A 55987-nucleotide genomic window follows, 5' to 3' on the forward strand; every position below is an offset into this window, starting at 1 on the left:
TGTGCGCTTGGCCGGCATCGATGAGCGCGAGCGCTTGAGCAATCGGGACATCTTCGGGCGAGCGTGCTTTTTCGGCAGCTCGCTGCAGGTGGAAAAGGTCGGCAGCGTTTACCAGGTCAAACCGGGGACTGCTTACATCGACGGGATCCGCCTGGAGCGCACGGCCGCTCTGCCGATCGTGCCGCCGGCATTCCCCACCACGGTCTGGCTCGACGTTGCGCTTCAGCGCGAAATGAGCGATGTCGTTGCCAGCTGGCAGGTGGTGTTCGGCGCTGATAAGCCCGACTTCACCGACAGCGCCGGCGTGCGTCATTACTGCGTGGCGATCGCGGACCTGACCAACGCCAATACCCTGATCGATCGCCGCTCCGTCGAGGCGATCAGCGGGCCGTTGGTGACTCATTTCGCGGCGCGAATCGGTGACTACGAGCAACTGCGTGCGCGAGCAACGACCAAGGATGACGTCGACCTGGGCAACTTGCCCAACGCCAAGAGCGACAGTCTGGAGTTGGATGATTCCGAAAGCCTGGCAACGTCCAAGGCGGTGGGCAAAGTGTGGAAATCGATCTGTGTGCAGACGTCCAATTTTGCCGTCAACAAAGTGCTGACAGCGGCTGAACGCGGTTTAGTCCTGGTCGATGCCAGCGCGGCGGGTCGCACCATCACACTGCCGGCTTCGAACGCCGCGTTAGGGGTGATTGACTTCATCGTTCGCCGCACCGACAACACCGGCAATCGTCTGGTGGTGCAAGCGTCCGGAACAGACAAGATCAAGTTTCACACGCACCTCAAAGCGAGTGGCTACCCGTTTTTTATCCTGATGGGCGCGGGCGACTACTGGCACGTCCGCAGCGACGGTGCTGGTAACTGGTGGCCGATTGGCCGTTTCGACAGTACGCCACTGGGTCGGCCGGTTTTCGAAACCACCACGTTGTTCAGCCCGGGTGGTTATGGCGCCTTTAATGGCTCGGAACTCATTCGTTCGGAATGGCCGTGGACATGGGACCACGCGCAGCAATCCGAAATGCTGACCACCGAAGCGGCTCGCGTCGGCATGGAGGGTGGCTGGACTTCCGGCGATGGCGTGTCGACATTTCGGGGTCCAGAAGGCCGGGCCGAGTTTCTTCGAATCCTGGACGACACCCGGGGCATCGATGTAGGACGCAAGGCGGGCAGTCGTCAGAAGGCGACCGGCATCCAAGGGTTTGTCGGTGGCGATGGCTCCGCATTATTCGTTGGGTTGAGCGATATGGATGCGACAGCGGACGGCGGTGTACAGCCCTGGAACTACTACCAGCAGACAGGATCGGGCGGCGTTATCAATTCTGCACCGAACCGCGTGCATCCCCGAAACATTGCCTATCCAGGCCGAATCAAACTGATCTGAGGCATCCATGTTTATCTATCTGACTGACAACACCGGCGTTCTGAACGGCCCTGTAGAGCTGCCGGTGATCCCGGGCATTGGCACGCAAATGCCGGCGAACGCCGTAGAACTTGAGGTTGAATTGGCCGCGCCGGAGGATGGGCACGTGTGGGTGCTCGGCGATGCCCAACCCGAGCAGATCGCCGATCACCGTGGCACGGTGTATCGAACGGATAACGGCGCCGCCCTGCAGTATTTTGAGTTGGGTGACCTGCCGGAAGGGCTCACCGCGAAGCCCAAGCCATCAGCCGCTTATCAGTGGTGGCAAGGGGAATGGGTTCAAGATTTAACCTCGCTGCATGCCTTGCAAGCGGCCAAAGTGAACGCCGGCTGCGTGGCCACGATCACCGGTGGTTTTTGGTCCTCGGCGTTGGGCAGTCCGCATCAGTACAGCAGTGAGATGGACGATCAACTGAACCTGACCGGCGCGGTGCTACGTGGCCTGGAAATGCTCTATGCCTGTCGCGATCAGCAGGGAGTAAAGGCGTTTCGTTCACATACCGTTGCGCAACTGCGCCAGGTCAGCGATGACTTTACCGATTACAAATTGCTGATGTTGCTGGAGGCCAATCGCCTGAAACAGCTGCTCGATCAGGCGCTTTTGGCTGGTGATCCGGCCGCCATCGAAGTGGTTATCTGGAAGGAGCCTCAGCCGTGAATTGGGCGCCAGTGAACATGCGTTGGCCTGAGCAGTCGACGGCGTGGATGGATCAGATGAACGATGCCAAGGAGATGGCTGGGGCAAACCTGCTCAGCACTGCCCAACGGTTGAGCAGTCTTGACGGCCTGGCCACCACCGATCCGAGCGCGATCGGCGGGATCGTCAAGGACGTCGTTGCGAACGGACGCGCCGCCCTCGATGCGCAGTTCAGCGAATCTCCGAAATGCCTCGTCGTCACGCCGTTTCAAAGTGGCGTCGGCCAGGGCACTGGCTACCAGCGTTTTCTGTCGGCTCCCGGCGTGCTGCAGCGCCTGGCCGAAAAGCTCGACGACGGTACCGACGCTGCTCGACCGGATGGCGAGCAATACGCCCTGGTGCTGCTGTTCCTGGGCACCAATTTCGGTCTGTTGGCCAGTGTGTTGTCGAAGTTCAACGCCTTGCTGCCGATCGCGGATCTGCAGCGCGCCGAACGCCGAGCGCGCAACCTGGTGCAGCTTGAGGCGGAAAAGTGGCAGATCCCAATCAGCGGCATGCAGCCGGCGTGGTCCGAACTGCCGCTGCAGAGCTGCACCGTCGTCAAGACGGCCACTCAATCGTTCAACGGCCAGTTGGCCATGATGGAAAGCTACGCGGCGGACAGTTCGCCGCTGAGCGACTTGGCCGAACTTGCCCAGCGTAAAGCGCAGCAGTCGGTCGACCAGGATGAAAAACTGTCGGCGCTCAAGGAACTGCTTTCGGGCGGCACCGACGAGCCGACCATGCAGGCCCGCTTAATTGGCCCAGGCGATACCAGTGAGCTTCGCAAGCAACTGCTCGAGGGCGACAACGCACCGGGGCATGAGTGGGTGCAGTCGGCTGGTGTGATCCTGGTCGGCTCGCTCCAGGGGCTGAGTTTCGTCCGCGAACTGGTGGGTCTATGACGCTGTTGCTCGATGGTGAACAGATCATTGGACACCGTCTGAAGGTCACCGCGAACCTGAAGATCGACAGTGACGACATGTCGGGACAGACCAGCAGCACCGACAAATCGCACAAGGGCTTCAAGCCGAAGACGCTGACGGTGGCGATGATGATTCGCTACAAGGACAGCGCCCACCTGCGCACGCTAATGCGACTGGCCGAGGGCACCGCCGGCGGTGGCCAGCTGCGCACCTACCGAATCGTCAACGACACTGCCGAGGCCTTCGGCATTCGCCAAGTACAGTTTTCCGACGGCGTCAGCGCCCGGGAAGACGACACCCTGTCGCAATGGATCATCCAGTTCACCTTGTCCGAGAAACTGTCGAACCCTGAGAAAGTCGAGAGCCGCCGCGCCGCCAGCGGCGTCAATACGCAGTCCGCCCCGGGTGATGGTGTAGCTGGTGCCGGCGCGGGCGAGTCTGGAAACGGTCCGGAACTGACCGGCTTCGAAGCTGTACTGAAGAAGGTCGACAATTACCTGGGCGGTGCCTCATGAGTCTGAAACTGCACAAGGTGTTGACGATCAGCGGTGTGGTGCACCCGCTGGTGAAGGACGAAGTTCGCCTGGACGTGAAAAGCCCAGGGCGAGCGATGTTCACGATTCAGTCCAGCACGCCCGTCAAAGGGCTGGTGACACTCGACATCGGGTACAACGAAAGCGCCCTGCAGCGCCATTTCATCGGGTTCGTGGAGCGCAGCACCGTGGCCAACAGCGTGCAACAGGTCGTGCTCTGCCGCGAGCTGGCCGCTGTGCTGGCCAACCCACTGCCGTTGAACCTGCGCCATGTGGACCTGCGCGCTGTCCTGGGTGAGATCAGCGACAGGACCGGCCTGCGCTTTCGTGTTCCGGATCAGGCCTACACCAAGGTCAAGGCGCCGTTTTTCTACAGCCTGGCCGCTGGTTACCAGGCCATGGACAGTATGGCGCGAGTGTTCGGCGTTCCGGACTTCATCTGGCAGCAGCAGGGTGACGGCGAGGTGTTCGTGGGCAGTTGGGCCGACAGCTTCTTTGGTGCCCGTGCGCCGCTGCAGCTGCCAGTCGAGCTGTTCGACGGTTACCAGGGCAACCAGAGCGCGACGATTTCCGCGCTGCCCGGGCTGCGACCAGGTGCAACTATCAATCAAGGCGAGCGAATCACCAGCGTGACGCTTTCCGGCACTCAGATGGGGATCAAATGGACGACGCAATAAAGCGCAGTGTCGAGCGGCAGTTTCCAGAATTGACCGGTGGCTATCACTTGCCACGGTTTGCGCGCGTGGTCGGGATCGCCGATGCGCCCGCCGGCGCCGGGATCTGTGACGACTTCCGCCCGCGTTACGCGGTCGACATTGAAGTGCTATTGCCCAGCGGCGAGGCGGATCCCGACATGCCGGTGCTGTCCGGCGTTCCGCTTCCGGTCCCAACGGGCGGCGAAGAGATGGGCGTCTATGGATTCCCCGAGGAGGGCACCCGCGTGGTCGTGTGCTTCGCCTATGGCCTACCGAGCAGTCCGTATATCCAGACGATCCTGCCGCACGGGCTGAGCCTGCCGAAGGTGCCCAAGGGTGACCAGGTGTGGCAGCACAGTGATGCCGTGCAGCAGCGCGTTGACGCGGATGGCAACTGGACCCGGCAGACTGACGGGAAGATTCGGGATCAGGCGATCGAGCGCGAGGTTGAGGCGAACGACAACCAGGAGCGATACCAGAGCCACGTCCACCAGGTTGAGCACCATTCGACGGAAACGGTCGGCGGCGTCAAGAAGATCGAGGCACTGGGCGCGCTCAAGCTCAATTCCGCCGGCACTGCGACAATCGCGGCCCTTGATGATTTGCACCAAGCCACCGGGCGGGACTTCAATTTGGTCGTGGGTCAGAAGCACAACGCCGCTGTGGGTGGAGACATGCAGGAGAAGATCCAGGGCCTGCGCGAGAGCATGGCCGGAATCAGCCAGCGGATGCAGGCGCCGAGATCATGGGTGGGATCTGAAAGTCTGAACGTGCTACGAGTCCTCTGTGAGTTACTGGACTTAACTGCGCAAATGAATTTACAGATCGCTGCGCACGTCCATGGAACCGGACCAATCCCCTCTACAGCAGCAATATTTACGAGTAATGCCGCTCTCTCTGCTGAACTTTCGAGTGCGATGAAACTGATAACAATGTGATCGTAAAGCTGAATTTAAATTAAGAATTTCTGAAGTGGTTCTGAATTAATCAAGAGGCTGTTTAAAGAAGGGGGCACTATGGTGCCGTTGGAGTGCAGTGTATATTGGAAGCGATACTCCTTTTCTGATTTAAACGGTATTGGCGGCTTTGTGAATGCGATGTCCTTCATTCTGGATTTTAGCTCGTCAGGCAACAGGTGGGTTGTGTTGTTTATGTGTATTTCGCGTAGGTCGTAAGTTACTTCGTCGCATCGAAAATTTATTCTGAGATCTCTATTGCAAAATTCTTCAGGGATGATGAAATTTCCTACTCTGGATTCTGTGTCAATGGTAGATAGTAGTGTTGTCCCTATGGCAATGCCGAATTTATGGGCATCTTTATAATTTATGAACCACTGGTCGTCGTAGTCTGGAAAAAGCTCCATGCAGTCACGCTGTTCTTTTACATGAGACATGCAAAAAATGAAGCTGTTGTGGTCTTCCCTTGTGATTGTCGCCGAAGAGTCCTGAAGTGTTACGTTTTCCCCTTCTCTTTCTACATACGTGTAGCTGTCCATACGCATGCTGTTTTGCCCTGGGAACTGGATGCAATCGTTGTCTCCGATTACCATGCCAGGAAATATCGTGTTATGCCAGACTCGATCGATCGTGACGATGCCGTCCAGTTTTACTTTGAATGTGTATATTCCTTCTTCACGATCAGCTATCTGCAGCTTCTCAGTGGCACGGTATTCATAAAGACTGCCAAGTTTTAGAAGGCTTCCGCTTTTTATGTTGTGTTTTTTGTCGCATCTCTTTGCTAAAAACATGATGTTGCCTCTTATTTTATTGTTTTGCTGTAGCCATCGATACCGAGCGACCTGAGTAGCGGCCTTCGGTGATCACCAAATTGAGTGGATATAGCACGTAGATAGGCTGCTGTTTCGATGTCTTTGTTATCTATGCCGGGCCAGAAAAATGGTACGTTCTCATTGTTTAAGCTTTCTATAAAAGTAATATGAGTAAGCGATAGGAAAATTCTGGCGAAGTTGGTAGGGTTGTTGAAGTTGTTTTTTAACATGTGTATGATTACATGCCTGTTAAATCCAGCGGTGTTGCCGTCATTAGGTTTGTATAAAACTTCTTTAAAGAATACTCTGAATGCATTCATGACGTCGCATTGAGGGCATATGTGAGTCAAGAAATCTATTTCAATGTCTGCGCTGTAAAATTTTCCGGGGTGCCAAACGTAATTTAAGGTGCGCCGACTACCCCATTGAAGAATTATTTCTTTCAGTCGCTGTTCAAAAATCGCTGCACTTATAGTTCTGGAGTCGGTGCTTAAAGTTTTGTTTTGAATGTTGCGAAGGCCAGCCTCGAATACTGGAATTAAAGACATTATCGCTATATGGTCCATGCCTATATAGTATGCTTCTATTGCCTCGAAAATTATTGTCTTATATTCTTTTAGTGCTTCGCTTTGAGAAAAGTATTTGTTGTAGTAAGTGGCTGCTACTTCGATGCTGAATATTTTATGTAGCCATTCATCTGATGCTTCCAATGGTGAGGCAGATTTGTTTATTTTGTATATTGAATTCACCAGATCTCCTTCCCCTATGTGGAACGGGACCGGTATGGATAGTTCGAGCATTCTTTCCTGTGTGCCAGTAACTCGACCCCACTTCTTGTTGTAATAATCTATTGGTCGCTCCGTGATGAAACAGACACCTTGACCTGTATTTATTTCAAAGCCAGGCTTGCCAATATCTTTTTCTGTTACTTCAATATTTTCATCCGCATGTTGCTTAAATGTGTCGATAATTTGCTGTGCGGTCAGCTTTGGCTGCTTACTTAGCCACTTAAGAGTTTTTTCGTACTTCATAGGAAAATCCCCATTCCTTGGCTCGAAAATTCAGTTCCGACTATAAAATGACTATCCTACAACTTTATAGTGGTTGTCATTCCAATCGACACCACCACGACTGTGCATAAGCACACCCGTCGATGTACTCAATCCCGCTTAACACAAATCCGGTGACCGCCATCCCTGCCAGCGTTGCGTCCAGCAGCCGAGGCAAAGGGTCCGGTTCAAGGGGCATCCCTACTTCCACACGAGCCACATTGGCGCTCCGACCGAGCTCGACGTTGTTTTCTGAGTTCACCATCACATTGCCTCGGATCGCGGGAAAGCGCCGCCGTTCTTGGGCCGTTAGCGCGAGGCCTCGAACTCTCATGGGGGTAACGAGCATATGCATGTGCTAACCCGCCTGATCGCCACTGTGACAATCAATCAGTGCTTCGACTGCGTACGCCAGAGCACCGTCTGCCTGCTCCAGGAGATCGCTAAGATCGTCACGGGTGATCAAGTGGAGGCGGTGCAGGGTGTGAGCCTGAATCAGAAGTGTTTTGTGATGACGTCCCGGGTTTTCGAGCAGTGCGGCTTCGTCCCGCAGAATTAATTCCCACTGCGCAATCGCGCCAGTCCTATCACCCGAAATTGCCAAATGCTTCGCATGCATAGCTCACCCCTAATCAATTTCAAAATACTGTATATATAAACAGTATAACGCTTGAGGTTTAGAGGCAATGTCGGTCCGATGAAACGAGGGACGAGGCCAGGCTAGGGCGCACGCTGGTGAATTCGGCTGGGCGAAGAAAAAACGTCTGAAAAAGCACTTATCCCCCTCCCGCCGACGGGCCTTGTGTCCTTTTTTTGTGCAATTCTGAATGTAATGCAAACGAGCCTGCAGCCCAGGCGGGCCATAGGGCTTTGCAGGTGATCGGCAATTTCACAGTTTGCAAAGTTAGGAAGAGAAGTGCAGCGCGGTCGCACAGCGCCGCTGTAGGAGGTCAGGGACGGGGAAGTACTGGAGGCCCCGGTTTATCAGAGGGGGACATTTGAAAACGTGCTGTTTGCGGAGTTTTCAATATTTGAACTAGTCGCACCAGGTGCGCTTTTGGGCTCTAACGAAATAGATGCCAATCAGCCTGGAAGCCACGCTCTGCATGTCTTGTAGACGATTTGGGGCATTTCACATCATTACTCACGTTTGTAGCGCTTCTTTGGCGTGAGTTAACCTCTCGCGTCGGAATAATGCTCCGACATTCGAGCGGGCCACTCGGCCTATGAATTAAACCAAGGAGACAAAAATGCCAAAATTCACGTTAAAGGACGGTGTGCTCAGCGCTGACAGTTACGTCAAAGCGACTCGTCAGTACACCTGTGGAAAAGGGACGGTCAGTGAGTTGACGTTGGACATGCCGGCAGGTATGACCGTTCAGGGAGCTATCAACGTAAATGCGGAATGCCCTTGCTGTGGAGAGAAAGTAGCAATCCCGACTGGCAAGCACAGTGTCAACAGCGATGGCGTCCTGATCACCGAGTAGCCTATCCGATAATGTCCACATCTCTATGCAGCGGATGTGGACACTGATTGTCCCCTACGTTCCCCAAACCTGCTGTTCTGCTCACTGACATGCGGCTCTACGCACCTTCCCCCATCATTTTGACGAACCACAACGAACCGTTGAGGTGACGCCTACTACGTGTGCATCTAAGGTAGTGACGGCACGCAGGTGCCTGAGGATGGGTGTATATATTTGTAGTCCTACGGGCAACCCAGGGATACGAAGCCAACCTTTGGATTGGCCGGCGCAGGAGTGGTGGACATGTCTAACCTCGGTATTTGTGACGCCTCCAGCCGTGAACGGGCAAGGCGTTAATCGGGCGCTTGGCTGCGCCTCTGATCAAAAAGTGCGCAATTCTAGCGGCGACACGCGCAGATGACCAGCTTTATGGAGGGAAATACGACGAGTGCTGCGCTATGCTTCGCGCCGTTAGGCTTTACCGAATTTTTACAGTCAACAAAACGTCTGTAACGTGAAGTAAAACAGCGCATGCTGCATGGCAAAGCATAGTGCTTCTTTCAAAGAAGTCCGGTCTGGGTAGTAGGAGTGGTGGATGGGTCAGGCAAGTAGTCAGGCGGCGGGTGCCGAGCATTCGGTAGCAAAGCCGATAGGCATGCTGGTCGCGGCGGTCGGGGTGGTTTATGGCGATATCGGCACGAGCCCTTTGTACACCCTCAAGGAAGTGTTTTCCGGTGGCTACGGCGTGCCGGTCAATCATGACGGCGTGTTGGGAATCCTGGCGCTGATCTTCTGGTCGCTGATCTGGGTTGTCTCCCTCAAATACATGATGTTCGTCCTGCGCGCCGACAACCAGGGCGAAGGCGGGATCATGGCCTTGACCGCGCTGGCCCGGCGGGCGGCGGCGGGGCATCCGAAACTGCGGTCGCTGCTGGTGGTCTGCGGGCTGATCGGCGCGGCGCTGTTCTATGGCGACAGCATGATCACCCCGGCGATTTCCGTCCTTTCGGCGATTGAAGGCCTGGGGCTGGCGTTCGATGGCATCGACCATTGGGTGGTGCCGCTGTCGCTGGTCGTGCTGGTGGCGCTGTTTTTGATCCAGAGCCACGGCACCGCGCGAATCGGCATTCTGTTCGGGCCGATCATGGTCACCTGGTTCCTGGTCCTGGGCGCGCTGGGCGTCTACGGCATCCTGCAACACCCGGAAGTGTTGCAAGCGATGAACCCAGTCTGGGGCGTGCGTTTCTTCATTGTTCACCCAGGCATGGGCGTGGCGATTCTCGGCGCGGTGGTGCTGGCATTGACCGGTGCCGAAGCGCTGTACGCCGACATGGGCCACTTTGGCCGCAAGCCGATTGCCCGTGCGTGGTTCATCCTGGTGCTGCCGGCGCTGGTGCTGAACTACTTCGGCCAGGGCGCCTTGCTGCTCGGTGATCCTGAAGCCGCGCGCAACCCGTTCTATCTGCTGGCGCCAAGCTGGGCCCTGATTCCACTGGTCGGCCTGTCGACCCTGGCCACGGTCATCGCCTCTCAGGCGGTGATTTCCGGTGCGTTCTCCCTGACCCGTCAAGCAATCCAGCTCGGTTACATTCCGCGCATGCACATTCGCCACACCTCCAGCGCCGAACAAGGCCAGATCTACATCGGCGCGGTGAACTGGTCGCTGATGGTCGGCGTGGTGTTGCTGGTGCTGGGTTTCGAATCTTCCGGCGCCCTGGCTTCGGCCTACGGCGTCGCGGTGACCGGTACCATGCTGATGACCAGCATTCTGGTGTCGGCGGTGATGTTGCTGTTGTGGAAATGGCCACCTGTGCTCGCGGTGCCGGTGTCGCTCGGCTTCTTGCTGGTAGACGGTCTGTACTTCGCCGCCAACGTGCCGAAAATCGTGCAAGGCGGGGCATTCCCGGTCATCGCCGGTATCGCCCTTTTCGTACTGATGACCACCTGGAAGCGCGGCAAGCAATTGCTGGTCGATCGTCTCGACGAGGGCGGTTTGCCGCTGCCGATCTTCATCAGCAGTATTCGCGTGCAACCCCCGCATCGTGTCCAGGGCACCGCCGTGTTCCTCACCGCGCGGCCAGACGCCGTACCTCACGCGCTGTTGCACAACCTGCTGCATAATCAGGTGCTGCATGAGCAAGTGGTGTTGCTGACCGTGGTGTACGAAGACATCCCGCGCGTGCCGCCAACCCGGCGCTTCGAGGTCGATTCCTACGGCGAAGGTTTCTTCCGGGTGATCCTGCACTTTGGCTTCGTCGATGAGCCGGACGTGCCGCAGGCGTTGAAGCTGTGCCATCTGGACGACCTCGACTTCAGCCCGATGCGCACCACCTACTTCCTCAGCCGCGAAACAGTGATCGCCTCCAAACTCGAAGGCATGGCCCGCTGGCGCGAGGCGCTGTTCGCTTTCATGTTGCAGAACGCCAACGGTAACCTGCGCTTCTTCAACCTGCCGCTGAACCGGGTGATTGAGCTGGGTACACAGGTAGAAATGTAAGCCCCATCAAAAAGCCCCCGTGCCGTGAAGGTAGCGGGGGCTTTTTTGTTTCCTGGATTCTTGCAGCTTGCTGTATGTCAAATACAGCGTAATACTTTGCGCAGAGCTATACGTTCAAATTTACATGCTTTTGAAGAGAGGTGAGTATGACGGCATTACTAGAGCGTGCTGACCAAGCCATATCGGTGACTGCCATGGTCAGAGGCTTCAGTGCGAGGCTCAAGGAAATTTCCAGTCGCGCCACTGAACGCCTGGTCATTTTCAAAGACAATCAGCCTGCTGCGGTGATTATCAATGTCGATGCGTATCAGGAAATGCTCGACGAGCTGGATGACCTTCGGATCGAGGTGGCCGCTCGCGAACGCCTGACCGGTTTTGATGAGACCAAAGCGGTCTGCCATGACGATATGCGGGCACGGTACGCCAGGAAGGACTAAAGGAGCTACGGATGGTTTGGGGCGTTATCTATCACCCGGATGTCCAGACGGATCTGGATCTGCTGGGAGCTGTTGCGGCAAATCGCATTCTTGATGTAATCGAAGAGCGAATTATCAACGGCGAGCCGGATAAGAGCGGCAAACCCCTGAGAGCCAGCCTTGCAGGCTGTAGAAGAATTCGGACAGGTGACACCCGGATTGTTTACCGAGTCGATGGGAGAGCGATCCAAGTGTTGATCGTTGCAGTCGGTGCGCGGCGTGATGAAGAGGTTTATGACGCAGCGGAGCGTCGCCTCTAAACAAAAGCCCCTGCTGCCATTAGGCAGCAGGGGCTTTTTTGTGCGCGAAGCTCAGATCACTCCTGAGCCGTCGCCTCTTCCTTGGCCTGGCGCTTGACGATGATGTCCACCAGCCGCTGAGCCAACGCCGGGTAGTTCTCGTCGAAGTGATGGCCGCCAGGCAGTTTCATCGCTTCGCCCACGGCGGACTTGTCGGTGCAGCCGCTTTCGTCGACTTCTTCTTCGCCGTAGATGCACACCACTTTCTCCGGTGGCAGCTTGGCCATTTCCGGGCCGGTGGCGGCTTCTTTGCCGGCGTTGCCGAGCCAGCCTTCGACTTCGATTTCGAAGCTGCCGGTGCGGGCGAAGGCGAGCAGGATGATGGCGTCGACGCGCTGTTGTTCCGACTCGGCCAGGCGGTTGTAGATGGCCGGCAGGACATCGGCACCAAACGAGTAACCGGTCAGGATGAAGCGCTTGGTGCCCCATTTCTGCCGGTAGTGTTGCATCAGTTCGGCGAGGTCCAGTGCGCTTTGTTCCGGGCTCTTGTGCTGCCAGTAGTAGCGCAGGGTGTCGATACCGACGACGGGGTAGCCGATTTTGGCCATTTCGCCCGCGACGTCACGGTCGAGGTCGCGCCAGCCGCCGTCACCGGACAGGAACAGGGTCACGGTGTCCTTGGCCTGGCCGGCCGGGACTTCAACCACTGGAATCTGCAGGCCACCGGCGGCTTTGTCACCGCCGACGAGGATCTTGCGCAGTTCGTTGTTCAGCACTTGCGGCAGGTTGATGTCGTAGTCGCTGATGCTGGTTTCGGCGTTGGGCTGGTCTCGCACGAAGCCCGCGCTGGCGTCGTCCGGGTTGTCGTTCCAGGCGACCAGCCAGTGGCCGTGGGCGGCACTTTTTGGCAGCAGGTGGGTGCAACCGGGTTTTTCCAGCGCCAGGTCGACGGAAACCGCCTGGGCCTTGTCGTCCTTCTGCTCGGACAACCAGCGCCACGCCAGCACCGCGCCAGGGCCTATGCCGCTGACCAGGGTGGCCGGGCCTTTGAGTTCTCGCAGGGCCGATTGCAGCGCACGGCTTTGCAGCAGGCATTCCTTTGGCAGAATGACTTGAACGATCTGCGCCGAGCCGGAGCGGCTCAGGGTTATCAGTTGCTGGTCGCTGAGCTTCTGCTCTTCGGTGACCGCCACCAGCACCTGAGCCTTCGGCGTGGTGCCGGGGATCACGCGGGTCATGGCGGCGCCATCGGCCGGTGTCAGCTGTTCGAGGGTCGGAGCCGGTGCCGGGCGTTTCAGGTACCAGTAGCCGCCACCCAGAATCAGGGCCAGCACTACCAGTGTGGCCAGTACGTACCGCAAGGAGCGTTGAATCATCAGCGTTTCACCAATCCAGTCAAGCCGCCCGCAATCAGGGCAGCAGTGTCGGCCAGGGCTACCAGCGGATCGAGTCCGGCGGGCACGGCCATATAACGGGGTTCCCAGTCAGGCTGGAACTTGTCTTTGAAGCGGCGCAAGCCTTGGAAGTTGTAGAGCTGCTCACCACGGCGGAATACCATCGAGCCCAGGCGCTGAGTCAAAGGTGCACCACGACGGGGTTGCAACCCCGACAACGGCACCATGCCCAGGCTGAAACGCGCGTATCCATGATTTTTATAATGTTGAATCAGGCCGACCATCATGAACTCCATGGTCAGCTTGGGGGCGTCCGGGTGCGCGCGCATCAGGTCGAGGCTGGCCAGATCATGGCCGTAGGTCTCGAGCAAGTTGGCGAACGCCACCGGGCGTCCTTCGAAACGAATCACCGCGACGCGGAAATGCTTGATGTAGTCATCACTGAAACGGCCCAGCGAGAAGCCTTTCTCGCGCACGTTCTTGCCGGTCAGCCAGGCGTCGGAAATCACCCTGAGCTCATCCATTGGCGCGTGCCCCGGTTCAAAGATCTCCAGGGACAAACCGTCACGGGTGCCGCGATTCCAGGTGTAGCGCAGGTCTTTCATCTCTTTGCCCTTGGCTTCGAGATCGAAACGCTGCAGATCGACCCGGGCTTCTTCGCCGAGTTTGATCGCGGTCAGGCCGATGTCCATGTAGTACGGCAGGTTCTCGGCGCGCACCTGATAAAACACCGGGCGGGCATGGTGGATGTCGCACAGGTCGCGGAACTGCCAGATCATCTCCGCCCGTTGCTGGGTCGGGCCGATCGGGTCGTACAACGCCACCAGGCTGCGGCCACGGCGGGCGTACATCAGAAACGCCTCGTCGTTAGGGTGGAACAGCAGCGCCTTGTCACCGGTCAGCGCGAGGCCGCCGTCCGGTTGGGAGGAGGCCATGAGAATCTTCACGGCGCGATCCAGCTCTTCCGTCGTCGGCAAGTGGATCACCGGGCGCGCGGTGCGCAACAGCCAGGTGAGTGACACTACGACCAACAACACGGCGGCGCCGAGCAGCGAACGCAACCCGCGAGGGGCGTCGGCGTCGAGGGTGAACTGCCACCAGAGTTGATGGCTGTACGGAACATCCTGATACGCAAACAATAAAAGCCAGATCGACGCGCCGAGGACGCAGAGGCTCGACACCAGGTACAGCGGCGAGAAGGGCAATTCCGTCAGGCGGCTGGCGCGGTAGAACGAGCGGCGGAACACCCCGAGCAGACTCGCCGTCAGGGTCATCAGGCAAGCTTCTTCCCAGTCGAACCCCTTGAGCAACGAAAGCACCGCACCGACCAGCAGCAAAATGGTGGTCAGCATCCATGCGGCCGACAATCGGCGACGCAGGCCTTGAGCGAGCAACAGGCACAATACGCCCACCAGGCTGGCGCCGAAGTGCGAGGCATCGACCAGTCGATGAGGGATCAGAAAACCGATGTGCTCCAGACGGGTGTCGATTTCCGGGGTCACGCCGGAGAAGAGCAGCACCACGCCGGAGAGAAACACCAGCACCGCCAGGATCGGCGCGGCCAGGCCGGAGGCGGCGCGCAGTGACTGGCGTGTCTGAAACAGGCGCTGGCCTTCGTTGATCAGCAAGAACACACAGGCCACCAGCAGCGGCAGCACGACGTAGATCAGGCGGTAGAGCAGCAGCGCGGCCGCCAGTGGCGCAGCGCCGAGTGTGTCGGCGAAAGCGGCCAGCAGAATCGCTTCGAACACCCCCACGCCACCCGGCACATGGCTGAGTACGCCGGCAGCCAGCGCCAGCAGGTACACCAGCAGGAACGCGCCAAACGGCGGGGCTTCAGGCAGCAACAGATAAAGCACGGTTGCAGCGGCGGCGACGTCCAGTGCGGTAATAATCAGCTGCAGAAAGGTCAGGCGTCGACCCGGCAGGCGCAGCGTGCGGCGTCCCACCTTGACCAGCAAATTGTCCGGATAAGGTTGTTCCGGCAGACGGCGGCGGTAGATGCCGATGGCCAACACGCCAAAAAGCAGCAGGACCGCGGCGGCAATCACACCCAGCAACGCCTCGGACATGCCCAGCGCAGTAGACGCGGCAGGAAGATCGCTGAGCGTCGCCAAGGCGGCCAGCGGCGGCAGGGCACAACCGAGGGAGAGGCTGGCGAACAACGTCATGTGAGCGACTTCTGAAGCCCCCAGCCCATGACGTGCATATAAACGGTAGCGAACCGAGCCCCCCGACAGCATCGAAAGGCCAATGGCATTGCCAATGGCAAACGCCGTAAACCCGCCCAGCGCGAGGAGGCGTGGTGCCAGGGTCACGCCAGCATAGCGACTGGCCGACCATTCATAGCCCAGCAGAATGATGAAGCCGACCACGGTCGCACCCAGTGCGCCCAACAATGCCGGTTTCGGAACTTCGAGAATCGAGTCGTGCAGCGCGTACAGGTCGAGCTCGCTCAGCAGGTGGCGACAGGCAATCAGCGCGATAGCGAACAACAGCAACGTAACAGCCAGGCCAATGGGCTGACGGTATTTGCTGATTCGATCAAGCAGGCGCAGACGCTCGGCCTTGATCGGTTGTGTCGCTGTGACGGTGTCTTGTGAATCAGACGAGTTGGCGCGCATCAATCACCTCTTGGATTGTGCGCGACAGGATGGGGGTATCGAGCCAAGTTACCAATCCCTGTAGAAAAAAATAATCACAAATATTAACGCCTCTCACCGATGTTCGGCGACGGCACGTCATCAGTCGTGGCGGGTTCTGCCTGCGACTCAGCATAGTCTGATCTGAGAACTTGGGTGATCCCGTACGCTTCACTGCATAGTGACAGGTCATTGTTGCGAAAGGACTTTTTCAACAGATACAAAAAAGGCCACTCTTTCGAGTAGCCTTTTTTGATGTTTGGTTGCGGGAGCCGGATTTGAACCGACGACCTTCGGGTTATGAGCCCGACGAGCTACCAGACTGCTCCATCCCGCGTCTGTGTGGCGGCATTCTATAGAGATACGCCGGGGTGTCAACCGTTAATCCCAAGATGGGTCAAATAAGCGTGAATGAGCGCCAGACGGTCGAAAGAGGCGCGTAGGAGCGAGCCTGCTCGCGAAAAACTCAAGGTCTCACGGGGTGTCTGAATTAACGCGTTATCGTTAACGACCATCGTCGGAACGCCGCCCGGAGACAGCTTGCTCCTACAGGTATTCGGTTTTTCTTGCGCGCACAAAAAAGGCCACTCTTTCGAGTAGCCTTTTTTGATGTTTGGTTGCGGGAGCCGGATTTGAACCGACGACCTTCGGGTTATGAGCCCGACGAGCTACCAGACTGCTCCATCCCGCGTCTGTGTGTCGGCATTCTACAGAGGATCGAGAGGCTGTCAACCTTCATTCTGGATAAAAACTGTTCTGGTTCAATCGCTTAGCTGGAAATTGACGCGCTGCAACCGGCTGTAATTCAGGCGCGGCAAGGGTTGCAGCTCTATTGGGCGGGTGGCTTCGATTGAGAAAATAAATTCATCAGCGACATTTCCTACGGTTGAAAAAGAACATTCAGCACCACTGGTGCTATATACAGGTGTCAGTGAGATACTGCCTTTCCGGCAGACCCTGACTCCATTTCTTCGCCATGAACACCGCTTTTATATGACCCAGCGAAAAATCATCCACGTCGATTGTGACTGCTTCTACGCCGCCATCGAGATGCGTGACGACCCGCGCCTGGCCGGTAAACCCTTGGCGGTGGGTGGCTCGGCGGACCGGCGCGGCGTGATCGCGACCTGCAATTACGAAGCGCGGGCCTATGGCGTGCGCTCGGCCATGTCTTCCGGGCACGCGTTGAAGCTGTGCCCGGACCTGACCATCGTCAAGCCGCGCATGGATGCCTATAGAGAAGCGTCGAAGGAAATTCACACGATCTTTCGCGATTACACCGACTTGATCGAGCCGCTTTCCCTGGATGAGGCCTATCTCGACGTCTCGGACAGCGCCCATTTCGGCGGCAGTGCCACGCGCATTGCCCAGGACATCCGCCGACGCGTGTCCAATCAATTGCACATCACGGTCTCGGCCGGGGTGGCGCCGAACAAGTTTCTCGCCAAGATCGCCAGCGACTGGAAAAAGCCCAATGGCTTGTTCGTCATCACGCCGGATCAGGTCGAGGACTTTGTCAGTGGTTTGCCCGTCAGCAAGCTGCACGGCGTTGGCAAAGTGACGGCCGACAAATTAGGCCGGCTCGGCATCGTCGACTGCTCGCATTTACGGGAGTGGGACAAGCTGGCGCTGGTGCGCGAATTTGGCAGTTTCGGCGAGCGGCTTTGGAGTCTCGCTCGTGGGATAGACGATCGATTGGTGCATAACGACAGTCGACGGCAGTCGATCAGCGTCGAGAATACCTACGACGTGGATCTGCCGGATCTGGTGAGTTGCCTGGATAAATTGCCCGAATTGCTGGAAACCCTGGCGGGCCGTATGGCGCGGATCGACAGCAGCTATCGGCCCGGCAAGCCGTTCGTCAAAGTGAAATTCCATGACTTTACCCAGACCACGCTGGAGCAGGCCGGGGCAGGGCGGGATTTGGGGAGTTTTCAGCTGTTGCTGACCCAGGCGTTCAATCGCGGCGGGAAACCGGTGCGGTTGTTGGGGGTGGGGGTCAGGCTTGAGGATTTGCGGGGCGGGTTTGAGCAGATGGAGTTGTTTGAGCGGTAGTTTTGCGGTGAATTCGAGGGACCCTTGTAGGAGCGAGCTTGCTCGCGATGGTGTGTCAGACACATTGTCGTTAACTGGCAAACCATCGCGAGCAAGCTCGCTCCTACAAAATCTTAATTCGGTCCCGGATCGGCGACCAGTCGCCCGGCATCCTTGGTCAGGGACTTGAGGAATTCGGTCTGCAACTCCGGATCGTTGCGGGTCAGTTCGATCAGGCTCTGTTCCAGTTCGCTGGCTTCTTCTTCCAGGCCCAACTCCGACAGACGTTTGACCCGGTGTACCCACTGGCTCACTTCATCGTCTTCGAGGTCGTCGTAAATCAGCCCGTGCGCTTCCAGCAGCTTGCCGCGCAAGGAACTGCTGACGGCAAGCGAGGAGTCAGTGTGCACATCGTCCTGGCCATCTTCGACCCTGATCAGCAGTCGAGTGAGATGGTTGATGTCATGTTCGGCGAACGGGCTGTCCAACAGGTTCAGGCGCAGGACGCCATTTTTGTCGGTGGTCAGCTCGAAGGTTTCCTTGCCAGCCTTGACCTCGACCGGACGCTCGCTCCACGGCAGGCTCGAATATTCGGTGCGTTTGTCACGCTGAACTTCGTCGATGCCCGCCAGGTTCTGTTGCGCGCGGCCATGGGACTGCACGTTCATGAACGGATTGAGTCCGGCGAAACCATAGCTGAGCCAGTCCTTTGTCATGCTGTCAGGCAGATTGCCGAGGGCGAAGACGTTGGCCACATTGGCGCCAACACCGGCCACCACAGCCACCGCCCCCAGCGGGATCTCGTAGATCTCCCGCCAGGGTTGGTAGGGCGTGTAGCGGTCGTAGTGGCGCGTGACTTCAAACTCAGTGATTTCGAATGTCTTCTGCTCGTGGATTTTCACCCGACGTTGCGGAAGCTCAAGCATCTTGGGCTCGCCGACATCGATCTGCAGGCTGTGGTCGAGCAGTTTGCGCTCGACACGTTCCTCCTGCTCACTGCGTTGTGACATGTGGTTCGCACAGCCGCTGACCAGCAGGGTGCCGCACAGGGCGGCACCACCGAGGCCTAAGGTGTTTCGCTTGAACATGACTTCTCTATCTGGTGTCAGCGGCGGATACGGGCCTGGAGGAACGACAGGACGTCAGCAACCGGCAGCGCTTGCGCTTCTGGCTCGGTGCGGCTCTTGTATTCCAGGTTGCCTTCAGCAAGGCCGCGGTCACTGACCACGATCCGGTGAGGAATGCCGATCAGCTCCATGTCCGCGAACTTGATGCCCGGGCTGGTTTTCTTGTCGCGGTCGTCCAGCAGCACCTCGAAGCCGGCAGCCGTCAGTTCGGCGTACAGCTTGTCGGTGGCTTCGCGAACCTGCTCGGTTTCGTAGCGCAATGGCACCAGTGCGACCTGGAACGGCGCCAGGGTGTCGCTCCAGATGATCCCGTTGGCGTCGTTGTTCTGCTCGATGGCCGCAGCTACCACACGGGAAACGCCGATGCCGTAGCAACCCATTTCCAGGGTGACCGGTTTGCCGTTCTCGCCCAGCACTTCGCATTTCATCGCTTTGCTGTACTTGTTGCCCAGCTGGAAGATGTGCCCGACTTCGATGCCGCGCTTGATTTCCAGGGTGCCTTTGCCGTCAGGGCTAGGGTCGCCAGCGACGACGTTACGCAGGTCGGCAACGGTCGGAACCGGCAGGTCGCGTTCCCAGTTCACGCCGAAGTAGTGCTTGTCGTCGATGTTGGCACCGATACCGAAGTCGCTCATCAGCTCGACCGAACGGTCGATGATGATTGGCAATGGCAGGTTCAACGGGCCGAGCGAGCCGGCACCGGCGCCAATGGCGTCGCGCAGTTCGGCGTCGGTGGCCATGACCAGCGGGCTGGCCACGCCAGGTTGCTGGGCAGCCTTGATTTCATTGAGTTCGTGGTCGCCACGAATGACCAGGGCAATCAGCTTGCCTTCTTCTTCGGCGCGCACGATCAGGGTCTTGATGGTCTTTTCAATCGGCAGATTGAATTTTTCCACCAGCGCGGCAATCGTCTTGGTCTCTGGCGTGTCGACCAGGCGCAGCTCTTCAGCTGGCGCTGGACGGGACGTTTCCCGTGGCACAGCTTCGGCTTTCTCGATGTTCGCGGCGTAGTCGGAACCGTTGCTGAAGACGATGTCGTCTTCGCCGGATTCGGCCAGTACGTGGAATTCGTGGGAGCCGGCGCCACCGATCGAGCCGTTGTCGGCCTCAACCGGGCGGAATCTCAGGCCCAGGCGGGTGAACACGTTGCAGTACGCCTGGTGCATGCGGTCATAGGTGACCTGCAGCGATGCCTGGTCCGCGTGGAACGAGTAGGCGTCCTTCATGATGAATTCGCGACCGCGCATCAAGCCAAAGCGCGGGCGGATTTCGTCACGGAATTTGGTCTGGATCTGATACAGGTTGATCGGCAGCTGTTTGTAGCTGCTCAACTCGTTGCGCATCAGGTCGGTGATCACTTCTTCGTGGGTCGGGCCGGCGCAGAAGTCGCGACCGTGGCGATCCTTGAAGCGCAGCAATTCCGGGCCGTACTCTTCCCAGCGACCGGATTCCTGCCACAGCTCAGCCGGTTGAGTGCTCGGCATCAACACTTCGAGAGAGCCAGCGGCGTTCATTTCTTCACGAACGACGGCTTCGACCTTGCGCATCACTCGCAAGCCCATCGGCAGCCAGGTGTAGAGGCCCGAGGCGAGTTTGCGGATCATGCCGGCGCGCAGCATCAGCTGATGGCTGATCACGACCGCGTCGGAAGGCGTTTCTTTCTGTGTGGCGAGCAAAAATTGACTGGTGCGCATGGTTGGCCGTTATCGATTGCTGATGACGAGAAATGACGGAGCATTGTACGGGCGAGATCCGCTGGCGTACAGGCGTGCGGTCGGCGGTGTGGCACGAGGGCCGGATTCGTCGGGCCCTCTGCAATGTTTCCTACAGAAGCATCCTACGACTCTTCCACAACCTGGGTCGGAACCGGTTCTGGTGTGGGGGTCGGACCTGCACGGCGGCTCTCCTGGAACCAGTGCAAGGCGATCAACAGCAAAGTCGGAACGCCCAGCAGGGCGGTGATCAGGAAGAAGTTGTGATAGCCGAATTTCTCCACCATGACCCCCGAATAGCCGCCGATCAGGCGTGGCAGCAGGAGCATGATCGAGCTGAGCAGGGCGTATTGGGTGGCGGAGAACTTGAGGTTGGTCAGGCTCGACAGGTAGGCGACGAAGGCCGAAGTCGCGAGGCCGGAGCTGAAGTTATCCAGGGAGATGGTGAGGATCAGCATGTTCAGGTTGGCGCCCATGTCGGCGAGCATCAGGAACAGCAAGTTGGTGGCGGCTGAAGTGACGCCGCCGATGAACAGGATTGGCAGGATGCCGAAGCGCACGATCAGCAGGCCGCCCATGCCGGCACCGACCAGGGTCATGATCAGGCCGAAGATCTTGCTGACGCTGGCAATCTGGTCTTTGGTGAAGCCCTGGTCGATGTAGAAAACGTTGGCCATCACGCCCATCACCGTATCGGACATCCGATACGTGGCGATCAGGCCAAGCAGCAGCAGCGCTTGCCAGCGGTACCGCAGAATGAAGTCGTTGACCGGCGTCAGCACCGGCGCCAGACCACGGCGGCCCATGGTCGACAGGCACAGCGCAGTGAGCATGGTATAGAGGATCGCTCGCAGGAACGCACGGTCATCGAGCAGCAAATCGAGCAGGCTCACCCCGTCGAACAACACGCTGGCGAAATCGGTGTTGTAGAGTTGGGTGAACATGGCCGGCACGGAAACCAGCAGCACGATCAGCACGAACACCGATGCCAGCTGGTGCACAAAGCTGTAGCGCCCGGCCTGCAACTGCGTGCGCAGTGGCACTGGCGGTTCGCGCATGAACAAAGAGGTCAGCAGCGCGGGAATCATCAGCGCGCCAAACAGCACGTAGGTGCCGGCCCAGGCCGAATGCTGGTAGTTGAAGCCGGTGGAGCCGAAACCTTCTGCGAAGAACAGGGCGCCGGCCGTGGCCAGCAATGCCGCGATCCGGTAGCCGGACATATAGCTGGCGGCCAGGGCGGCCTGGCGACTGTCTTCAGCGATTTCCAGTCGGTAGGCGTCGACGGCGATGTCTTGCGTCGCCGAGGCGAACGCAACGACTACGGCGATAGCGATCAGCCATGACAGATGCTTTTGCGGGTCGCAGAAACCCATCCCGATCAAACCGAGAATCACCAGTGCCTGTGAAAGGACCAGCCAGGAGCGTCGTCGACCGAGCTTGCCGAGTAATGGCAGGCGCCATTGGTCGAGCAACGGCGACCAGACCCATTTAAAGGCGTAGGCCAGGCCGATCAGGCTTGCATAGCCGATGGTTTCGCGAGCCACGCCGGCTTCACGCAGCCAGACCGAAAGGGTCGAAAACACCAGCATGTAGGGCAGGCCGGCGGCAAAGCCCAGCAGCAACAGCACAAGTGTGGAGGGGCTGGCATAGGCGGCGAGCGCGGCGCGCCAGGTTTTACGGGGCATGGGCTGGAGTCTGCCTCAAGAATTACGGAAACAAAGCGCGCACTCTAACCGCTGTGCTCTACCGGACGCCAGCCATGGCGCTGAATATCAACACGATTATTCAGGACACTGATGCCCTCCATCCGCAATCTTGCCCGTTGTTCATCCCCCGAAGCGCTGCCCACGGGCAGGCTGATACGCCCGCCGGCACCGAGTACGCGGTGCCAGGGCAATTTGCTGTCGCCCGGCAACTGGCTCAGTGTTCGCCCGACCCAGCGGGCGGCGCGACCCAGGCCCGCCAGTTCGGCGAGCTGGCCATAACTCACGACTTTGCCTTCGGGCACTTGCGCGAGTGTCAGGTAGAGCGCCGTGCGTCGGATTTGCGCCGGGCTTTCGGACTCGTCTATTGAATCAATCACGTCCGCCGTTCCTGTAGGAGCGAGCTTGCTCGCGAGGGTCGTTAACGAAAACGCGTTCTGTCTGGAACAAGATGCCATATTCGAGTTTATCGCGAGCAGGCTCGCTCCTACAGCTTGGAATTACCGTCTGTAGAGTAAATTCTCGATTGGTAACTGAGAAATGAACTCATCAGAAATCGTCGGGTCAGTCCTTGCTAGGGTCTTATTCCTACGGATAATACCGACCTTTTTTCGCAATCTTGAGCCTGTATCTGCTTATGGTGTCCAGAACCCTGTTGTGCCTCGCTGTCTTGAGTGCTTCCACGCCTTTGCTCGCCGATACCGTCTGGTTGAAGAACGGTGACAAGTTGAGCGGCAAGATCACGTTGTTCGATGGCGGCAAATTGCTGATCCAGACGGAATACGCCGGAGCGGTACCCATCGACTGGAAACAGGTCAAAACCCTGGAAAGCGACCAGGAGTTGCTGGTCAAGCAGGACGCTTACACCGGTGAAAAGGCCAAGTCGCTGCATGCGGCAGACGATGGCAAAGTGACGCTCCAAAATGGTGAGGCGCCGAAGACCGTCGAACTGGCGAGTATCCAGCAGATTCTCAAGCCCAAGCCGGTGGTCGAAGACCTGGTGTGGAAGGGCAATATTGACGCGGCGCTGGATTACCAGCGGGCGGAAAAAGACACCGATGACTATGACATCGACTTCAAGACCACGGCGCGCCATGGCAGATGGCGGCATACCGCGGAAGGCGAGTACAACCGCGAATTCCAGGATGACGTGGTCACCACCGACAACTGGCGAGCCGAATACTCGCTTGACCGCTTCCTGACCGAGAAGTGGTTCTGGCAGGGGCGGGCAGTCTATAAGCGCGACAAGGTTGAAGACCTCTCCCGTCAGCGCACCGTCGGTACCGGTCCGGGCTACCAGTTCTGGGACAACGAGCTGGGCGCGTTCTCGCTGGGCTCGCTGGTCAACCGCACGGACTACGAGTTCTCCGACGGCAGCAAGGAAAACTTCTACTCCTTGGCGATGAAGTGGGATTACAACCGCTACCTGATCGGCAAGAAGGTGGAGTTTTTCACCAATGGCGAAGTGGGCAAGCCGCTTTCCGGCGTGGCTGACTACGCGCTCGATGCCGAAATGGGTTTGCGCTACAAGGTCACCGATTGGGCGTCGCTTAACCTGAAGGCCGAGCGAGACATCATCAGCGGCACCGACGATGCCGACCTGGACAAGACGCGCTATACCGCAGGGTTTGGCGTGGCCTGGTAAGACGCAAAAAATCGCAGCCACTGGCTGCGATTTTTTTTGCCTGCAAAACAGACAGGCACAAAAAAGCCCCGCTTTTGAGGGCGGGGCTTTTTACTAAAGCAAGTACAAGTTAGATAACTTGAACTTCTTCAGCTTGCATGCCTTTCTGACCGCGGGTAGCGATGAAAGAAACCTGTTGGCCTTCTTTCAGGCTTTTGAAGCCGTCGGATTGGATAGCTTTGAAGTGAACGAACAGGTCGTCACCGGATTGTGGAGTGATGAAGCCGAAGCCTTTTTCATCGTTGAACCACTTAACGGTACCGGTTTGGCGATTAGACATGGTGTAACTCCTTGAACAAAGATAACTGCGACTCAGGAAGAACCCTGGCCGAGACTGAGTGCAAAGAGCAGGAAAAATTCTTGTAGATGGTTGGATCGAAATTCAACATATCGTGTAGAGATTCTCAGTGACACAAGCAGCACAGTGGCGCCACCTTAACCCTTTTTCCGGAACGTGCCAATGCTTCTTGCGAAGGTTTCTCTGTTTTCATGACTGACGGTCCTCCGGTTTGTCCGCAAGACCCGGAAATCACGGGGGGACGGCAAGTTTTGCGCCCCGGTCTTTGAACCCGGCGGCGCGCCCCGGTAAGATGCCGGACAGAATTTTTCCACCTCGCTATTCAGGACACCCGCCATGAGCATCAAATCGGACAAGTGGATTCGCCGCATGGCGCAGGAACACGGCATGATCGAACCTTTCGTCGAGCGCCAGGTGCGCGGCAGCGACGATAGCCGTGTGATCTCCTACGGCGTGTCGAGCTACGGCTACGATGTGCGCTGCACGAATCATTTCAAGGTGTTCACCAACATCAATTCGGCCATCGTCGACCCGAAAAACTTTGATGCCGGCAGCTTCGTCGACATCCACAGCGACGTGTGCATCATTCCGCCGAACTCCTTCGCCCTGGCCAGCACCGTCGAATACTTCCGCATCCCGCGCAATGTATTGACCATTTGCCTGGGTAAAAGCACCTACGCGCGCTGCGGCATCATCGTCAACGTCACGCCGCTCGAGCCTGAGTGGGAAGGTCATGTGACCCTGGAGTTCTCGAACACCACCAATCTGCCGGCGAAAATCTACGCGAACGAAGGTGTGGCGCAGATGCTGTTCCTCGAATCCGACGAAGAGTGCGAAGTCTCCTATAAGGACCGTGGCGGCAAGTATCAGGGCCAGCGCGGCGTGACGTTGCCGCGTACCTGATCCATTCATCCGGCAAGTCGCTGGAATTCTTGAGCGGGTAGACACTCTATTGGGTGTACTGCCCGGTCCGCATGCAGCGGACGGGGCCTTCGCTCAGGAGTGCTTTATGAAGATCGATCCGCAAATAAGTGCCGAACTGGCAAGGCTTGAGCCCAATCAGGTTGGCGTTTTGGCCTGGTCGTTGTTGGCACATCCGCCCATCAGCATGGCGGGGGGCATCCCCGGCCAGCCTGATCCCGATACTCCCAACGAACAACCGACAGAGCCTGGCGAGCCGACGTTGCCGGATGAGCCGCCTCCAGCGCCTGTCGTGTAGGAGCGCAGCTTGCTCGCGATGGGCGCCAACGTTGACGAGGGCTTCCTGACAAAACGCGTTGCCCTTGCGTTCTTCGCGAGCAAGCTCGCTCCTACACGGTCACGGGCCATATTTCGTTGTCGCCGATGACGAAGATCCTGCATTTCTCGTCCCGTTCGACGGGATGGCCACCGGTGAACGCACCGAAGGCCGGTAGCAGGCTGACGTCCAATCCCAACTTGAAACATGCCAGGCGCAACCGCTGCCTTCCTTTGCCGTGCAGCCGATAAACCGGATGCACATGGCCGGCGAGTACGTGCCGCTCCGTATGTGGTTGGGGTTCGTGCTGTAATGCAAACGGCCCTAACAGCAACGGCTCAGGTACCACGCGAATGTTTAACGAAGCAGGCGGGTCCCCGGCGCGTTTGTCGTGGTTGCCTCGAATCAGAGTCATCGGCAGATCAGGGTGCCGCGCCCGCCACTCTGCCAGCGCGTTCAACGTGGCGCTGGCGTGGGAGCCCGGCCCATGAAGAAAATCCCCTAGGAAAATCAGCTGACGGCACGGTAGGGCGGCCAATAAGTTGTCCAGCACGGCAACATTGCTCGCGGTGGTGCCATGAGGCACCGGTTGGCCGAGGCTTCGGTAGGCGGCGGCCTTGCCGAAATGCACGTCGGCGATCAGCAGGGCTTGTTGCGCTGGCCAGTAAATGGCTTTTTCCGGCAGCAGCCATAATGCTTCGCCGGCCAGTTGCACGGGGTAGGGCGTGCTCATCAGGTTTTCCCGGTTTCAGCGGTTTTCTCAAGATCGCCGACCATGCGCCTGATGCGGTCCGCGAGTTTTTCCGAGCTCATGCTCTCGCGCATGCGTTCCACCAATAGTGGAAACCCGAGGGGCGTAGGGCGTTTGACCTGATGCACGTCGAGTCTGAGTTGACTGATGTGCGCCAAATTCTGTTCCAGCCGTCGAATATCCAGCTCGTCTCGCAAGACTTCTTCCCCCGCCTGGGTCAGCAACAGATTGCCCCCGTCGTACTGTTTGAACACTTCGAAAAACAACCCGCTCGACGCTTGAACCTGGCGCGTACTTTTTGGCGCACCTGGATAACCGGCAAACACCAGCCCGGCAATGCGGGCGATTTCCCGAAAGCGCCGCAGCGCCAGTTCTCCGGCATTCAGGCTGGCCAGGACGTGTCGCAGCAAATGCTCAGGACTGAACAATCCACGGTTCAACACCTGCATCCAATCCACTGAAGTGGCACTGAGCAATTCCAGCCCATAATCGTTGACCGAAATGGAAAACGTGACCGCCTGCTGCCGACTGACCCGCCACGCCAGCAAACTGGCCAATCCAAGATGCACCTGGCGACCGGCAAAGGGATATAGGAAAAGATGCCAGCCCTCACGGGATTTCAACACCTCGGTCAGTAGGGTTTCCGAGGTCGGCAGCCCCGACCAGCGTTGCTGCACCTCCAGCAACGGACGCAGCGCCTGCATTTCCGGGCCGATGAACTCGCCCTGCGCCGCTGCGTTGAAGCGCATGACCACCGCTTGCGCCAGTTCATTGGAAAGCGGCATGCGCCCACCATTCCAGCGCGGCACCGCGGCTTTTTTCGCCGTGCTGCGTTTGACGTAGGCCGTCATGTTTTCAACCCGGACCAGTTCCAGCAAACGTCCGGCGAACAGGAAACCATCGCCCGGTTTGAGCCGGGCGATAAATCCTTCCTCGACACTCCCCAACTGCTTGCCGCCACCGCCCTTGCTCCAGAACTTCAACTGGATGCTGGCGTCGCTGACAATGGTGCCGATGCTCATGCGATGCCGGCGTGCCAGTCGGGCATCGGGCACGCGCCAGACACCGTTTTCATCAGGTTCGACCCGGCGATAATCCGGATAGGCTGTCAGGGAAAGGCCACCGTGGCGTACGAAAGCAAGTGCCCAAGTCCAATCCGCCGGGGTGAGGTCTCGATAAGCCCAGGCTCCGCGCACTTCTTCATACAACTCATCGGGCAGAAACCCACCGCCGAGCGCCATGCTGACCACATGCTGGACCAACACATCCAGCGGTTTGTGGGGGGATTCGCGAGGCTCGATACGACGCTGGGCGACGGCGTCCTGCGCAGCGGCCGCCTCGATCAGTTCCAGACTGTGCGTGGGCACTAGCGTCACCCGCGATACGCGTCCTGGTGCATGGCCTGACCGACCCGCACGCTGCATCAGCCGCGCCACGCCTTTGGCCGAGCCGATTTGCAGCACCCGTTCTACCGGGAGAAAGTCCACGCCCAAGTCCAGGCTCGAAGTGCAGACCACTGCTTTGAGCAGGCCGTCCTTGAGCGCCCGTTCCACCCAGTCGCGGGTGTCTCGTGACAGCGAGCTGTGATGCAAGGCGATCAGCCCGGCCCAATCCGGGCGGGCTTCCAACAAGGCTTGATACCAGATCTCCGATTGGGCGCGGGTGTTGGTGAACACCAGGCTGGCGGGGCTGGATTCCAATTCCGTAACGACCTGCGGCAGCATCTTCAACCCGATGTGCCCGGCCCAGGGAAAACGTTCGATAGACGGAGGGAGGAGCGTGTCGACCTGCAATGCTTTATTGGTCTGGCCCTGAATACTGATGCCGCTGCCCTGTGGGATTAATACCTGTTGAGCGTGGGCCTGATTACCCAGGGTTGCGGAAACGCCCCAAACGATCAGCTCGGGGTGCCACCGACGAAGGCGGGCCAGGGCCAGTTGCAGTTGCACGCCGCGCTTGTTGCCGAGCAGTTCGTGCCATTCGTCGACGACCACCATGCGCAACGTCGACAGTGCGGTGTGGGCGTCGGCGCGGGCGAGCATCAAGGTCAGGCTTTCGGGCGTCGTGATCAGGGCGGTGGGCAAGCGCCGGCTCTGGCGTGCGCGTTCACTGCTGCTGGTGTCACCGGTGCGCAGGCCGATGCTCCACGGAATCTGCAAGTCGTTCAGCGGTTCTTGCAGGGCGCGCGCCGTATCGGCCGCCAGTGCGCGCATGGGGGTTATCCACAGCACGGTCAGCGGCGCAGCCAGCGGTTTGCGCTTTGTTTCTAATGGAGCCATGGCGATGGCGAAGCGATTGAGTGCTCCCAGCCAGACCGCATAGGTTTTACCGGCGCCGGTACTGGCATGCAGCAATCCGGACTCACCGCGTTTAACCGCGGCCCACACCTGTTTCTGAAAGGCGAACGGTGTCCAGCCGCGAGCGGCGAACCACTTTTTTGCGTAGTCGGGGGAGGTTCCCATGCCGGTGGTGCGCGCTCTGAAAGGCTTCTTTCAGTGACCACGGCGAGAGTGAACAAGTTTAATCGCGGCAGGGCTTGATCAACATCGGCCCTCTGTAGGAGCGAGCTTGCTCGCGATTAACTCGAATTCGACGACGGGTACCAGACAGTACGCGTTTTCGTTGACGACCATCGCGAGCAAGCTCGCTCCTACAGGAGACCTGTGTTTACTTGAGGTTGCCGCTCAGGAACTGCTTGAGCCGTTCACTTTTCGGATTGCCCAGCACATCTTCCGGCGCGCCTTCTTCCTCAACCAACCCTTGATGCAAAAACAGCACCTGGCTCGACACTTTTCGCGCAAAGCTCATTTCGTGGGTGACCATGATCATGGTCCGGCCTTCCTCGGCCAACCCCTGGATCACTTTCAACACTTCACCCACCAGCTCCGGGTCGAGCGCCGAGGTCGGTTCGTCGAACAGCATGACTTCCGGTTCCATGGCCAGTGCGCGGGCGATGGCCACCCGTTGCTGTTGACCGCCGGAAAGAAACGCCGGGTATTGATCGGCCACGCGTGCCGCCAGCCCGACCTTGTCGAGGTAGCGACGGGCACGGTCTTCGGCTTCTTTCTTGTCGCAACCCAGCACCCGACGTGGCGCCATGGTGATGTTTTCCAGCACCGTCATGTGGCTCCACAGGTTGAAGTGCTGAAACACCATGGCCAGGCGCGTGCGGATCCGCTGCAGTTCATCGGCATCGGCCACGTGCATGCCGTGACGGTCCTTGATCATGCGGATGGCCTGCCCGTCGAGGCTCATGGCGCCGTCGTTGGGTTGTTCGAGAAAGTTGATGCAACGCAGGAACGTACTTTTGCCCGAGCCGCTGGCGCCGATCAGGCTGATGACGTCGCCCGTGTTGGCCTTGAGCGAAACACCTTTGAGGACTTCATGATCGCCATAGCTTTTATGCAGGCCTTCGATGGTCAGTTTGTACATGGGGCATGCATCCTCAAGGCGAAAGTAGGTAGCCGCTGCGATAGGCTTCGGTGCCCGCGACGTGGGCGATCACCATGCCGGCAGTGGCCATGCGACGCAGCGAACGGGCGTACATCAGCCCGGCGGCGGTGCAATGAACGGGGGTGACGCGATCGTTGATCGGGTCAATGATTTCGGCGATCAGCTGTCCGGCTTCGAGGTATTCCCCCGGTAGTGCGGTGAACACCAGCAACCCGCCCACCGGCGTGGCCACGGGTTCGACCCCGGCCAACGGCGTGGCGGGGTAGGGCAGTTCAGGCAAGGGCGCCGGTTCGCCGGCGATGGCGCCGAAGTGAATCAGGTAATCGATCAACGCCTGGCTGTCGAGACTGGCCAGCGGGTGATTGACGTCACCCTGGCCGCGCAACTCAACGGTGACCGAGAAGCTGCCCAGCGGAATATCGAACTGCTCGCCGAAGCGCTCTTTCAACTGCCACCAGAGCAGGGTGAAGCATTCGTCGAACGACTGACCGCCGGAATCGGTGGCCAGCAGGCTCGCTTCGGAACCGATGTAACGGGCCAGCGGCTCGACCTGCGGCCAGGCTTCGGGCGTGGTGTACAGGTGCGCGACCGCTTCGAAATCACAATGCAGGTCCAGCACCATGTCGGCATCGCAGGCGAGGCGTTGCAGGGTCAGGCGCTGGGATTGCAGTTGCGTGCCGGCAGTCTGGCGGGCGAGGGCGCCGCGCAGGCTGTCGCGGATGAGTGTGAGGTTGCGTTGCGGATCGTCGCCCAGCTGGCCTTCGATTTCATTGCCGACCTCTTCACTCAGGTCCACGAACCAGCGGTTGAAGTTCTGACCGCTTTCCAGCTCGTAACGGCCCAACGGCACGTCCATCAGCACTTGTTCCAGCCCGACCGGGTTGGCGACCGGGACCAGCACGATTTCGCTGCGCAGTCGGCCGGCGGCTTCCAGCTCCGCCAGGCGTTGCTTGAGGTGCCAGGCGACCAGCATGCCGGGCATTTCATCGGCGTGAAGGGACGACTGAATGTAGATTTTGCCTTGGGCCGACTCCGGGCCGAAGTGAAAGCTGTGAACCTGTCGTGCTGTCCCCGGCAGGGGTGACAGCAGGTCATGTATCTGGTGGCGCATGTGCGAAATGTCCTAGTGGGTCGGCCCGAGGAACGCCAGCCATCGGCGTTCGGCAAGACGGAACAGGCCAACCAGCGCAAAGGTAACGGTCAGGTAGATCAGCGCGGCGATGCCGAACGACTGAAAGGTCAGGAAGGTCGCCGAGTTGGCGTCCCGGGCGACTTTCAGGATGTCCGGGATGGTCGCGGTGAAGGCCACGGTGGTCGAGTGCAGCATCAGGATCACTTCGTTGCTGTAATAAGGCAACGAACGACGCAGTGCAGACGGCATGATCACGTAGGCATACAGCTTCCAGCCGGTCAGGCCATAGGCTTTCGCGGCTTCGACTTCACCATGGTTCATGCTGCGGATGGCCCCGGCGAAGATCTCCGTGGTGTACGCGCAAGTGTTCAGGGCGAAGGCCAGGATGGTGCAGTTCATTGCGTCGCGGAAAAACGCATCCAGCACCGGTTGGGCGCGCACGGCCGCCAGGCTGTAGATGCCGGTGTAGCAGATCAGCAGCTGGATGTAGAGCGGCGTTCCGCGGAACAGGTAGGTGTAGAACTGCACCGGCCAGCGGATGTAGAAGTGCGGGGAAACCCGGGCAATGGACAGCGGGATCGACACCAGGAAACCGATGAAGATCGAGGCGCTGAGCAGCCACATGGTCATGGCCAGGCCAGTGATGTGGTAGCCGTCGGTATAAAGGAAGGGTTTCCAGTATTCCTGCAGGAGTTCGATCATCGTACGGCCTCCCGGGAACCGGCGGCGTAGCGGCGTTCGAGCCTGCGCAGAACGATGTTGGACGCGCTGGTGATCAGCAGGTAGATCACGGCGGCCAGCACCAGGAAGTAGAACAGTTGATAGGTACTTTTACCGGCGTCCTGGGCAGCCTTGACCAGGTCGGCGAGGCCGATGATCGACACCAGCGCGGTCGCCTTGAGCATGACCATCCAGTTGTTGCCAATACCTGGCAGGGCAAAACGCATCATCTGCGGAAACACCACGATACGAAAACGCTGACCGCGTTTGAGGCCATAAGCCGTCGCGGCTTCGACCTGGCCCCGGGGTACCGCGAGGATCGCGCCACGGAAGGTTTCGGTGAAGTACGCGCCATAAATGAAGCCCAGGGTGATGACCCCGGCGCTGAACGGGTTGATCTCGATGTATTCCCATTCCATGAAGTCGGTAAACGAGGTCAGCCAGGTTTGCAGGCTGTAGAAAATCAACAGCATCAGCACCAGGTCCGGTACGCCGCGAATCAGCGTGGTGTACATCTGGGCAGGGACCCGCACCAGTTTGACTTTTGACAGCTTGGCACTGGCGCCCAGCAGACCGAGCAACACGGCCACCAAGAGCGACAACACCGATAATTTGATGGTCATCCAGGTGCCTTCCATCAGCAACGGACCGAAGCCCTTGAGGCTGAAGGCTGAGAGCCCCAGGTTTTGTAATAGGTTTTCGAACATAAATCAGCAACCTGATCGGGTGAAAAAAGCGCCCATCGCGAGATGGGCGCCGGGCATTATTTGCCGCTGTACAGATTCAGATCGCCAAAGTGTTTCTTCTGAATGGTGGCGTAGGTGCCATCGTCGTGTAACGCTTTGATACCTTTATCCAACAGTGCCTTGAGGTCTTTGTTACCTTTCGAGATACCGACAGCTGTCTTGGCCGGCAGCAGGGGATCATCCACTGGCTTGCTGACTTCGTAATCGGCGCCCTGTGGCGATTTCAAAAAGCCCAGTTCGGCTTGCAGCATGTCCTGGATCGAGGCATCCAGACGACCGGAAGTCAGGTCAGCATAGACCTGGTCCTGGTTGGCGTAGGCCTGAGTGGTCACGCCAGCCTTGTCCAGAACGGCCTTGGCGTAGGCTTCCTGGATGGTGCCTTGCTCGTAGCCGACTTTCTTGCCCTTCAGCGATTCGGTGGCTTCGGTGATGCCCGAACCCTTTTTGAACACGAAAGACGTCGGGCCGGAGAACAGCTCGCTGGAGAAGTCGATGACTTTTTCGCGGGCCGGGGTGACGGTCATCGAAGAGATCACACCGTCGAATTTATTGGCCTTCAGGCCTGGAATCATGCCGTCGAAATCGCTTTCGACCCATTTGCACTTGACCTTCAGCTCGGCGCAGATCGCGTTCCCCAGATCGATGTCGAAGCCTACCAGGCTACCGTCGGCCGCTTTCGATTCAAACGGAGCATAGGACGGGTCAACACCAAAACGCAGTTCTTTGTATTCCTTTGCCATGGCGGAGCCGGCAGCCATGCACAACGCCAGTGCAGAAAGGGTCAGCAATGCTTTTTTCATTATTCAATCCCTAAGAACCAATATGAGCGCTTGTGGCGCAGAATTATTGTTACTGGAAAGCGTAAGACTTGAGGAAAGTAGCAATTTCCGAACCAGAGTCCCGAACGAGCGTTTTAAAAGCTCATACGAGATATGTCCGCGAGGGATTGTGCACGAAAACGGGCGCCAGGAAATAGCTGCACCAGGATGGTTCTTGATGACACGGATTTTTGTAGGCGCGAGCTTGTTTGCGAAGCGGTGTGTCAGGGGAATTTGTATCGACTGACAGGCCGCTTCGCGAGCAGGCTCGCTCCTACAGGGGATCCCGTTAGCCCAACAAATTTTGCAGGGTGGCCAGGTTGTCAGCTTCTTCCACCGACTTGTCCTGCCGCCAGCGCAGCATTCTCGGAAAACGCACCGCAATGCCGCTTTTATGACGCTTGGACAGGGCAATGCCTTCAAACCCCAACTCAAACACCAGGCTCGGTTTCACGCTGCTCACCGGCCCGAACTTCTCTACCGTGGTCTTGCGCACGATGCTGTCGACCTGGCGCATTTCTTCGTCGGTCAGCCCTGAGTAAGCCTTGGCGAACGGCACGAGCGTGCGTTCGCTGGCATCTGGTGGGCCGTCCCACACCGCAAAGGTGTAATCGCTGTAGAGACTGGCCCGGCGACCGTGTCCGCGCTGGGCATAAATCAGCACCGCGTCGACGCTGAACGGGTCGACTTTCCATTTCCACCAGACGCCCATGTCCTTGGTCCGTCCCACCCCGTACAGCGCCTCTTTTGCCTTGAGCATCATGCCTTCTACACCGAGGCTACGAGAGGCTTCCCGTTGCCGGGCAAGGTCGAACCAGTCTTCGCCGGTCAGCACGGGCGACGTGAGTAATACCGGGTTGTTGCAACGGGCGACGACTTGCTCCAATTGAGTGCGTCGCGTGGCTTGAGGCTGGTTGCGCCAGTCTTCACCCGCCCATTCCAGCAGGTCGTAGGCGAGGACCACCACCGGCACCTCATCGAGAATTTTCTTGCCGAGGGTTTTCCGGCCAATCCGCTGTTGCAGCAACGCAAAGGGTTGCACCGCCGGTGAGGTTTGGGCGTGCGGGTCGAAGGCGTCTTCCGTGCCCGACGGTTCGGATTTCCAGGCGACGATTTCCCCGTCGATCACCGTGCCGTCGGGCAGGCAGTGGATCAGGCTTTCCAGTTCAGGGAAGCGTTCCGTCACCAGCTCTTCGCCGCGCGACCAGATCCACAGTTGACCATCGCGCTTGACCACCTGGGCGCGGATGCCATCCCACTTCCATTCCACCTGCCATTGGCTGGCCGGGCCGAGCAATGCTTCGAATTGCTCGACGGGCTGCGACAGGGCATGGGCGAGGAAAAACGGATAAGGCTGACCGCCGCGCTGCGAATGTTCATTGACTGATTCGGCGGCGATCAGTTTCCGGTAACTGGCAGCACTCGGGCGATTGGACAGGTCGGTGTAACCCACCAGACGCTGGGCGACGCGTTTGCTGTCCAGCCCGGCCATGTTCGCGAGGGCGCGTGTTACCAGCAATTTCGAGACCCCGACGCGGAAGCTGCCGGTGATCAACTTGATGCAGAGCATCAGGCTCTGACGGTCCAGTTGCGACCACAAGGCTGGCAACTTTTCAGCGAGGATTGCCGGGGTTTCACCGCGCAGCGGTAACAGCTTTTCTTCGATCCAATTTGCCAGGCCATCGGCAGAGATGTGCGGCGCTTCGGGCAGCACCAGGGAAATGGTTTCCGCCAGATCGCCGACAGCCTGGTAACTCTCTTCGAATAACCACGGCGACAGCCCTGAAAACGCTACGGCCAGTTCACGCAATACGCGCACGGGCACCAATTGTCGGGGCCGGCCACCGGACAGAAAGTACACCGCCCAGGCCGCGTCTTCCGGCGCGGCCTGAGCGAAGTAGTGCTGCATCGCCGCCAGTTTTGCATTGCTGGACGTGGTCGCATCGAGGTCCGCATACAGTTCGGCGAATGCTTTCATGCGGGCTCCTCGGCGCTCGCAGGTTCTACGAGGCCGGCTTCTTCTTCGTCGCCGTATTCAGTGCTGAAACCTTGTGCATCCAGGCCTTGCTCGCGTAGATGACGGACCAGCACGCCGACCGAACCGTGGGTGACTTTCACGCGCTCGGCGCCGGTCTGTTCGATGGCCCAAAGCAAGCCGGGCCAATCGGCGTGGTCGGACAAGACAAAACCACGGTCGACACCGCGCCGCCGCCGCGTGCCGCGCAAGCGCATCCAGCCGCTGGCAAAGCCATCGCTGTACTCGCCGAAACGCCGCATCCAGGTGCTGGCGCCCGCCGAGGGTGGGGCGATGACCAAGGCCTTGCGCATCATCGGGTCGCTCTTTTTGATCTCGCCGGCGTAAATCGTGGGGGGGATGTAAACGCCGCTCTCGCGATACACCCGGTTCAGCGGCTCGACCGCGCCGTGGGTCAGAATCGGACCGAGGCTGGCATCGATACCGTGGAGAATTCGTTGGGCCTTGCCGAAGGAATAGCAGAACAGCACGCTGGTTTTATCTTCGGCGGCATTGGCTTGCCACCACTGATTGATCTCGGCGAAGACCTGCGCCTGAGGCTGCCAGCGGTAGATGGGCAGGCCGAATGTCGACTCGGTGATGAAGGTGTGACAGCGCACCGGTTCGAACGGAGCGCAGGTGCCGTCGGGCTCGATTTTGTAATCCCCCGAGGCGACCCAGACTTCGCCGCCGTATTCCAGGCGCACCTGGGCCGAACCAAGCACGTGGCCCGCCGGGTGGAAACTCAGGGTGACGCCGTGGTGCAGCAATCGCTCGCCGTACGGCAGGGTTTGCAAGTTGAGGTCCTGGCCCAGGCGTGCACGCAGAATGCCTTCACCGGGAGAGGCCGCCAGGTAATGCGCATTGCCGGAACGGGCGTGGTCGCCATGGGCATGGGTAATGATCGAACGCTCGACCGGCCGCCACGGATCGATATAGAAATCGCCGGCGGGGCAGTACAAGCCTTCGGGACGCGCAATGACAAGATCCACGTCGTTACCAAAATGGAGGGACTTGTTAGCTATGAGGTTTGCGCGAAGCCAGAAGTTCTATCGAAATTTCATCGGCAAAAGAAATCCCCCCCTGTAGGAGCGAGCCTGCTCGCGATAGCGGTGGGTCAGGCAACATTGAAGTCGCCTGACAGTCCGCTATCGCGAGCAGGCTCGCTCCTACAGGGGGGATTGTGGTGTGTCTTATTTGCCCGGGGTCAGGGTCAACCGCTTGTTCCCGTACACCTTGTCAAAGTTCTGCGGTTGCATCGGCAGGCTCATGTATTGCCCCTTGAGCCATGGATCGATGCTGTCGAGGTAGTTCGGGCTGGCCGGGTTGCCGGACTGGCCGGTGCCGTTCTGGCCCATCAGCGGTTCGGCCTGGCCGAAGTCGACGATGAAGCGCATGGCCGGTGCCAGCGTGGTGTTGAAATCCTGGCCCCAGGCGAACGCCGCCGTATTCAACGTGGTGTGATCGCCGCCGGCCGCGAGCGGGCCGCGGACGGTCTGGCCACTGGCGTTCTTCCATTCGTAGCGGTGCAATTTGCCCCACTGCCAGGCTTTGTGATCGCCGCCCAACTGGCTGTCGCCCGCGCTGATCGCTGCCGCCAGGCTGCGGGCGAGGATGGCCGGTTTGTCTTCTTTCTGCGGCGTGCGCGTGTCATCCCAGAACGGGCTGTCTTCTCGACCGAGCAAGTGATCCGCCTGCGCCGCGTAGGACAACATGCCGTTGGCCACGAACGCTTTCCACGCCGGGCTGCTTTCCGGGCCTAGCTCGTCAAGGAAGATCTGCTTGGTGCTTTCCTGCAGGAACAGCTCATAGATCGCCGCGTCGGTGGAGGTCGGGCTGAGCTTGCCGTCAAACGCCATCAAGCGCGCAAAAGCCTCGCGAGCCTTGTCGCGATCGGCGCCAGGCAACGCATCAATGGCCTGCTTGAGCGGCTGGGCCATGCCCGGGGCTGCGAACATCTTCTTCAGTTTGGCGGCGAAGGTCGTGGTCTGGTCGTATTGCATGCTGATCAGGCTGCGCGTGTCGTGTTTGCCCACGCCGGCCAGTTCGGCCATGCGTTCGCCACGCTCCGGTGCCGACCAGGAATTGGACAGCTGCATGCCGTAACCATGGGGGATGACCCGCTGGTTGGCGGTGCCGAGCCAGCCTTGGGCCGGGTCCTGGTCATACGGGTGGAGCATCGGGTCGGCGTAACCGTCCCAATCGTAACGACCTTCCCAGCCCGGCGAGGGCAGCAGGCCTTCGCCTTCGCGACGGTTCGGGTAGCGGCCAGTGACTTGCCAGCCGATGTTGCTGGCGTCGGCAAATACCAGGTTCAGGGCGATGGCGCGGATTTCGCGGCTGGCGTCCGAGGCTTTCTCGACGTTCTGCGCCCGGGACAGGTCGAAGAACGCGTCCAGGGTCTTGTCGTCGCTGAAGCTCGGCGTCTGCAAGGCCAGGCCAAAACCATTGGCCAGCGAAGTGCCTTGGGCGCTGTTGAGCAGCGGACCGTGACGGGTTTCGTACACCGCTTCGCGAATCGGTCGCTGGCCTTTGACGAAGTAGGTCTCGTTGCGCACGGTCACAGGCTGCCACTTGCCGCCGACTTCATAGGTGAGGCCGTTGCCCTGGCGTTTGATTTTCTCCAGGAACAGGTCCTGGTTGTCGCCCATGACCGTGGTCATGCTCCAGGCCACTTTGCCGTTGAAACCGCCGAGCACCATCGGCAAACCGGCAATGGTCACGCCCGAAGCCTGGTACTTGGGTGCGCGAATCTGCACGTAGCTGAACAACGACGGCACGCCCAACGGCCCATGGCTGTCGCTGGCCAGCAGGCTTTTGCCGCTGCGGCTGCGTTGCGGGCCGATGGCCCAATTGTTCGATGAGGTGGCGCCCAGCAGATTCAGATCGGACAGCTGGCCGGTGGCTTTGCTGATTTCAGCCAGCCCCGGGACTTGCCCGTTGAGCTTGATGCCCTGGAGTTTTTCGCCTTCGGCCAGCGGCAGTTTTTCGTCGGGGGCGGCAGGCTCCAGCCACGGCAGCTTGTCGTTGGTGACGGTCTGGGCCAGCACCAGCGAAGCGATTTCTTCCGGCAGGTTGGCCGATTGGCTGAAGTTCAGCAGGCAGAAAATCAGCGCCGAATCTTCTGGCTGCCAGTATTCAGGCTTGTAACCGGTGGCCGCCAAATCCGCCGGCAACTTGTCGCGATAGCGGAACAGGTAGGCGTTGACCCCGCGCGCATAGACTTCGAAGAAACGCTTGAGGCGCGGCGACGACGCCTTGTACAGCTCGCCGGCGCTTTTCTTCAGGTTGACCGCGCGCATGTAGCGGTCAGCGTCCAGCAGGTCTGATCCCGACATCTCCGACAAACGGCCCTGGGCCAACAGGCGCAGGGTGACCATTTGTGTGATGCGGTCGCTGGCGTGGACATAGCCGAGGGCAAAGAGCGCGTCATGGAAGCTGTTGCTTTCGATCAGCGGCATGCCCATGGCATTGCGGCGCACCGAAACGTTCTGTGCCAGACCTTTGAGCGGTTGTACGCCAGAGGTAGGGGGGAGGGTGTCCTGGGTGTTGAAGGACTGACAACCGGTCAGGCTCAAAACACCGGCCACTGCTGCGGCAACGCCGAACCGGGGAAGAAAATGTGTAAGGGCTGGCGAGGCCATGGCAAAGCTCCTGCGGGGGGTAGCGTCAGTAAAGGCGCTACGTTAGAGAGCAGGAGGTGGGCGCGCAAGCGGGGTATGGGGTTATTTCAGGATTTGTCTGATAAACCCGCCTTCAAGGCAGGTGATGTCCCTGTGGCGAGGGAGGTTGCTCCCGCTCGGCCGCGTAGCGGCCGTAATCCAGGCACTGCTTAACTGTTGAGTCAGCCGGGAGTCTGGGATGGGAGCGCTTCGCGCTCCAGCGGGAGCAAGCTCCCTCGCCACAGGGTGGTGTGTAGCCACAGGGTTGTGGATGCCTCAGGGTTTTGGTGGATTGATTTCGGCCGCCAGGGCATATGCCTTTACGGTCGCCGGGCGATTCTGGATGTGGGTGAACCAGCGCAGTACATTCGGGAAGTCTTCCAGGTTCTGGCTCTGCCACTTGTGGGAAACGATCCACGGGTAGATCGCCATGTCTGCGATGCTGTATTCACGGCCGGCGACGAAGTCATTGTTGGCCAATTGCTTGTCGAGCACCCCGTAAAGGCGCGCCGTTTCGTCGATGTAGCGCTTGATCGCGTAAGGAATTTTCTCCGGTGCGAACTGGCTGAAGTGATGATTCTGCCCGGCCATCGGCCCCAAGCCGCCCATCTGCCAGAACAGCCATTGCAGCGCCAGCTGACGGCCTCGCAGGTCCGTGGGCAGGAACTGACCGGTTTTTTCCGCCAGGTACAGCAGGATCGCCCCGGACTCGAAGACCGACAACGGCTCACCGCCATCGACGGGTTCATTGTCGACAATGGCCGGGATTCTGTTGTTGGGCGAGATCTTCAGAAAGTGCGGCTGGAACTGCTCTTTCTGCCCGATGTTGATCGGATGCACGTTGTACGGCAGGCCGGCTTCTTCCAGGAATATCGAGATTTTGTGGCCGTTGGGGGTGGTCCAGTAATACAGGTCGATCATGGAGTGCTCCAAAGCAAAAGACGTCGTTGGGGACGGACAGCAACCGCGAGCATTAGGTCGTCCTGTTTGCGATCGATGGCTTGCCTGTAGGAGGAGGTGATGTTGAAGTGCGTGAAATTCAATGACCCCGCATGAGAAAAGTCAGCATGGAGCTAAAGACCGACGCAGCATTGATCATCATCGACCAGCAAAAAGGCATCCTGCACCCCAGGCTGGGACGCCGGAATAATCCTCTTGCCGAGGAGCGCATCCTTGAGTTGCTTGAGTTTTGGCGCTTGACCGGGCGACCGGTGATACATGTGCAGCACCTGTCCCGTTCGCCGGACTCGGTGTTCTGGCCGCAGCAAGCAGGGGTGGAATTTCAGGAGCGATTTCAGCCATTGGCGGGCGAGCAGTTGATCCAGAAGCAGGTGCCGGATGCGTTTTGTGCAACGGGGCTGGAGGCGAATTTGCGCGAGGCGCGGATCGAACAATTGGTGATTGTCGGCGTGGCGACGAATAACTCAGTGGAGTCCACGGCGCGAACGGCGGGGAATCTGGGGTTTGATACGTGGGTCGCGCAGGATGCGTGCTTTACCTTCGACAAGGCGGATTATTTTGGCCAGGCGCATTCAGCGGAGGAAGTGCATGCGATGTCGCTGGGGAATCTGCATGGGGAATATGCGACCGTGGTCGATACGGTGCAGATCCTGAATTGATGTTGGCCCTAAGGGCCTCATCGCGAGCAGGCTCGCTCCCACAGTTTTTATGTCGTTCACAAAACCAGTGTGGGAGCGAGCCTGCTCGCGATGGCGATTCAACAGGCGAAAAACATCTTCGCCCGAAGTATCAAGCGCCGTGGCACTTCTTGAATTTCTTGCCGTTGCCGCACGGGCAAGGGTCGTTGCGACCGACGTCTTTCAGGGCGTTGCGCACCGGTTCCTGGTGGGCGTGGCCGCAGTTCGGGCCGTGGACATGGCCATGGTCGTGATCGTGATGGTCGTGATGGTCGTGATCGTGGTTGCAATCAGGGCCATGGACGTGGGGTTGCTGAGTCATCGGTGTTGCTCCGGAATTAAATCGGCGGGGATTATCACGCCATTACGCGCCAGGTGCACGTAGTGCGCGATGAATAAACCGGTTTCCAGTTCACCTTCCAGACGATAGGGAATGGGCTGGTCGGGTTTTTTCAGCAGCTTCACCACATCGCGAACCTTGGGCCACAAGTTGGTGCGGATCGGCACCTTGAAATAGGCGCTGCGCTTGGGGCCCACGGTAAACCAGTGCTCGTGCTCGCCTTCGGCCAGCAGCATGTCGCCCAAATGAATGCGGTACTCCAGGCCGCGGACGGTCAGGTCACTGTCGTTGGGGTTGTCGACGCGAAAGTGCAGCAGGAATTTTTGTTCGAGCAATTTGGCCCGGACCACTTCGACCTTGACCAGGTGCACTTCGGGTTCTGGCTCATCATCAGCGAACCAGGACGCACAGCCGCCGAGCCCCAGGAACAGAAGCAGAGTCAACGTCTGTAAGGCGCGCCGCCGGGTGGTCATGGTGATACCTCTCCCTTGTAGCAGCTGCCGAAGGCTGCGTCCGACTGCGTAGCAGTCGCCATTCCTGCTGACTCGGTCTACCTGAAATACGTTGTTGCCTGATTTTACGACGGCTACGCAGTCGGACGCAGCCTTCGGCAGCTGCTGCAGGTCTTCACCTCAACTGCCGAAATAACCCGCACAACACTTCTTGAACTTCTGCCCGCTGGCGCACGGGCAGGCGTCGTTGCGTCCGGCCTTGAGTTGCACGGTGGGGTCGATGAAGTACCAGTGGCCGGCATTCTGTACGAACGAGGAGCGCTCGCGATGGCTGTGTTCACCGCTGCCGTCGTGCCAGCGTGCGGTAAAGGTGACAAATGCATGTTCCGGCTGACCGCCGAAGACTTCGGAGCTTTCTACCTCGAGGCCCAGCCAGGTGCTTTGCGCGCTCCAGTCGCTGATGGACTGGCGATCGAGGCCGGACTGTTGCGCGGGCAGGGTGGTCGTCACCAGGTAGTCGATCAGGCCCAGCACATAAGCGCTGTAGCGCGAACGCATCAAAGCTTCGGCGCACGGCGCCGGGTGGCCGTCGTGGTAATGGCCGCAGCAGGCGTCGAGCAGGGTGCCGCTGCCGCAAGGGCAAATGGATGTACTCATGGCATTACCACCAATATTTCCCGAAGTTTTCCGGATTGGCCCAGAAGCGCGAATTGAGCCAGTCGGGTACTTGTTTGTAGTCAAGCAGATCGTAGGTGAACAGCGTCAGCACTTGCTCATCGCGCTGGAAACGTTCGCTGGCTTGCAGGGCCAGGGAGAAAAAATCGGTCTCCTGCCAGCCGCTGGCCGACAGATCCGCCAGCACCGCAATGCGACTGGCATTGAGGTTGCGGATGCCGCCCAGCAAATTCAGGCCGTCCTTCTTGGGCAAGTGTTCCAGGCAATCGACGACCAGCGCCAGGTCAAACCGCCGCGCCGCCAACTCGGCCGGCAAGGCGCCCGGCGCGGCACAAGCCACGTCGCTGTCGGGGTGCGCCAGTTTGAATGCTTCCAGCGCAGGGAACTCGCTGGCGCCAATTAGCAGCAGTCGCTCGGGAGCATAGCGGTCCAGCAAAGCGGCCAGTGCCTGCTGCGGAGTACGCGAAGAAATACCTGCAATCATCGAAGATCCTCAATCAGAACTGCCAAGACTAGCCTGCTCAAAGGTTCGGGCCTAGAGCGTCTTTGCGCAAAAAGTGGCGAACGTCCATGAACACGGGAAAAAACAGCAATGGCCTATTGCTGGCGGAGATTAAAGGTCGGGTCTTTACTACGTTAATCGGTTCTAAGCCGATCCTTCAGGAGAAAACTAGATGAGCATAGTTCGGACAGCATTACCCTTGGTTCTGCTAACCAGTGTGTTGACTGGTTGCGCAGGTTTGCAGAAAACCGACTGGCCGACCTGTGCGGCGGTCGGCGGTGTCGTGGGCGCAGGTCTCGGTGCAACCGAGAGCTCGGCTTGGGCGGGGTATGGCGCGCTGCTCGTCGGCGGCACGGCAGCGGCCTATTGCTGGGTTCACGGTGATGGCGACGAAGACGGCGATGGCGTACCGGATAGCCGCGACAAGTGCCCTGGCACACCTCACGGCGTGAAAGTCGATGCTGACGGTTGCCCTCCACCTGTACCTGCACCAGTGGTCGAAGAGGCTGTGGTGGTCAAGGAAGAAGTCATTGTTATCCGTGATGTTCACTTCCAGTTCGACAAGGCCACGCTCACTCCTTCGGACAAACAGGTGCTCGACAAGATTGCCACGCGCCTGAAACAGGAAGCGCCGACTGCGCAGCTGACTGTTACCGGCCACACCGACAGCGTCGGCAGCGATGCCTACAACCAGAAACTGTCGGATAAACGCGCTCACTCGGTGGTTGAGTACCTCATCCAGCAAGGCGTACCACGCAGCAGTTTCGTGTCTGTTTCCGGTGCCGGTGAAAGCCAGCCGGTGGCCGATAACAAAACCGCAGACGGTCGCGCGCAAAACCGTCGTACCGAAATCAAAATCAACCGCTAGCCCCCTCACATCCGCGGCTTGTGCAGTCGCGGATGCGGGTCTTTACTCCTGTGTAACCGGCATCGGCCGGTAACACAGGAGCTTTCCCCATGAGCGTTCTTTCACGGACCGTCTTGCCGGTTCTGCTGCTTGGCAGCCTGTTAACCGGTTGCGCTACTCACAGCGATGGCACTGCCCCCCTCAATCAACGAACCTGGCCGATCTGCAGCGTCATTGGCGGACTGGTCGGTGGAGGCCTGGGTGCGATCGAAAGTGGCGGTTGGGCGGCCGGCGGAGCAGCGCTCGGTATCTTGACCGGTGGCTTGATCTGTTACGCCCAGGACGGCGACGAAGACGGCGACGGTGTTTTCGACCGACGTGACCGTTGCCCCGATACCCCCGCCAATACCCCCGTCGACCATCACGGTTGCCCGCTGCCGCAGTACCCGGCCAGCGTCAAACCGGCCGAACCGGTGCCCGAAGAAGTCATCACCCTGAGCGACGCGGGTGACGTTCTGTTTGCGTTCAACAAGTCCGACCTGACCCCGGCGGCGCAAAGCAAGCTGGACTCGCTGATGGGCAAACTGCAAAGCGCCGATGTGGTGAGCATCAAAGTGATCGGCCATACCGACAGCGTGGGCTCGGATACCTACAACCAGACCCTTTCGGAACGCCGCGCCAGCAGCGTGGCGGCCTACCTGCTGCAACAGGGCCTGGCGCCGGGCAAACTGACCAGTGAAGGCAAGGGCGAAAGTCAGCCCGTCGCTGACAACGACACTGAAGAGGGGCGTGCCAAAAACCGTCGCGTGGAGCTGCACATCAATCGCTGAGCCCCGTGATAGAGCCGTCGGACAGCCATTGATGCTGATCCGACGGCCATTCGGCGGACGTCATGAAGAATTTTCCGTTGCCCTCTGGCTTATCCCGCATGGAAGCCGTTACTGTGCGCGCAAAGAATAATTATCGACGGGGGCGCGTATGAAGGTGTTTTGGTGGCTGGGGAAGCTGTTGACCCTGGTGTTCTGGCTGGTGGTGCTGACCAATCTGCTCATTCCGTTTGTCCATCCGTTGCATTTTTTGCTCAACGTGGCCGGCAGCCTGTTGGCGGCGCTTCATCTGCTTGAGGTGGTGTTCTGCAACCGCAGCCTCAAAGGTCGCGCTCACCCTTGGCTCGATCGCCTGAAGATTGTCTTTTTCGGCGTTTTTCACCTGCAAACCATCCCCGCTCCGACCGCACCTAAGGCTTCCCATGCGTAAATTTTGTCTGCTTGCCGCACTCGTCAGCCCGTTCGCCTGCGCCCAAGTGGTGAGTGTCGAAACCAATTCCCTGATGCGCCTGCCCAACACTGCCAGCACCTTGCAACTCGAACGCCTGGAAGTGGCTGATTACGGCACGTTGCTGATTCCTTCGAACGTGACCGAGGTTACGGTCGGCGAATTGCACCTGGGGCGTGATGCGCGGATTGCCATCGTGCCCAGCGAAAAGCCTCTGGAATTGAAGGTCAGTCGCGCCAATCTGTCCGAGGGCAGCCAGATCACCGCTCGCGGTGCGCCGGGGACTTACCTCAAGGCAGCCCGTTCGGGGCGCAATCTGAACCTGCAGATCAAGGCATTGAATGCCTCGCAGTTGATGGTCGACGCACGTGGTGGTGCGGGCGCGCCGGGTTTTGTCGGTCTTGATGGTGCCAATGGTCAGGCGCCGGGTTGCACCTGGGGCCAGGCCGGTCGCGGTGCCGATGGCAGTGACGGCAGCAACGGTCAGCCAGGTGCGGCTGGCGCGCTGGTGAGGCTGGAAGTGCCGCGTGATTATCCAGCGGAGCAGATCAAGGTGCAGGTCGCTGGTGGCGCTGGCGGCGTGGCCGGTCCTGGCGGCAAGCCGGGGGCGGGCGGCAAGGCCAAGGGTTGCTTCATCTATAAGGCCGATGGCGGCAAGAGCGGCAAGCCTGGCGCTGACGGCCAGCCAGGGCCAGCCGGTGCGGCGGGTTCGGTGACGGTTCAGCGGTTGTAAGGATCACCAGAAAACCTGTGGCGAGGGAGCTTGCTCCCGCTCGGCTGCGCAGCAGTCGTACTTCCGGAATCTGCGGTTTGGGGCCGCTGTGCGACCCAGCGGGAGCAAGCTCCCTCGCCACAAGTGTTCATTTCTAAAACATCGGTCGCGCCGCAGCAATCGCCACCAACACCAGCCCGATCAGCAAATTGATCCCCACCAACTTGCGAATTTTCCCCAGCACCGCAGCCCCCGCCGGCCAATCCTGGGCCGCCACCGCCGTGCGCAGTTCCGGCAACAGCAACGCCTGAATCCGGATAAACAGCGCGGTCATCACCACGTACAACCCCATCATCACCTGTACGTACCGCGGCGCCGCTTCAAAGCCGGCGAACTGCAAATGAATCATGCCCACTCCGCTGACCGGCAACAGCACCACCGCCACCCAGACCCAGCGGAAAAAACCTTGAAACACTTCTACCCACAGCTTCAAGCGGGCCGGGCCTTCAAGGGCCTTCATGGCGGCGGGACGCAGCACCATCCAGGCGAAAAACATGCCGCCGACCCACACCAGGGCGGACAGGACATGCAGGGTGTAAACGATGCCAAAAGGTGTCATTGGGGTACTCCGTTCTGCGCGGGATTAATTAGCGGGGTATGATAGCGGCCGAATCGAACCACTGAAAATTTATCCAGCGTTTTTAGCGCCCGACAATCCATGATCAGCACCGAACTCAAAACCACGATCCAGGGCGCCTACTCGCGTTTTCTCGAAGCCAAGAGCCTGAAACCGCGCTACGGCCAACGCCTGATGATTGCCGAAGTTGCCAAGGTCCTCGGTGATATTGACACCGACGACGAAGGTCGGCGCAGTGGCGACCCCGCGATTGTCGCGGTGGAAGCCGGCACCGGTACCGGCAAGACCGTGGCTTACAGCCTGGCGGCCATCCCGACTGCGAAGGCGGCCGGCAAACGGCTGGTGATCGCGACGGCCACCGTGGCCCTGCAAGAGCAGATCGTCTACAAGGATCTGCCCGACCTGATGCGCAACAGCGGGCTCAATTTCAGCTTCGCCCTGGCCAAGGGGCGTGGGCGTTACATGTGCCTGTCCAAGCTCGACATGTTGCTCCAGGAAGGTCACGCGCAAACCGCCACGGCGCAATTGTTCGAAGAAGAAGGCTTCAAGATCGAAGTCGACGAGGCCAGTCAGAAGCTGTTCACCAGCATGATCGAAAAGCTTGCCGGTAATAAGTGGGACGGCGATCGCGACAGCTGGTCCACCGCGCTGGAAGACGCCGATTGGGCGCGCTTGACCACCGATCACAGCCAGTGCACCAACCGCCATTGCCCGAACTTCGGCCAGTGCGCCTTCTACAAGGCCCGCGAAGGCATGGGCAAGGTCGACGTGATCGTCACCAACCACGACATGGTCCTGGCCGACCTGGCCCTCGGCGGTGGTGCCGTACTACCCGACCCGCGCGACACCATCTATGTCTTCGACGAAGGCCATCACCTGCCGGACAAGGCCATCGGTCACTTCGCCCACTACACGCGCCTGCGATCCACCGCCGACTGGCTGGAAACCACCGCCAAGAACCTCACCAAACTGCTCGCCCAGCACCCGCTGCCGGGCGATCTGGGCAAGTTGATCGAGCAGGTGCCGGAACTGGCCCGTGAGATCAAGACCCAGCAGCAGTTCATGTTCACCGCGTGTGAGCAGGTCGCCGATTTCAAACCCGGGGAAGACGTCGAAGGCCGCGAGCGGCCGCGTCACCGCTTTGTCGGCGGGGTCATTCCCGAGCACATGCGCGAAATGGGCGTCGAGTTGAAGAAGGGCTTTGCCCGTCTTACCGACCTCTTCACCCGGCTGACCGAACTGCTCAAGGAAGGCATGGACGGCGAGGTCAACATCGGCATCGCGAGCAACCAGGCGGAAGAGTGGTATCCGTTGTTCGGCAGCCTGTTGTCGCGTTCATCGGGCAACTGGGAGTTGTGGGTCGCGTTCACCGCTGAAGACCCGGAAGACAACCCGCCCATGGCCCGTTGGCTGACCCTGGCCGAAAGCGGTTCGCTGTTCGACATCGAGGTCAACGCCAGCCCGATCCTCGCGGCGGAAATGCTCCGTCGCAACTTGTGGAACGTGGCTTACGGTGCGCTGGTGACCTCGGCGACCCTGACCGCGCTCGGCACGTTCGACCGCTTCCGCATGCGCGCCGGGCTACCCAAAAAAGCCGTGACGGCCGTGGTCCCGAGCCCGTTTCATCACGCCGACGCGGGCGTGCTGCGAGTGCCGGACCTGAAAGCCGATCCACGGGATGCGCCGGCCCATACCGCCGCGATCATCCGGGACCTGCCGCAGTTAGTTGAAGGCTCGCGCGGTACGCTGGTGCTGTTCTCGTCGCGTAAACAGATGCAGGACGTGTTCGACGGTCTTGATCGCGACTGGCGCAAGCAAGTGTTCATCCAAGGCAACCTGTCGAAACAGGAAACTCTGAACAAGCACAAGGCGCGCGTCGATGGAGGCGATTCCAGCGTGCTGTTCGGCCTGGCGAGTTTTGCCGAAGGGGTCGACTTGCCGGGCGCGTATTGCGAGCACGTGGTCATCGCCAAAATTCCATTCTCGGTGCCCGACGACCCGGTCGAAGCGGCGCTGGCCGAGTGGATCGAAGCCCGGGGCGGCAATCCGTTCATGGAAATCTCCGTGCCGGACGCCTCGCTGAAACTGGTCCAGGCCTGCGGTCGCTTGCTGCGCACCGAAGAGGACCGGGGCACCATCACCTTGCTCGACCGGCGCCTCGTGACCCAGCGCTACGGCAAAGCGATCCTCAACGCGCTGCCACCCTTCCGACGTGAAATTTCCTGATACACCGGTGGGCAATTGCGCCCACCGCGTTGTCTATCTCTCTACCATCGCTTTTCCATTGGCCATTGTTGGTCGTTAGGGAGAATTTCGTTCTCATGATTCGCCGTTCGCTGCCTGCCGTATTTGCCCTGATGTTCTCAGCCCCTTTGCTGGCGGCCCCTGCCGGCCAGCAGACGCTGTTCAATTTTGTGCGACCTGCCGACGTGGTCCAGGTGGCGACTCAGGATGCCAGCCTGCCGCAATCCAATGCCGAGCAAACGGCCGAGGGCGAAGTCTTGCGCCGGGTGACGTTCAATCCGGTGGCGCAACCGTCGCTGCGCCTGACCCCGCAAACCGGCGCGTGGGACTGGTCGCAATCGGGGGCCATGAGTTTGCGGATCCAGAGCGCAATGAACTGGGCCGTGACCCTCTACGTGAAAATCCAGAGCAACGACGGCAAGACGCTGGTCAGCCGCGTCGATCTGCCGGCCGGCCCCGCGCAAACCTTGCTGGTGCCACTGGTGGCGAGTTCGCCCCTGAGCCAGGGCATGAAGGCCGGGCCGTTGATGCCGATGACGGTCGACGGTCAGCGCGTGTTGCTGGCCAGCAGTGCCGGAGAGCTGGATCGCAGTCAGGTGGTGTCGGTGACCTTGTCGATGGATCAGCCGAAAGTCGCGCAGAGTATTCTGCTGGAGCGTTTTGGTGTGCAGGAAGGCGAGGCGGCGACCCAGGCGGTGTATGCCAATCTGATGGACGCTTATGGGCAATCCACCCGCGCCAAATGGCCAGAAAAGATCAGCAGCGATGAACAACTGAAAAGCGCCGCCGCCAAGGAACAGCAACAACTGAAAACCTGGCTGGCCGAGCGCGAGAAATCCTCGCTGGACAAGTTCGGAGGCTGGAACAAAGGCCCGGCGTTCAAGGCCAGCGGTTTTTTCCGCACTGAAAACCGTGACGGTCGCTGGTACCTGGTGACGCCGGAAGGGCATCCGTTCTACTCGCTGGGGGTCAACACCGTGACCCCGGACGTCAACCAGACCTATATCGCCGGTCGCGAGTGGATGTTCGAATCCCTGCCCAAGCCTGACGAGCCATTGGCCAGCCACTATGGCGAAGGCGACAACCGTGGCGGCAACGGCGTCGATCAGGGCCGAGCCTATAACGCCGGTCGTTGGTATGACTTCTATGGCGCCAACTTGCAGCGTTTGTATGGCAACCCTTGTGTACTCGGCAGCGACACCAAGGCCGGGGTCGCCGAAGCGGCCAAGGCTGACGCGGTAGAAGCGACCGTCGAGAAGGCCGCCGAGCAACCGGTTAAGCCTTCAACTGCCGAGTCTGGCGTTGCCGAAGCAGCCAAGGCCGGCGCCGCCGAAGCGACCGTGGCGAAAGCCGTCGAGCAAGCCCCCGCCGAGCCCTGTAAAGCCGTTTTTGATGAGCAACGCTGGGCCAGTCAGACCCTCGATCGCCTGCAAGCCTGGGGCTTCAACACCCTCGGCAACTGGAGTGCGCCGGCCTTGGCTAATGCGGACCGCGTGCCTTACACCTTGCCGTTGTCGATCGTTGGCGATTACGCCAGCATCAGCACCGGCTCCGACTGGTGGGGCGGCATGCCTGATCCGTTCGACCCGCGCTTCGCCATGGCCACCGAGCGGGCCGTGGCCATCGCTGCCCGTGATCATCGCGACGATCCATGGTTGATCGGCTACTTCGCCGACAACGAATTGGCCTGGGCCGGTCCCGGTGACGATCCGAAAGCCCGTTATGCGCTGGCTTATGGCACCTTGAAAATGACCACCGACGTGCCGGCCAAACGCGCGTTCCTCAAGCAGCTGCGTGACAAATACCGCAACCAGGCCGGTCTTTCCAAAGCCTGGGGCATCGACTTGCCGGCCTGGGAATTGATGGAAGACCCGGGCTTTGTGCCGCCGCTGCCAAGCGCCGAACACCCGGAAATCGAAGCCGACTTCAAATACTTCCAGAAAGTATTCGCTGACACTTATTTCAAGACCATTTCCGATTCACTCAAGTGGCACGCGCCAAACCAGCTGTTGCTGGGCGGTCGCTTTGCCATCAGCACGCCGGAAGCCGTCGAGTCCTGCGCCCAGTACTGCGATGTGTTGAGCTTCAACCTGTACACGCTGCAACCCCAGGACGGTTATGACTTCGCTGCACTGCGCAGCCTCGACAAACCGGTGCTGATCACTGAATTCAACTTTGGCTCGACGGATCGCGGCCCGTTCTGGGGCGGCGTGACGCAATTGGCTAAAGAAGAGGACCGAGGCCCGGCATACGCCAACTTCCTGAAACAGGCGCTGAGCGAGCCGTCGATTGTCGGCGTGCACTGGTTCCAGTACCTCGATCAACCGGTGACAGGTCGTTTGCTCGATGGCGAGAATGGCCACTTTGGCCTGGTCGGGATCACCGATCTGCCGTTCCAGGGCTTTGTCGACAGCGTGCGCAAAAGCAACCTGGCGACCGTCGATCAGTTGAGCAAAGAGGCCGAGAAGGCCCAGGCTGAAGCCGATAAGGCCAGCCACAATGCCGAAGGCGGCCGCAAAGGCGAGGCCGGCAAAGGGGCGGGGCAGGGCGCGGGTCATGCGGGTGGGCATTCGGGCAATGGCCACTGAGGCCTGATCTACCGCGTTATCGTTCATCGCGAGCAGGCTCGCTCCCACATTGGTTCAGCGTGAACCCTGTGGGAGCAAGCCTGCTCGCGATGGGGCCCTGAAAGACGCCAAACATTTGCGATCCAATCCACGGGCAACCGACCGCCCAGCCCAACCCTGTTCCCAAAACCTTCAATGGCTGGAACAATGCCGGCCACTTTGTAGAACGATTATCCGAGGGAGTTGCGGGTGCAGATTCAGGGTCATTACGAGCTTAAGTTCGAAGCGGTTCGCGAAGCGTTCGCGGCGCTGTTCGACGATCCTCAGGAACGTGGCGCGGCGTTGTGCATCCAGATTGGTGGCGAAACCGTCGTCGACCTCTGGTCCGGCACCGCCGACAAGGATGGCGCTGAGGCCTGGCACAGCGACACCATCGCCAACCTGTTCTCTTGCACCAAGACATTCACCGCCGTCACCGCGCTGCAACTGGTGGCCGAAGGCAAGCTGCAACTGGACGCTCCGGTTGCCCGCTACTGGCCCGAGTTCGCCGCCGCCGGCAAAGAATCCGTGACCCTTCGCCACTTGCTCTGCCATCAGGCAGGCCTGCCGGCATTGCGCGAATTGCTGGCCCCCGAAGCCCTTTACGACTGGCAAACGATGGTCGATGCCCTGGCCGCTGAAGCGCCATGGTGGACGCCGGGCGAAGGTCACGGTTATGCCGCCATCACCTATGGCTGGCTGGTGGGCGAGTTGTTGCGCCGCGCCGACGGTCGCGGGCCGGGGGAGTCCATCGTCGCCCGGGTCGCCAAACCGCTTGGACTGGATTTTCACGTGGGTCTGGCGGATGAAGAATTCCACCGTGTGGCGCACATCGCCCGTGGCAAAGGCAATGTCGGCGACGCGGCGGCCCAGCGCCTGCTGCAAGTGACAATGCGCGAACCGACGGCCATGACCACCCGGGCGTTCACCAACCCGCCGTCGATCATGACCAGCACCAACAAACCCGAGTGGCGGCGCATGCAGCAACCGGCGGCCAACGGCCACGGCAATGCCCGTAGCCTGGCCGGGTTCTACGCCGGCCTGCTCGACGGCCGCCTGCTGGAAAGCGAGATGCTCGACGAGCTAACTCGTGAACACAGCCTTGGCGAAGACAAGACTTTACTGACCCGGACCCGCTTCGGGCTCGGTTGCATGCTCGATCAACCGGACGTGCCCAACGCCACTTTCGGCCTCGGCCCAAGGGCGTTCGGCCATCCTGGCGCTGGCGGTTCCATCGGTTTTGCCGATCCGGAGCACGATGTCGCTTTCGGTTTTGTGACAAATACACTGGGGCCGTACGTCTTGATGGATCCGCGCGCACAAAAGCTTGTGCGAGTACTGGCCACTCGTCTGTAAAACACGCTCGAGGGGGCCAGTACCGGAACCCGACAGCCTTTTCGGATTCAAAGCGTCTGTTTATGCGGGCCATCCCGGCCTGATTTTTATCATTTCTTCATTTTTTGTGGATTATCCCATGTCAACCAAACCAACCCTCGCCCTGGCACTGTGCTTCGCAATCACGGGCTGCGCACAGACCCCAAAAAATGATGCAGACGGCGGTAGCTGGTGGCCGTTCAGCTCCTCTGACAAAGTCGCAGCGAAAGACCCCGCTCCCGCGCCTGCACCGGTCAAGCCGGCCGCGCCTGCCGCGGTGGCCAAGGCCGACGCTGATGAGGGTGGCAAATGGTGGTGGCCGTTCGGCGGCAAAGAACAACCTACCGCTAAAGTCGTGCCGATGCCCGACCCGAAAGTGACCCAGGCCTGGCTAGACGACTATGAGCCGCGCCTGCGTGAAGCGACCAAGGACAGCAACCTGAAAGTCGAGCGCCGTGAAAACGTGTTGGTGGTGATCGCGCCGGTAGAAGGCTCGTTCAACCCGGATCGTCCGGCCATGCTGCTGCCGGTCACATTGGGCCCGTTCACCCGCGTCGCGAAAATTCTTGAAGTCGACCCGCAAACAGCGGTGCTGGTCCTCGGTCACAGCGACACCTCGGGTTCGGCGCCGGCCAACGTGAAATTGAGTCAGGAACGTGCACAGGCCGTGGCGGCGATCTTCCGCCTCAGCGGTCTGCAGCGTGATCGGCTGATGCTGCGCGGAATGGGCGGTGAAGCGCCGCGTGCAGCCAACGACAGTGTTGAAGGCCGCGCGTTGAACCGTCGTGTCGAGTTGCTGGTGACCCCGCAAAACACCATGGTTGCGCTGCTGAGCAAGTACAACATGCCAGCCCCGGCGCCTGTGAACATGGTTGCCGCGCAGACCGCCAAACCTGCGGTCGCCCCTGTAACACCGGCGCCTGCGGCGAAAAAAGCAGCGGTGCCAGCCGCTAAAAAAGCCCCGGCCAAGAAAACCGCTGCCAAGAAAGCGCCTGCTAAAGCCGCGACGCCGGCGAAAAAGGTTGCTCCGGCCAAAGCCGCTGCCGACGCGAAGAAACCTGCTGTCGCCACCGATACCACCTCAAAGCAGTGATTTGTTAACCAGAAGGAATGTGCCATGACCAAGGCCCTGGCTGATATGCGTCGCGATTACACCCGGGATGGCTTGACCGAGGCGCAAGCCCCGGCTGAGCCTTTCGCGCTGTTCCATCAGTGGTTTGCCGACGCAGTGAAAACCGAACAGGCGCCGGTGGAGGCCAACGCCATGACCTTGGCCACTGTCGATCAGGACGGTCGGCCGCATTGCCGCATTCTGCTGCTCAAGGGCCTGGATCAGCAGGGCTTCACGTTTTTCACCAACTACGACAGCGCCAAGGGCCAGCAAATGGCCGCGAATCCGTTCGCGGCCATGACATTTTTCTGGCCGGCCCTTGAGCGTCAGGTGCGTATCGAAGGGCGGGTCGCGAAGGTCACCCCCGAAGAGTCCGACGCGTATTACCAGGTCCGGCCGCTGGGCAGCCGTCTCGGTGCCTGGGCTTCGCCTCAAAGCCGGGTGATCGCCGATCGTGGTGAACTCGAAGCGCTGCTCAAGAATACCGAGCAACGTTTCAGCGACACACAGCCTCACTGCCCTGAGCACTGGGGCGGTTACCGCCTGATACCTGAGCGCGTCGAGTTCTGGCAGGGCCGTCCGAGCCGTCTGCACGACCGCCTCAACTACCGCTTGCAGGGCGCCGACTGGATTCTTGAACGTCTGGCACCCTGAGCAGTCTACCGACCGGGATACCCTGCTGCAGCGGCCTCCAGCCATTGCGGCAGGTCCCGACGCTTGATCTTCTGCGCGTGAGCGTTCGCCAACTGCTGGAGCATGAAAGCCTTTTTATGCTCGTCTCCACCGGCCAAGGCTAACGCCAGATCGCGGTCCATCCAGCGCCTGATCCGTACGTACAGCCATCCGTGGAAGTACAAACCGGCGACTGTGGTGACGACAATGATGAAATAATCCATGAAAATCCTTGGGCAATGGCGCAAATTGCAGAATTTGCCGCTACTGTGTCGAGTTCGTGGAGGCGCCTGTACCGGGCCTGAATCAAAACAATTTTATCCGGGCGATGCCGTGACAAAGCGTCTAGCTGCGGAGTTTAATGAACACCTGTCCTTTGGAGTTGATGCTATGCGTAAGTCTGTTCTGCTGGTTGCTTCCTTTTCCACGATGGCGATGTTGCTCACCGGCTGCCAATCGAGCCTGACCGGTGACTCCTACTCCCGTGACGAAGCGCGTCGTGTGCAGACCGTTCGCATGGGCACCATCGAATCCCTGCGTCCGGTCAAGATCGAAGGCACCAAGACCCCAATCGGCGGCGCCGCTGGCGCAGTCGTGGGCGGTGTCGGCGGTAGCGCCATCGGCGGCGGTAAAGGCAGCATCGTCGCTGCGGTCATCGGCGCAGTCGCCGGCGGCCTGCTCGGTTCGGCCACCGAAGAAGGCCTGACCCGCACCCAAGGCGTGGAAATCACCGTTCGCGAAGACGACGGCAGCATGCGCGCCTACGTGCAACAGGTTCAGGAAAATGAAGTGTTCCGCGTTGGCGAGCGCGTGCGGATTTCGACTGTAGACGGTACGAGCCGCGTTTCGCACTAAGCGGGATAACGGGTAAAAGAAAACCCCGATCAGCGTGAGCTGGTTGGGGTTTTTTGTTTGGAAAGAAATATGAGTGCGACCTAGGTTTCGCGCTGCATTACCAAGTGTCACTATAGTCGAACGCTATCTGATAATCGTAGTTCGCCAAGACGATGCAATGCTGAAAATGGGGTTGGATTATGGCGATCCAGTGGCTGCCAACATTAAATCCCCCATTGTTAATATTGTTTTCCACTGGGGTCCCCAGAGCTCCCAGTATTGAGTCGTCTTCGCCTAGATCTTCGGAGGATTCTTCACCCTGACAAAATTCCGTTTTCTTGTCATACCATTCCAGCCTTAGCTTTAGTCCCATCGTCGCCTCACGATTATTTTTTTGTGAGAGGGCATATCAAGTTTTTCTCTCGTAGAATTGATCGCGTGAAAAAATTCGGCAGAAAGGCTTCGGGAACTGCTCAAGACCCCGCACGGGGGCCGATGAAGTACTCGAGCCCCTGCGGTAAATCGATTTTCAGAAGATCTGATACCTGTCTGATCTGAGTTTCAGTCAGCTCTAGTTCTCCAGGAGCTATCTCCTCAAGCGGCTTTGATTCAGTCAGTTGCGCCAGCGCTTGGTTTAGCTCTTGATCTTTGACAGTAAGTTCGAACTGCAATGAGTCATCTTTTTTTTCATCAGGATAGAATCCGGTTATAGATAGAAAGCGCATGATTTGTACTCGTCAGTTTTTTGCGGTTCGTCTGCCTGGCTTTGCTTTTTTTGTGCGGGCGCCAGTTAAATGATTGAATTCACCCAGATGTACTCCGAATCTATCGAATAGCTCGACAGCGCCGCTTTTGGAGTCCCATTCATATATCCGGCCTCTGCGGTCTAACCATCGTGCTCGTTTTTTTCCTCCTCCTTGAACTGAAACCTTCGGTTTCACGGGATATGCATCTGGAAAACCGGGTAGCGTTTGTGGATCGTCGAAGTACTTATGGTCCCCCGGCATCGTCACCACAATGTAAACCGGCTTTACACCCGAATTCGCCGGAAACACAAGAATGAAATCCTTGTACTCAGGCGGATAGCTCGGGTTCACGATGATGCCGTCAGCCGCTTTCGTTGGCGGGTAAACCCAGATATGCGGGGCTTGCGGGGCGGCTTCCAGTTTGGGGATGCCGAGGATGTCGGAG

General features: G+C 59.4%; 55 protein-coding genes and 2 tRNA genes (2 of these 57 cut by a window edge). 25 read left to right on the forward strand and 32 right to left on the reverse strand.

What is annotated here, in order from left to right; genetic code table 11:
• The 6 genes in view from EJA72_RS26375 to EJA72_RS26400 are tightly spaced (at most 7 nt apart) and all read left to right on the forward strand, a layout consistent with a single transcriptional unit that may run on beyond the window.
• Nucleotides 1-1387, forward strand: the 3' portion of a protein-coding gene (locus EJA72_RS26375) for a phage tail protein (protein WP_157714806.1). The gene continues 458 nt to the left of window position 1, outside the view; 1387 of the gene's 1845 nt are visible here — the last part of the coding sequence; its start codon lies beyond the left edge, outside the window; it ends in the stop codon at nucleotides 1385-1387.
• A 7-nt stretch (nucleotides 1388-1394) separates the two neighbouring features.
• Nucleotides 1395-2084 carry a hypothetical protein gene (locus tag EJA72_RS26380; RefSeq protein ID WP_157714807.1) on the forward strand — a complete coding sequence of 230 codons (690 nt, stop codon included), beginning with the start codon at nucleotides 1395-1397 and terminating at the stop codon, nucleotides 2082-2084.
• Nucleotides 2081-3007 (forward strand): hypothetical protein, encoded by a 927-nt coding sequence (locus tag EJA72_RS26385; RefSeq protein ID WP_178129595.1) that lies wholly within the window; start codon nucleotides 2081-2083, stop codon nucleotides 3005-3007. The genes EJA72_RS26380 and EJA72_RS26385 overlap by 4 nt, the downstream gene beginning before the upstream one ends.
• The gene (locus EJA72_RS26390) at nucleotides 3004-3543 is read left to right on the forward strand and encodes a DNA-binding protein (protein ID WP_157714809.1); all 540 of its coding nucleotides are present in this window, start codon (nucleotides 3004-3006) and stop codon (nucleotides 3541-3543) included. The genes EJA72_RS26385 and EJA72_RS26390 overlap by 4 nt, the downstream gene beginning before the upstream one ends.
• Entirely contained in the window at nucleotides 3540-4238 is a 699-nt protein-coding gene (locus EJA72_RS26395; protein WP_157714810.1) for a hypothetical protein, read from the forward strand. The genes EJA72_RS26390 and EJA72_RS26395 overlap by 4 nt, the downstream gene beginning before the upstream one ends.
• Nucleotides 4223-5194: a hypothetical protein gene (locus tag EJA72_RS26400; RefSeq protein ID WP_157714811.1), complete on the forward strand. Its 972-nt coding sequence runs from the start codon at nucleotides 4223-4225 to the stop codon at nucleotides 5192-5194. Before EJA72_RS26395 ends, EJA72_RS26400 begins: the two co-directional genes overlap by 16 nt.
• Before the next feature lie 14 nt (nucleotides 5195-5208).
• On the opposite strand, the gene EJA72_RS26405 is transcribed toward EJA72_RS26400, so the two are convergent.
• The 3 genes from EJA72_RS26405 to EJA72_RS29445 form a co-directional block, all read right to left on the reverse strand.
• Nucleotides 5209-6003, reverse strand: coding sequence for a hypothetical protein (locus EJA72_RS26405; protein WP_157714812.1), 795 nt, complete (start codon nucleotides 6001-6003; stop codon nucleotides 5209-5211).
• An 11-nt stretch (nucleotides 6004-6014) separates the two neighbouring features.
• Entirely contained in the window at nucleotides 6015-7055 is a 1041-nt protein-coding gene (locus EJA72_RS26410; RefSeq protein WP_157714813.1) for a hypothetical protein, read from the reverse strand.
• A 76-nt stretch (nucleotides 7056-7131) separates the two neighbouring features.
• Nucleotides 7132-7428, reverse strand: a complete 297-nt coding sequence (locus tag EJA72_RS29445) for a hypothetical protein (RefSeq protein WP_256679776.1) — start codon at nucleotides 7426-7428, stop codon at nucleotides 7132-7134.
• Between the two features lie 895 nt (nucleotides 7429-8323).
• On the opposite strand from EJA72_RS29445, the gene EJA72_RS26415 reads away from it, so the two are divergent.
• From EJA72_RS26415 to EJA72_RS26430, 4 genes are all read left to right on the forward strand, one after another.
• Nucleotides 8324-8560 (forward strand): hypothetical protein, encoded by a 237-nt coding sequence (locus EJA72_RS26415; RefSeq protein WP_157714814.1) that lies wholly within the window; start codon nucleotides 8324-8326, stop codon nucleotides 8558-8560.
• Between the two features lie 574 nt (nucleotides 8561-9134).
• Complete coding sequence (locus EJA72_RS26420; RefSeq protein WP_157714815.1) at nucleotides 9135-11036, forward strand: potassium transporter Kup; 1902 nt, start codon at nucleotides 9135-9137, stop codon at nucleotides 11034-11036.
• Between the two features lie 146 nt (nucleotides 11037-11182).
• Complete coding sequence (locus EJA72_RS26425; RefSeq protein ID WP_157714816.1) at nucleotides 11183-11473, forward strand: type II toxin-antitoxin system Phd/YefM family antitoxin; 291 nt, start codon at nucleotides 11183-11185, stop codon at nucleotides 11471-11473.
• 11 nt (nucleotides 11474-11484) lie between these two features.
• Nucleotides 11485-11772: a type II toxin-antitoxin system RelE/ParE family toxin gene (locus tag EJA72_RS26430; RefSeq protein ID WP_157714817.1), complete on the forward strand. Its 288-nt coding sequence runs from the start codon at nucleotides 11485-11487 to the stop codon at nucleotides 11770-11772.
• Nucleotides 11773-11828: 56 nt separating this feature from the next.
• Here EJA72_RS26430 and EJA72_RS26435 read toward each other — a convergent pair whose 3' ends face one another.
• From EJA72_RS26435 to EJA72_RS26450, 4 genes are all read right to left on the reverse strand, one after another.
• Entirely contained in the window at nucleotides 11829-13127 is a 1299-nt protein-coding gene (locus tag EJA72_RS26435; RefSeq protein ID WP_157714818.1) for a virulence factor family protein, read from the reverse strand.
• Complete coding sequence (mprF, locus tag EJA72_RS26440) at nucleotides 13127-15769, reverse strand: bifunctional lysylphosphatidylglycerol flippase/synthetase MprF (protein WP_157714819.1); 2643 nt, start codon at nucleotides 15767-15769, stop codon at nucleotides 13127-13129. The genes EJA72_RS26435 and mprF overlap by 1 nt, the downstream gene beginning before the upstream one ends.
• Nucleotides 15770-16047: 278 nt before the next feature.
• Nucleotides 16048-16124 (reverse strand) — tRNA-Met (locus EJA72_RS26445).
• Between the two features lie 277 nt (nucleotides 16125-16401).
• Nucleotides 16402-16478 (reverse strand) — tRNA-Met (locus EJA72_RS26450).
• A 302-nt stretch (nucleotides 16479-16780) separates the two neighbouring features.
• On the opposite strand from EJA72_RS26450, the gene dinB reads away from it, so the two are divergent.
• Entirely contained in the window at nucleotides 16781-17842 is a 1062-nt protein-coding gene (gene dinB / locus EJA72_RS26455; protein WP_157714820.1) for a DNA polymerase IV, read from the forward strand.
• A 113-nt stretch (nucleotides 17843-17955) separates the two neighbouring features.
• On the opposite strand, the gene EJA72_RS26460 is transcribed toward dinB, so the two are convergent.
• The 4 genes from EJA72_RS26460 to EJA72_RS26475 all read right to left on the reverse strand — a co-directional run bounded on the left by EJA72_RS26460 (nucleotide 17956) and on the right by EJA72_RS26475 (nucleotide 22743).
• Nucleotides 17956-18909 carry a hypothetical protein gene (locus EJA72_RS26460; protein WP_157714821.1) on the reverse strand — a complete coding sequence of 318 codons (954 nt, stop codon included), beginning with the start codon at nucleotides 18907-18909 and terminating at the stop codon, nucleotides 17956-17958.
• Nucleotides 18910-18926: 17 nt separating this feature from the next.
• Nucleotides 18927-20642 carry a proline--tRNA ligase gene (locus EJA72_RS26465; RefSeq protein WP_157714822.1) on the reverse strand — a complete coding sequence of 572 codons (1716 nt, stop codon included), beginning with the start codon at nucleotides 20640-20642 and terminating at the stop codon, nucleotides 18927-18929.
• 143 nt (nucleotides 20643-20785) lie between these two features.
• Nucleotides 20786-22345, reverse strand: coding sequence for an AmpG family muropeptide MFS transporter (locus EJA72_RS26470; RefSeq protein ID WP_157714823.1), 1560 nt, complete (start codon nucleotides 22343-22345; stop codon nucleotides 20786-20788).
• A gap of 44 nt (nucleotides 22346-22389) precedes the next feature.
• Nucleotides 22390-22743 (reverse strand): MGMT family protein, encoded by a 354-nt coding sequence (locus EJA72_RS26475; RefSeq protein WP_178129596.1) that lies wholly within the window; start codon nucleotides 22741-22743, stop codon nucleotides 22390-22392.
• 257 nt (nucleotides 22744-23000) lie between these two features.
• Here EJA72_RS26475 and EJA72_RS26480 point away from each other — a divergent pair, with 257 nt between their 5' ends.
• On the forward strand, nucleotides 23001-24008 hold the full coding sequence (locus EJA72_RS26480) for a DUF481 domain-containing protein (protein ID WP_157714824.1): 1008 nt from the start codon (nucleotides 23001-23003) through the stop codon (nucleotides 24006-24008).
• A 109-nt stretch (nucleotides 24009-24117) separates the two neighbouring features.
• Here the strand turns inward: EJA72_RS26480 and EJA72_RS26485 are convergent, their stop codons facing one another.
• Entirely contained in the window at nucleotides 24118-24327 is a 210-nt protein-coding gene (locus EJA72_RS26485; protein WP_002554837.1) for a cold-shock protein, read from the reverse strand.
• 354 nt (nucleotides 24328-24681) lie between these two features.
• Here EJA72_RS26485 and dcd point away from each other — a divergent pair, with 354 nt between their 5' ends.
• Complete coding sequence (gene dcd / locus EJA72_RS26490) at nucleotides 24682-25248, forward strand: dCTP deaminase (RefSeq protein WP_007904652.1); 567 nt, start codon at nucleotides 24682-24684, stop codon at nucleotides 25246-25248.
• Between the two features lie 106 nt (nucleotides 25249-25354).
• Nucleotides 25355-25564: a hypothetical protein gene (locus EJA72_RS26495; RefSeq protein WP_157714825.1), complete on the forward strand. Its 210-nt coding sequence runs from the start codon at nucleotides 25355-25357 to the stop codon at nucleotides 25562-25564.
• Nucleotides 25565-25655: 91 nt separating this feature from the next.
• On the opposite strand, the gene pdeM is transcribed toward EJA72_RS26495, so the two are convergent.
• The 11 genes from pdeM to EJA72_RS26550 all read right to left on the reverse strand — a co-directional run bounded on the left by pdeM (nucleotide 25656) and on the right by EJA72_RS26550 (nucleotide 39799).
• A complete protein-coding gene (pdeM, locus tag EJA72_RS26500) occupies nucleotides 25656-26315 on the reverse strand; it encodes a ligase-associated DNA damage response endonuclease PdeM (protein ID WP_157714826.1) in 660 nt (219 codons plus the stop codon).
• A complete protein-coding gene (locus EJA72_RS26505; protein ID WP_157714827.1) occupies nucleotides 26315-28795 on the reverse strand; it encodes a ligase-associated DNA damage response DEXH box helicase in 2481 nt (826 codons plus the stop codon). The genes pdeM and EJA72_RS26505 overlap by 1 nt, the downstream gene beginning before the upstream one ends.
• 205 nt (nucleotides 28796-29000) lie before the next feature.
• Nucleotides 29001-29765 (reverse strand): ABC transporter ATP-binding protein, encoded by a 765-nt coding sequence (locus EJA72_RS26510; RefSeq protein ID WP_157714828.1) that lies wholly within the window; start codon nucleotides 29763-29765, stop codon nucleotides 29001-29003.
• Between the two features lie 13 nt (nucleotides 29766-29778).
• Nucleotides 29779-30897 carry a succinylglutamate desuccinylase/aspartoacylase family protein gene (locus EJA72_RS26515; RefSeq protein ID WP_157714829.1) on the reverse strand — a complete coding sequence of 373 codons (1119 nt, stop codon included), beginning with the start codon at nucleotides 30895-30897 and terminating at the stop codon, nucleotides 29779-29781.
• Nucleotides 30898-30909: 12 nt separating this feature from the next.
• On the reverse strand, nucleotides 30910-31620 hold the full coding sequence (locus EJA72_RS26520; RefSeq protein ID WP_157714830.1) for an ABC transporter permease: 711 nt from the start codon (nucleotides 31618-31620) through the stop codon (nucleotides 30910-30912).
• The gene (locus EJA72_RS26525; protein WP_157714831.1) at nucleotides 31617-32345 is read right to left on the reverse strand and encodes an ABC transporter permease; all 729 of its coding nucleotides are present in this window, start codon (nucleotides 32343-32345) and stop codon (nucleotides 31617-31619) included. The genes EJA72_RS26520 and EJA72_RS26525 overlap by 4 nt, the downstream gene beginning before the upstream one ends.
• 56 nt (nucleotides 32346-32401) lie before the next feature.
• Entirely contained in the window at nucleotides 32402-33184 is a 783-nt protein-coding gene (locus EJA72_RS26530; protein WP_157714832.1) for a transporter substrate-binding domain-containing protein, read from the reverse strand.
• Between the two features lie 307 nt (nucleotides 33185-33491).
• Nucleotides 33492-35180: an ATP-dependent DNA ligase gene (locus EJA72_RS26535; protein ID WP_157714833.1), complete on the reverse strand. Its 1689-nt coding sequence runs from the start codon at nucleotides 35178-35180 to the stop codon at nucleotides 33492-33494.
• On the reverse strand, nucleotides 35177-36208 hold the full coding sequence (locus EJA72_RS26540) for a ligase-associated DNA damage response exonuclease (protein ID WP_178129597.1): 1032 nt from the start codon (nucleotides 36206-36208) through the stop codon (nucleotides 35177-35179). The genes EJA72_RS26535 and EJA72_RS26540 overlap by 4 nt, the downstream gene beginning before the upstream one ends.
• A gap of 201 nt (nucleotides 36209-36409) precedes the next feature.
• Nucleotides 36410-38860 (reverse strand): penicillin acylase family protein, encoded by a 2451-nt coding sequence (locus EJA72_RS26545; RefSeq protein WP_157714834.1) that lies wholly within the window; start codon nucleotides 38858-38860, stop codon nucleotides 36410-36412.
• 294 nt (nucleotides 38861-39154) lie between these two features.
• A complete protein-coding gene (locus EJA72_RS26550) occupies nucleotides 39155-39799 on the reverse strand; it encodes a glutathione S-transferase N-terminal domain-containing protein (RefSeq protein WP_157714835.1) in 645 nt (214 codons plus the stop codon).
• A 146-nt stretch (nucleotides 39800-39945) separates the two neighbouring features.
• Here EJA72_RS26550 and EJA72_RS26555 point away from each other — a divergent pair, with 146 nt between their 5' ends.
• The gene (locus tag EJA72_RS26555; protein WP_157714870.1) at nucleotides 39946-40497 is read left to right on the forward strand and encodes a cysteine hydrolase family protein; all 552 of its coding nucleotides are present in this window, start codon (nucleotides 39946-39948) and stop codon (nucleotides 40495-40497) included.
• 130 nt (nucleotides 40498-40627) lie between these two features.
• On the opposite strand, the gene EJA72_RS26560 is transcribed toward EJA72_RS26555, so the two are convergent.
• The 4 genes from EJA72_RS26560 to EJA72_RS26575 form a co-directional block, all read right to left on the reverse strand.
• Nucleotides 40628-40837: an SEC-C metal-binding domain-containing protein gene (locus EJA72_RS26560; protein WP_007906737.1), complete on the reverse strand. Its 210-nt coding sequence runs from the start codon at nucleotides 40835-40837 to the stop codon at nucleotides 40628-40630.
• A complete protein-coding gene (locus EJA72_RS26565; RefSeq protein WP_157714836.1) occupies nucleotides 40834-41328 on the reverse strand; it encodes an LEA type 2 family protein in 495 nt (164 codons plus the stop codon). Before EJA72_RS26565 ends, EJA72_RS26560 begins: the two co-directional genes overlap by 4 nt.
• A 159-nt stretch (nucleotides 41329-41487) precedes the next feature.
• On the reverse strand, nucleotides 41488-41964 hold the full coding sequence (locus EJA72_RS26570) for a YchJ family protein (protein WP_157714837.1): 477 nt from the start codon (nucleotides 41962-41964) through the stop codon (nucleotides 41488-41490).
• A 4-nt stretch (nucleotides 41965-41968) separates the two neighbouring features.
• The gene (locus EJA72_RS26575; RefSeq protein WP_157714838.1) at nucleotides 41969-42466 is read right to left on the reverse strand and encodes a DUF6231 family protein; all 498 of its coding nucleotides are present in this window, start codon (nucleotides 42464-42466) and stop codon (nucleotides 41969-41971) included.
• Nucleotides 42467-42656: 190 nt separating this feature from the next.
• Between EJA72_RS26575 and EJA72_RS26580 the strand changes: the two genes are divergently transcribed.
• The 4 genes from EJA72_RS26580 to EJA72_RS26595 all read left to right on the forward strand — a co-directional run bounded on the left by EJA72_RS26580 (nucleotide 42657) and on the right by EJA72_RS26595 (nucleotide 45339).
• A complete protein-coding gene (locus EJA72_RS26580; protein ID WP_157714839.1) occupies nucleotides 42657-43352 on the forward strand; it encodes an OmpA family protein in 696 nt (231 codons plus the stop codon).
• A gap of 89 nt (nucleotides 43353-43441) precedes the next feature.
• A complete protein-coding gene (locus EJA72_RS26585; RefSeq protein ID WP_157714840.1) occupies nucleotides 43442-44161 on the forward strand; it encodes an OmpA family protein in 720 nt (239 codons plus the stop codon).
• A gap of 148 nt (nucleotides 44162-44309) precedes the next feature.
• A complete protein-coding gene (locus EJA72_RS26590; protein WP_157714841.1) occupies nucleotides 44310-44588 on the forward strand; it encodes a DUF1145 domain-containing protein in 279 nt (92 codons plus the stop codon).
• The gene (locus EJA72_RS26595) at nucleotides 44581-45339 is read left to right on the forward strand and encodes a collagen-like protein (protein ID WP_157714842.1); all 759 of its coding nucleotides are present in this window, start codon (nucleotides 44581-44583) and stop codon (nucleotides 45337-45339) included. Before EJA72_RS26590 ends, EJA72_RS26595 begins: the two co-directional genes overlap by 8 nt.
• Nucleotides 45340-45472: 133 nt before the next feature.
• On the opposite strand, the gene EJA72_RS26600 is transcribed toward EJA72_RS26595, so the two are convergent.
• Nucleotides 45473-45937: a CopD family protein gene (locus EJA72_RS26600; protein WP_157714843.1), complete on the reverse strand. Its 465-nt coding sequence runs from the start codon at nucleotides 45935-45937 to the stop codon at nucleotides 45473-45475.
• 99 nt (nucleotides 45938-46036) lie between these two features.
• On the opposite strand from EJA72_RS26600, the gene dinG reads away from it, so the two are divergent.
• The 5 genes from dinG to pdxH all read left to right on the forward strand — a co-directional run bounded on the left by dinG (nucleotide 46037) and on the right by pdxH (nucleotide 53944).
• Nucleotides 46037-48181: an ATP-dependent DNA helicase DinG gene (gene dinG, locus EJA72_RS26605; RefSeq protein WP_157714844.1), complete on the forward strand. Its 2145-nt coding sequence runs from the start codon at nucleotides 46037-46039 to the stop codon at nucleotides 48179-48181.
• A gap of 95 nt (nucleotides 48182-48276) precedes the next feature.
• Nucleotides 48277-50787: a beta-galactosidase gene (locus EJA72_RS26610; protein WP_157714845.1), complete on the forward strand. Its 2511-nt coding sequence runs from the start codon at nucleotides 48277-48279 to the stop codon at nucleotides 50785-50787.
• Nucleotides 50788-51015: 228 nt separating this feature from the next.
• On the forward strand, nucleotides 51016-52161 hold the full coding sequence (locus EJA72_RS26615; protein ID WP_178129598.1) for a serine hydrolase domain-containing protein: 1146 nt from the start codon (nucleotides 51016-51018) through the stop codon (nucleotides 52159-52161).
• Nucleotides 52162-52279: 118 nt separating this feature from the next.
• Nucleotides 52280-53272, forward strand: a complete 993-nt coding sequence (locus tag EJA72_RS26620; RefSeq protein ID WP_157714847.1) for an OmpA family protein — start codon at nucleotides 52280-52282, stop codon at nucleotides 53270-53272.
• Between the two features lie 24 nt (nucleotides 53273-53296).
• Nucleotides 53297-53944, forward strand: a complete 648-nt coding sequence (gene pdxH, locus EJA72_RS26625; RefSeq protein ID WP_157714848.1) for a pyridoxamine 5'-phosphate oxidase — start codon at nucleotides 53297-53299, stop codon at nucleotides 53942-53944.
• Nucleotides 53945-53949: 5 nt separating this feature from the next.
• On the opposite strand, the gene EJA72_RS26630 is transcribed toward pdxH, so the two are convergent.
• Nucleotides 53950-54186 carry a hypothetical protein gene (locus EJA72_RS26630; protein WP_157714849.1) on the reverse strand — a complete coding sequence of 79 codons (237 nt, stop codon included), beginning with the start codon at nucleotides 54184-54186 and terminating at the stop codon, nucleotides 53950-53952.
• Between the two features lie 166 nt (nucleotides 54187-54352).
• Here EJA72_RS26630 and EJA72_RS26635 point away from each other — a divergent pair, with 166 nt between their 5' ends.
• Complete coding sequence (locus EJA72_RS26635) at nucleotides 54353-54817, forward strand: glycine zipper 2TM domain-containing protein (RefSeq protein ID WP_157714850.1); 465 nt, start codon at nucleotides 54353-54355, stop codon at nucleotides 54815-54817.
• 97 nt (nucleotides 54818-54914) lie between these two features.
• On the opposite strand, the gene EJA72_RS26640 is transcribed toward EJA72_RS26635, so the two are convergent.
• The 3 genes from EJA72_RS26640 to EJA72_RS26650 form a co-directional block, all read right to left on the reverse strand.
• A complete protein-coding gene (locus EJA72_RS26640) occupies nucleotides 54915-55169 on the reverse strand; it encodes a colicin E3-like toxin immunity protein (protein WP_157714851.1) in 255 nt (84 codons plus the stop codon).
• Between the two features lie 100 nt (nucleotides 55170-55269).
• Complete coding sequence (locus tag EJA72_RS26645; protein WP_157714852.1) at nucleotides 55270-55521, reverse strand: pyocin S6 family toxin immunity protein; 252 nt, start codon at nucleotides 55519-55521, stop codon at nucleotides 55270-55272.
• A gap of 12 nt (nucleotides 55522-55533) precedes the next feature.
• Nucleotides 55534-55987, reverse strand: the 3' portion of a protein-coding gene (locus tag EJA72_RS26650; RefSeq protein ID WP_178129599.1) for an S-type pyocin domain-containing protein. 737 nt of this gene lie beyond the right edge of the window; the window shows 454 of its 1191 coding nt (coding positions 738-1191); its start codon lies off the right edge, out of view; the stop codon is at nucleotides 55534-55536.

Origin of the sequence: Pseudomonas sp. PB120, assembly GCF_009761815.1 — a bacterium.
Taxonomy (GTDB): domain Bacteria; phylum Pseudomonadota; class Gammaproteobacteria; order Pseudomonadales; family Pseudomonadaceae; genus Aquipseudomonas.

Bases quoted from the DNA above. Each gene is read 5' to 3' on its own strand.
- EJA72_RS26565 (WP_157714836.1), bottom strand. From the start codon at position 41,328: ATGACCACCCGGCGGCGCGCCTTACAGACGTTGACTCTGCTTCTGTTC.
- EJA72_RS26590 (WP_157714841.1), top strand. From the start codon at position 44,310: ATGAAGGTGTTTTGGTGGCTGGGGAAGCTGTTGACCCTGGTGTTCTGG.
- EJA72_RS26555 (WP_157714870.1), top strand. From the start codon at position 39,946: ATGGAGCTAAAGACCGACGCAGCATTGATCATCATCGACCAGCAAAAA.
- EJA72_RS26595 (WP_157714842.1), top strand. From the start codon at position 44,581: ATGCGTAAATTTTGTCTGCTTGCCGCACTCGTCAGCCCGTTCGCCTGC.
- EJA72_RS26515 (WP_157714829.1), bottom strand. From the start codon at position 30,897: ATGCGCCACCAGATACATGACCTGCTGTCACCCCTGCCGGGGACAGCA.
- EJA72_RS26390 (WP_157714809.1), top strand. From the start codon at position 3,004: ATGACGCTGTTGCTCGATGGTGAACAGATCATTGGACACCGTCTGAAG.
- pdxH (WP_157714848.1), top strand. From the start codon at position 53,297: ATGACCAAGGCCCTGGCTGATATGCGTCGCGATTACACCCGGGATGGC.
- EJA72_RS26465 (WP_157714822.1), bottom strand. From the start codon at position 20,642: ATGCGCACCAGTCAATTTTTGCTCGCCACACAGAAAGAAACGCCTTCC.
- EJA72_RS26635 (WP_157714850.1), top strand. From the start codon at position 54,353: ATGCGTAAGTCTGTTCTGCTGGTTGCTTCCTTTTCCACGATGGCGATG.
- EJA72_RS26435 (WP_157714818.1), bottom strand. From the start codon at position 13,127: ATGATTCAACGCTCCTTGCGGTACGTACTGGCCACACTGGTAGTGCTG.
- EJA72_RS26485 (WP_002554837.1), bottom strand. From the start codon at position 24,327: ATGTCTAATCGCCAAACCGGTACCGTTAAGTGGTTCAACGATGAAAAA.
- EJA72_RS26380 (WP_157714807.1), top strand. From the start codon at position 1,395: ATGTTTATCTATCTGACTGACAACACCGGCGTTCTGAACGGCCCTGTA.
- EJA72_RS26430 (WP_157714817.1), top strand. From the start codon at position 11,485: ATGGTTTGGGGCGTTATCTATCACCCGGATGTCCAGACGGATCTGGAT.
- EJA72_RS26480 (WP_157714824.1), top strand. From the start codon at position 23,001: ATGGTGTCCAGAACCCTGTTGTGCCTCGCTGTCTTGAGTGCTTCCACG.
- pdeM (WP_157714826.1), bottom strand. From the start codon at position 26,315: ATGAGCACGCCCTACCCCGTGCAACTGGCCGGCGAAGCATTATGGCTG.
- dinB (WP_157714820.1), top strand. From the start codon at position 16,781: ATGACCCAGCGAAAAATCATCCACGTCGATTGTGACTGCTTCTACGCC.
- dinG (WP_157714844.1), top strand. From the start codon at position 46,037: ATGATCAGCACCGAACTCAAAACCACGATCCAGGGCGCCTACTCGCGT.
- EJA72_RS26425 (WP_157714816.1), top strand. From the start codon at position 11,183: ATGACGGCATTACTAGAGCGTGCTGACCAAGCCATATCGGTGACTGCC.
- EJA72_RS26530 (WP_157714832.1), bottom strand. From the start codon at position 33,184: ATGAAAAAAGCATTGCTGACCCTTTCTGCACTGGCGTTGTGCATGGCT.
- EJA72_RS26560 (WP_007906737.1), bottom strand. From the start codon at position 40,837: ATGACTCAGCAACCCCACGTCCATGGCCCTGATTGCAACCACGATCAC.
- EJA72_RS26570 (WP_157714837.1), bottom strand. From the start codon at position 41,964: ATGAGTACATCCATTTGCCCTTGCGGCAGCGGCACCCTGCTCGACGCC.
- EJA72_RS26395 (WP_157714810.1), top strand. From the start codon at position 3,540: ATGAGTCTGAAACTGCACAAGGTGTTGACGATCAGCGGTGTGGTGCAC.
- EJA72_RS26645 (WP_157714852.1), bottom strand. From the start codon at position 55,521: ATGCGCTTTCTATCTATAACCGGATTCTATCCTGATGAAAAAAAAGAT.
- EJA72_RS26610 (WP_157714845.1), top strand. From the start codon at position 48,277: ATGATTCGCCGTTCGCTGCCTGCCGTATTTGCCCTGATGTTCTCAGCC.
- EJA72_RS26410 (WP_157714813.1), bottom strand. From the start codon at position 7,055: ATGAAGTACGAAAAAACTCTTAAGTGGCTAAGTAAGCAGCCAAAGCTG.
- EJA72_RS26525 (WP_157714831.1), bottom strand. From the start codon at position 32,345: ATGTTCGAAAACCTATTACAAAACCTGGGGCTCTCAGCCTTCAGCCTC.
- EJA72_RS26405 (WP_157714812.1), bottom strand. From the start codon at position 6,003: ATGTTTTTAGCAAAGAGATGCGACAAAAAACACAACATAAAAAGCGGA.
- dcd (WP_007904652.1), top strand. From the start codon at position 24,682: ATGAGCATCAAATCGGACAAGTGGATTCGCCGCATGGCGCAGGAACAC.
- EJA72_RS26640 (WP_157714851.1), bottom strand. From the start codon at position 55,169: ATGGGACTAAAGCTAAGGCTGGAATGGTATGACAAGAAAACGGAATTT.
- EJA72_RS26415 (WP_157714814.1), top strand. From the start codon at position 8,324: ATGCCAAAATTCACGTTAAAGGACGGTGTGCTCAGCGCTGACAGTTAC.
- EJA72_RS26460 (WP_157714821.1), bottom strand. From the start codon at position 18,909: ATGTTCAAGCGAAACACCTTAGGCCTCGGTGGTGCCGCCCTGTGCGGC.
- EJA72_RS26505 (WP_157714827.1), bottom strand. From the start codon at position 28,795: ATGGGAACCTCCCCCGACTACGCAAAAAAGTGGTTCGCCGCTCGCGGC.
- EJA72_RS26580 (WP_157714839.1), top strand. From the start codon at position 42,657: ATGAGCATAGTTCGGACAGCATTACCCTTGGTTCTGCTAACCAGTGTG.
- EJA72_RS26620 (WP_157714847.1), top strand. From the start codon at position 52,280: ATGTCAACCAAACCAACCCTCGCCCTGGCACTGTGCTTCGCAATCACG.
- EJA72_RS26510 (WP_157714828.1), bottom strand. From the start codon at position 29,765: ATGTACAAACTGACCATCGAAGGCCTGCATAAAAGCTATGGCGATCAT.
- EJA72_RS26520 (WP_157714830.1), bottom strand. From the start codon at position 31,620: ATGATCGAACTCCTGCAGGAATACTGGAAACCCTTCCTTTATACCGAC.
- EJA72_RS26470 (WP_157714823.1), bottom strand. From the start codon at position 22,345: ATGCCCCGTAAAACCTGGCGCGCCGCGCTCGCCGCCTATGCCAGCCCC.
- EJA72_RS26545 (WP_157714834.1), bottom strand. From the start codon at position 38,860: ATGGCCTCGCCAGCCCTTACACATTTTCTTCCCCGGTTCGGCGTTGCC.
- EJA72_RS26495 (WP_157714825.1), top strand. From the start codon at position 25,355: ATGAAGATCGATCCGCAAATAAGTGCCGAACTGGCAAGGCTTGAGCCC.
- EJA72_RS26600 (WP_157714843.1), bottom strand. From the start codon at position 45,937: ATGACACCTTTTGGCATCGTTTACACCCTGCATGTCCTGTCCGCCCTG.
- EJA72_RS26550 (WP_157714835.1), bottom strand. From the start codon at position 39,799: ATGATCGACCTGTATTACTGGACCACCCCCAACGGCCACAAAATCTCG.
- mprF (WP_157714819.1), bottom strand. From the start codon at position 15,769: ATGCGCGCCAACTCGTCTGATTCACAAGACACCGTCACAGCGACACAA.
- EJA72_RS26420 (WP_157714815.1), top strand. From the start codon at position 9,135: ATGGGTCAGGCAAGTAGTCAGGCGGCGGGTGCCGAGCATTCGGTAGCA.
- EJA72_RS26400 (WP_157714811.1), top strand. From the start codon at position 4,223: ATGGACGACGCAATAAAGCGCAGTGTCGAGCGGCAGTTTCCAGAATTG.
- EJA72_RS26575 (WP_157714838.1), bottom strand. From the start codon at position 42,466: ATGATTGCAGGTATTTCTTCGCGTACTCCGCAGCAGGCACTGGCCGCT.
- EJA72_RS29445 (WP_256679776.1), bottom strand. From the start codon at position 7,428: ATGCATATGCTCGTTACCCCCATGAGAGTTCGAGGCCTCGCGCTAACG.
- EJA72_RS26535 (WP_157714833.1), bottom strand. From the start codon at position 35,180: ATGAAAGCATTCGCCGAACTGTATGCGGACCTCGATGCGACCACGTCC.
- EJA72_RS26630 (WP_157714849.1), bottom strand. From the start codon at position 54,186: ATGGATTATTTCATCATTGTCGTCACCACAGTCGCCGGTTTGTACTTC.
- EJA72_RS26585 (WP_157714840.1), top strand. From the start codon at position 43,442: ATGAGCGTTCTTTCACGGACCGTCTTGCCGGTTCTGCTGCTTGGCAGC.